The 57,671-nt window shown below is 64.5% G+C and carries 51 protein-coding genes and 1 pseudogene (2 of these 52 cut by a window edge); 32 read left to right on the top strand and 20 right to left on the bottom strand.

The window, feature by feature from the left end:
• From HDG37_RS23180 to HDG37_RS23165, 4 genes are all read left to right on the top strand, one after another.
• A protein-coding gene (locus HDG37_RS23180) for a CDP-6-deoxy-delta-3,4-glucoseen reductase (RefSeq protein ID WP_184051609.1) crosses the window boundary here: on the top strand, positions 1-400 show its final stretch. It extends 632 nt beyond the left edge of the window; 400 of the gene's 1,032 nt are visible here — the last part of the coding sequence; its start codon lies beyond the left edge, outside the window; the stop codon is at positions 398-400.
• 312 nt (positions 401-712) lie between these two features.
• The gene (locus tag HDG37_RS23175; protein WP_184051607.1) at positions 713-1,897 is read left to right on the top strand and encodes an acetylornithine transaminase; all 1,185 of its coding nucleotides are present in this window, start codon (positions 713-715) and stop codon (positions 1,895-1,897) included.
• Positions 1,898-1,916: 19 nt separating this feature from the next.
• Entirely contained in the window at positions 1,917-2,390 is a 474-nt protein-coding gene (locus tag HDG37_RS23170) for a GNAT family acetyltransferase (RefSeq protein WP_184051606.1), read from the top strand.
• Between the two features lie 258 nt (positions 2,391-2,648).
• Positions 2,649-2,942, top strand: coding sequence for a GYD domain-containing protein (locus tag HDG37_RS23165; protein ID WP_184051604.1), 294 nt, complete (start codon positions 2,649-2,651; stop codon positions 2,940-2,942).
• A gap of 107 nt (positions 2,943-3,049) precedes the next feature.
• On the opposite strand, the gene HDG37_RS23160 is transcribed toward HDG37_RS23165, so the two are convergent.
• The 7 genes from HDG37_RS23160 to HDG37_RS23130 all read right to left on the bottom strand — a co-directional run bounded on the left by HDG37_RS23160 (position 3,050) and on the right by HDG37_RS23130 (position 10,122).
• On the bottom strand, positions 3,050-3,754 hold the full coding sequence (locus tag HDG37_RS23160; RefSeq protein WP_409258974.1) for an ABC transporter ATP-binding protein: 705 nt from the start codon (positions 3,752-3,754) through the stop codon (positions 3,050-3,052).
• 17 nt (positions 3,755-3,771) lie between these two features.
• Entirely contained in the window at positions 3,772-4,563 is a 792-nt protein-coding gene (locus HDG37_RS23155; protein ID WP_184023151.1) for an ABC transporter ATP-binding protein, read from the bottom strand.
• Between the two features lie 20 nt (positions 4,564-4,583).
• A complete protein-coding gene (locus HDG37_RS23150) occupies positions 4,584-5,753 on the bottom strand; it encodes an ABC transporter permease subunit (RefSeq protein WP_184051602.1) in 1,170 nt (389 codons plus the stop codon).
• 26 nt (positions 5,754-5,779) lie between these two features.
• On the bottom strand, positions 5,780-6,730 hold the full coding sequence (locus HDG37_RS23145; protein WP_184051600.1) for a branched-chain amino acid ABC transporter permease: 951 nt from the start codon (positions 6,728-6,730) through the stop codon (positions 5,780-5,782).
• Between the two features lie 228 nt (positions 6,731-6,958).
• Positions 6,959-8,161, bottom strand: a complete 1,203-nt coding sequence (locus tag HDG37_RS23140) for a branched-chain amino acid ABC transporter substrate-binding protein (protein WP_184051598.1) — start codon at positions 8,159-8,161, stop codon at positions 6,959-6,961.
• A gap of 543 nt (positions 8,162-8,704) precedes the next feature.
• A complete protein-coding gene (gene ispH, locus HDG37_RS23135; protein ID WP_018421578.1) occupies positions 8,705-9,664 on the bottom strand; it encodes a 4-hydroxy-3-methylbut-2-enyl diphosphate reductase in 960 nt (319 codons plus the stop codon).
• A gap of 2 nt (positions 9,665-9,666) precedes the next feature.
• On the bottom strand, positions 9,667-10,122 hold the full coding sequence (locus tag HDG37_RS23130) for a peptidylprolyl isomerase (RefSeq protein WP_090801560.1): 456 nt from the start codon (positions 10,120-10,122) through the stop codon (positions 9,667-9,669).
• A 206-nt stretch (positions 10,123-10,328) separates the two neighbouring features.
• Here HDG37_RS23130 and radC point away from each other — a divergent pair, with 206 nt between their 5' ends.
• The 4 genes from radC to nadB all read left to right on the top strand — a co-directional run bounded on the left by radC (position 10,329) and on the right by nadB (position 13,690).
• Positions 10,329-11,243 (top strand): RadC family protein, encoded by a 915-nt coding sequence (gene radC, locus HDG37_RS23125; protein ID WP_184051596.1) that lies wholly within the window; start codon positions 10,329-10,331, stop codon positions 11,241-11,243.
• A gap of 210 nt (positions 11,244-11,453) precedes the next feature.
• Positions 11,454-11,687, top strand: a complete 234-nt coding sequence (gene rpmB, locus HDG37_RS23120) for a 50S ribosomal protein L28 (RefSeq protein WP_007180631.1) — start codon at positions 11,454-11,456, stop codon at positions 11,685-11,687.
• Positions 11,688-11,697: 10 nt separating this feature from the next.
• Positions 11,698-11,865 (top strand): 50S ribosomal protein L33, encoded by a 168-nt coding sequence (rpmG, locus tag HDG37_RS23115; RefSeq protein ID WP_008919555.1) that lies wholly within the window; start codon positions 11,698-11,700, stop codon positions 11,863-11,865.
• Between the two features lie 226 nt (positions 11,866-12,091).
• Entirely contained in the window at positions 12,092-13,690 is a 1,599-nt protein-coding gene (nadB, locus tag HDG37_RS23110; protein WP_184051594.1) for an L-aspartate oxidase, read from the top strand.
• Positions 13,691-13,801: 111 nt separating this feature from the next.
• Here nadB and nadC read toward each other — a convergent pair whose 3' ends face one another.
• The 6 genes and pseudogenes from nadC to purN form a co-directional block, all read right to left on the bottom strand.
• Positions 13,802-14,725 carry a carboxylating nicotinate-nucleotide diphosphorylase gene (gene nadC, locus HDG37_RS23105; protein ID WP_184051592.1) on the bottom strand — a complete coding sequence of 308 codons (924 nt, stop codon included), beginning with the start codon at positions 14,723-14,725 and terminating at the stop codon, positions 13,802-13,804.
• Positions 14,725-15,864, bottom strand: a complete 1,140-nt coding sequence (gene nadA / locus HDG37_RS23100) for a quinolinate synthase NadA (protein ID WP_184051662.1) — start codon at positions 15,862-15,864, stop codon at positions 14,725-14,727. Before nadA ends, nadC begins: the two co-directional genes overlap by 1 nt.
• Positions 15,865-15,994: 130 nt before the next feature.
• Complete coding sequence (locus HDG37_RS23095; RefSeq protein ID WP_184051590.1) at positions 15,995-17,191, bottom strand: acyl-CoA desaturase; 1,197 nt, start codon at positions 17,189-17,191, stop codon at positions 15,995-15,997.
• 200 nt (positions 17,192-17,391) lie between these two features.
• Positions 17,392-18,039: pseudogene (locus tag HDG37_RS23090) on the bottom strand (mechanosensitive ion channel family protein); the annotation flags it as partial.
• A 177-nt stretch (positions 18,040-18,216) separates the two neighbouring features.
• Complete coding sequence (locus HDG37_RS23085; RefSeq protein WP_184051588.1) at positions 18,217-19,476, bottom strand: RsmB/NOP family class I SAM-dependent RNA methyltransferase; 1,260 nt, start codon at positions 19,474-19,476, stop codon at positions 18,217-18,219.
• On the bottom strand, positions 19,473-20,126 hold the full coding sequence (purN, locus tag HDG37_RS23080) for a phosphoribosylglycinamide formyltransferase (RefSeq protein WP_090801571.1): 654 nt from the start codon (positions 20,124-20,126) through the stop codon (positions 19,473-19,475). The genes HDG37_RS23085 and purN overlap by 4 nt, the downstream gene beginning before the upstream one ends.
• A gap of 138 nt (positions 20,127-20,264) precedes the next feature.
• Between purN and HDG37_RS23075 the strand changes: the two genes are divergently transcribed.
• From HDG37_RS23075 to dut, 6 genes are all read left to right on the top strand, one after another.
• Complete coding sequence (locus HDG37_RS23075; protein WP_184051586.1) at positions 20,265-21,260, top strand: bifunctional riboflavin kinase/FAD synthetase; 996 nt, start codon at positions 20,265-20,267, stop codon at positions 21,258-21,260.
• Positions 21,261-21,428: 168 nt separating this feature from the next.
• Positions 21,429-24,266: an isoleucine--tRNA ligase gene (gene ileS / locus HDG37_RS23070; RefSeq protein ID WP_184051584.1), complete on the top strand. Its 2,838-nt coding sequence runs from the start codon at positions 21,429-21,431 to the stop codon at positions 24,264-24,266.
• Positions 24,266-24,772 carry a signal peptidase II gene (gene lspA, locus HDG37_RS23065; protein WP_090801573.1) on the top strand — a complete coding sequence of 169 codons (507 nt, stop codon included), beginning with the start codon at positions 24,266-24,268 and terminating at the stop codon, positions 24,770-24,772. The genes ileS and lspA overlap by 1 nt, the downstream gene beginning before the upstream one ends.
• A gap of 124 nt (positions 24,773-24,896) precedes the next feature.
• Positions 24,897-26,114, top strand: coding sequence for a bifunctional phosphopantothenoylcysteine decarboxylase/phosphopantothenate--cysteine ligase CoaBC (gene coaBC / locus HDG37_RS23060; RefSeq protein WP_184051582.1), 1,218 nt, complete (start codon positions 24,897-24,899; stop codon positions 26,112-26,114).
• An 81-nt stretch (positions 26,115-26,195) separates the two neighbouring features.
• A complete protein-coding gene (locus HDG37_RS23055; RefSeq protein WP_184051580.1) occupies positions 26,196-27,212 on the top strand; it encodes an LLM class flavin-dependent oxidoreductase in 1,017 nt (338 codons plus the stop codon).
• Positions 27,213-27,278: 66 nt separating this feature from the next.
• The gene (gene dut / locus HDG37_RS23050; RefSeq protein WP_018421593.1) at positions 27,279-27,725 is read left to right on the top strand and encodes a dUTP diphosphatase; all 447 of its coding nucleotides are present in this window, start codon (positions 27,279-27,281) and stop codon (positions 27,723-27,725) included.
• Positions 27,726-27,867: 142 nt separating this feature from the next.
• On the opposite strand, the gene clpA is transcribed toward dut, so the two are convergent.
• On the bottom strand, positions 27,868-30,165 hold the full coding sequence (clpA, locus tag HDG37_RS23045) for an ATP-dependent Clp protease ATP-binding subunit ClpA (RefSeq protein ID WP_090801577.1): 2,298 nt from the start codon (positions 30,163-30,165) through the stop codon (positions 27,868-27,870).
• Positions 30,162-30,476 carry an ATP-dependent Clp protease adapter ClpS gene (gene clpS / locus HDG37_RS23040; RefSeq protein ID WP_008919570.1) on the bottom strand — a complete coding sequence of 105 codons (315 nt, stop codon included), beginning with the start codon at positions 30,474-30,476 and terminating at the stop codon, positions 30,162-30,164. The genes clpA and clpS overlap by 4 nt, the downstream gene beginning before the upstream one ends.
• 555 nt (positions 30,477-31,031) lie before the next feature.
• Between clpS and HDG37_RS23035 the strand changes: the two genes are divergently transcribed.
• Positions 31,032-31,238, top strand: a complete 207-nt coding sequence (locus HDG37_RS23035; protein ID WP_007180614.1) for a cold-shock protein — start codon at positions 31,032-31,034, stop codon at positions 31,236-31,238.
• Positions 31,239-31,420: 182 nt separating this feature from the next.
• Here HDG37_RS23035 and icd read toward each other — a convergent pair whose 3' ends face one another.
• Positions 31,421-32,677, bottom strand: a complete 1,257-nt coding sequence (gene icd, locus HDG37_RS23030) for an NADP-dependent isocitrate dehydrogenase (protein WP_090801579.1) — start codon at positions 32,675-32,677, stop codon at positions 31,421-31,423.
• 261 nt (positions 32,678-32,938) lie between these two features.
• On the opposite strand from icd, the gene HDG37_RS23025 reads away from it, so the two are divergent.
• The 12 genes from HDG37_RS23025 to HDG37_RS22970 all read left to right on the top strand — a co-directional run bounded on the left by HDG37_RS23025 (position 32,939) and on the right by HDG37_RS22970 (position 47,371).
• Positions 32,939-33,508 (top strand): pseudouridine synthase, encoded by a 570-nt coding sequence (locus HDG37_RS23025; RefSeq protein ID WP_184051578.1) that lies wholly within the window; start codon positions 32,939-32,941, stop codon positions 33,506-33,508.
• 495 nt (positions 33,509-34,003) lie between these two features.
• The gene (locus tag HDG37_RS23020; RefSeq protein WP_018421598.1) at positions 34,004-34,192 is read left to right on the top strand and encodes a hypothetical protein; all 189 of its coding nucleotides are present in this window, start codon (positions 34,004-34,006) and stop codon (positions 34,190-34,192) included.
• A 144-nt stretch (positions 34,193-34,336) separates the two neighbouring features.
• Positions 34,337-34,852: a DUF192 domain-containing protein gene (locus HDG37_RS23015; RefSeq protein WP_184051577.1), complete on the top strand. Its 516-nt coding sequence runs from the start codon at positions 34,337-34,339 to the stop codon at positions 34,850-34,852.
• A 317-nt stretch (positions 34,853-35,169) separates the two neighbouring features.
• Entirely contained in the window at positions 35,170-37,275 is a 2,106-nt protein-coding gene (fusA, locus tag HDG37_RS23010; RefSeq protein WP_184051575.1) for an elongation factor G, read from the top strand.
• A 203-nt stretch (positions 37,276-37,478) separates the two neighbouring features.
• Positions 37,479-38,006 carry a cupin domain-containing protein gene (locus HDG37_RS23005; RefSeq protein ID WP_184051573.1) on the top strand — a complete coding sequence of 176 codons (528 nt, stop codon included), beginning with the start codon at positions 37,479-37,481 and terminating at the stop codon, positions 38,004-38,006.
• 38 nt (positions 38,007-38,044) lie between these two features.
• Positions 38,045-39,064, top strand: coding sequence for a HoxN/HupN/NixA family nickel/cobalt transporter (locus tag HDG37_RS23000; RefSeq protein ID WP_184051571.1), 1,020 nt, complete (start codon positions 38,045-38,047; stop codon positions 39,062-39,064).
• A gap of 455 nt (positions 39,065-39,519) precedes the next feature.
• Positions 39,520-41,193 carry an ABC transporter substrate-binding protein gene (locus HDG37_RS22995; RefSeq protein WP_184051569.1) on the top strand — a complete coding sequence of 558 codons (1,674 nt, stop codon included), beginning with the start codon at positions 39,520-39,522 and terminating at the stop codon, positions 41,191-41,193.
• Positions 41,194-41,234: 41 nt separating this feature from the next.
• Entirely contained in the window at positions 41,235-42,263 is a 1,029-nt protein-coding gene (locus HDG37_RS22990; protein WP_184051567.1) for an ABC transporter permease, read from the top strand.
• A complete protein-coding gene (locus HDG37_RS22985; RefSeq protein WP_184051565.1) occupies positions 42,260-43,156 on the top strand; it encodes an ABC transporter permease in 897 nt (298 codons plus the stop codon). Before HDG37_RS22990 ends, HDG37_RS22985 begins: the two co-directional genes overlap by 4 nt.
• Entirely contained in the window at positions 43,153-45,342 is a 2,190-nt protein-coding gene (locus HDG37_RS22980; RefSeq protein ID WP_184051563.1) for an ABC transporter ATP-binding protein, read from the top strand. Before HDG37_RS22985 ends, HDG37_RS22980 begins: the two co-directional genes overlap by 4 nt.
• Before the next feature lie 420 nt (positions 45,343-45,762).
• Complete coding sequence (locus HDG37_RS22975) at positions 45,763-46,581, top strand: hypothetical protein (protein WP_184051561.1); 819 nt, start codon at positions 45,763-45,765, stop codon at positions 46,579-46,581.
• A gap of 328 nt (positions 46,582-46,909) precedes the next feature.
• On the top strand, positions 46,910-47,371 hold the full coding sequence (locus HDG37_RS22970; RefSeq protein ID WP_184023091.1) for a Rap1a/Tai family immunity protein: 462 nt from the start codon (positions 46,910-46,912) through the stop codon (positions 47,369-47,371).
• 93 nt (positions 47,372-47,464) lie between these two features.
• On the opposite strand, the gene HDG37_RS22965 is transcribed toward HDG37_RS22970, so the two are convergent.
• Entirely contained in the window at positions 47,465-48,310 is an 846-nt protein-coding gene (locus tag HDG37_RS22965) for an aldo/keto reductase (protein WP_184051559.1), read from the bottom strand.
• A gap of 195 nt (positions 48,311-48,505) precedes the next feature.
• Between HDG37_RS22965 and HDG37_RS22960 the strand changes: the two genes are divergently transcribed.
• The gene (locus HDG37_RS22960) at positions 48,506-49,252 is read left to right on the top strand and encodes a GntR family transcriptional regulator (RefSeq protein ID WP_013090333.1); all 747 of its coding nucleotides are present in this window, start codon (positions 48,506-48,508) and stop codon (positions 49,250-49,252) included.
• A gap of 66 nt (positions 49,253-49,318) precedes the next feature.
• On the opposite strand, the gene HDG37_RS22955 is transcribed toward HDG37_RS22960, so the two are convergent.
• Positions 49,319-50,728, bottom strand: coding sequence for a CoA transferase (locus HDG37_RS22955; RefSeq protein ID WP_184051660.1), 1,410 nt, complete (start codon positions 50,726-50,728; stop codon positions 49,319-49,321).
• A 126-nt stretch (positions 50,729-50,854) separates the two neighbouring features.
• Between HDG37_RS22955 and HDG37_RS22950 the strand changes: the two genes are divergently transcribed.
• Positions 50,855-52,096, top strand: coding sequence for a citrate synthase family protein (locus tag HDG37_RS22950; protein WP_184051557.1), 1,242 nt, complete (start codon positions 50,855-50,857; stop codon positions 52,094-52,096).
• 35 nt (positions 52,097-52,131) lie between these two features.
• Here the strand turns inward: HDG37_RS22950 and HDG37_RS22945 are convergent, their stop codons facing one another.
• Entirely contained in the window at positions 52,132-52,437 is a 306-nt protein-coding gene (locus HDG37_RS22945; protein ID WP_184023083.1) for a DUF2917 domain-containing protein, read from the bottom strand.
• 183 nt (positions 52,438-52,620) lie between these two features.
• On the opposite strand from HDG37_RS22945, the gene HDG37_RS22940 reads away from it, so the two are divergent.
• From HDG37_RS22940 to HDG37_RS22930, 3 genes are all read left to right on the top strand, one after another.
• A complete protein-coding gene (locus HDG37_RS22940; RefSeq protein WP_184051555.1) occupies positions 52,621-54,039 on the top strand; it encodes a PLP-dependent aminotransferase family protein in 1,419 nt (472 codons plus the stop codon).
• A 129-nt stretch (positions 54,040-54,168) separates the two neighbouring features.
• The gene (gene mdtD, locus HDG37_RS22935; RefSeq protein ID WP_184051553.1) at positions 54,169-55,629 is read left to right on the top strand and encodes a multidrug transporter subunit MdtD; all 1,461 of its coding nucleotides are present in this window, start codon (positions 54,169-54,171) and stop codon (positions 55,627-55,629) included.
• Positions 55,630-55,949: 320 nt separating this feature from the next.
• The gene (locus tag HDG37_RS22930; protein ID WP_184023079.1) at positions 55,950-57,224 is read left to right on the top strand and encodes an EAL domain-containing protein; all 1,275 of its coding nucleotides are present in this window, start codon (positions 55,950-55,952) and stop codon (positions 57,222-57,224) included.
• On the opposite strand, the gene HDG37_RS22925 is transcribed toward HDG37_RS22930, so the two are convergent.
• Positions 57,180-57,671, bottom strand: partial view of a sigma-70 family RNA polymerase sigma factor gene (locus HDG37_RS22925; RefSeq protein ID WP_184051551.1) — the final stretch only. Its footprint extends 564 nt past the window's final position; 492 of the gene's 1,056 nt are visible here — the last part of the coding sequence; the start codon falls outside the window, past its right edge — the gene reads right to left on this strand; its stop codon occupies positions 57,180-57,182. The two genes, HDG37_RS22930 and HDG37_RS22925, sit on opposite strands and share 45 nt — an antisense overlap.

Below are 57,671 nucleotides of genomic sequence, written 5' to 3'. Positions count from 1 at the left end.
GTCGGGCACCGGCTTCGCGCCGCTGAAGGCGATCGTCGAGCATGCGGTGTTCAAGAACATGACGCGCCCCATGACGCTCTACTGGGGCGCGCGCCGCAAGAAAGACCTGTATCTGCTCAAACTTGCCGAGCAATGGGCGCGCGAGATTCCGAACTTCAAGTTCGTGCCGGTGCTCTCCGAGCCCGATGCGGGCGACGCATGGACGGGCCGGACGGGCTTCGTGCATCGGGCGGTGATCGAGGATCTGCCCGATCTGTCGGCCTACCAGGTGTATGCATGCGGCGCGCCGGTGATGGTCGAATCGGCGCTGCGCGACTTCACGCAGCATCACCAGTTGCCGGAAGACGAGTTCTACGCGGACTCGTTCACCAGCGCGGCCGATCTCGCGAACGCGGTCTGATTGCACGGCGGCAAATTCCCCCGATGCAGCGCCAGTGCAAATTCATGGTTTACACCAGCGCTTTTCTTATCGTATTCTTTCGCGCATGAACCGCATCCAGTCCGAATTCCGACGTCGCCGCTCGCCGCTCCCTTAGGGACGCCGCTGGCTTCGTCACGGACTCGCGCCACACAAAACCTGGGCGCAAGCTGTTCGAATCATGAAAGCCACGGCATGCCGTGGCTTTTCTGTTTTTCCGGCCGCCGTTTTTATTGGCCAAACCGTCACCGTTTCTTCACCCTGCTCTTACCCTTTTGCCTGGAGCCTGCCGTCATGAATTTCAATGAGTATCCAATCGATTCGCTGATGTACATCACGAACCGGCCCGAAATCGTTTTCACGCACGGCAAAGGCTCGTGGCTTTACGACAACAACGGCAAGCGCTACCTGGATTTCATTCAGGGCTGGGCGGTCAATAGCCTCGGCCACTGCAACGACGGCATGATCGAAGCGCTGAACCAGCAGGCCAAGCTGCTGATCAACCCGTCGCCGGCGTTCTACAACGAGCCGATGGCGAAGCTCGCGGGCCTGCTCACGCAGCACAGCTGCTTCGACAAGGTGTTCTTCGCGAACAGCGGCGCCGAGGCGAACGAAGGCGCGATCAAGCTCGCGCGCAAGTGGGGCAGGAAGTTCAAGGACGGCGCGTTCGAGATCATCACGTTCGACCACAGCTTCCACGGCCGCACGCTCGCGACGATGTCGGCCAGCGGCAAGCCGGGCTGGGACACGATCTACGCGCCGCAGGTGCCGGGCTTCCCGAAGGCGGACCTGAACGACATCGCGTCGGTGGAAAAGCTGATCAACGCGAAGACCGTCGCGGTGATGCTCGAGCCGATCCAGGGCGAAGGCGGCGTGATCCCCGCAACCCGCGAGTTCATGCAGCAACTGCGCGAGCTGACGAAACAACACAACATCTTGCTGATCGTCGACGAAGTGCAAAGCGGCTGTGGTCGCGCCGGCACGCTGTTCGCGTATCAACTGTCGGGCATCGAGCCGGACATCATGACGCTCGGCAAAGGCATCGGCGGCGGCGTGCCGCTCGCGGCGCTGCTGTCGAAGGCGGAAATCGCCGTGTTCGAAGCGGGCGATCAGGGCGGCACCTACAACGGCAATCCGCTGATGACCGCGGTCGGCTACTCGGTGATCTCGCAGCTGACGGCGCCGGGCTTCCTCGAAGGCGTGCGCTCGCGCGGCGAATATCTGCGCACGAAGCTGCTCGAGCTGTCCGAGGAGCGCGGCTTCAAGGGCGAGCGCGGCGAGGGTCTGCTGCGCGCGCTGCTGCTCGGCAAGGACATCGGCAACCAGATTGTCGAGAAGGCGCGCGACATGCAACCCGATGGCGTGCTGCTGAACGCCGCGCGTCCGAACCTGCTGCGCTTCATGCCGGCGCTTAACGTGACGACCGGAGAAATCGACCAGATGCTGGCGATGCTGCGCTCGGTTCTCGACTCGCTGTAATCAACCACGGAGCGCACCGATGACGACGAACACGACGCTGTCGATCCGCCGCTTCGACGCGACCGATACCGAAGCCGTGATTGCGCTATGGCAGGACGTGTTTCCCGAGTATCGCGACGTGACGCGACCGCAGCGCAACCCGCGTCAGTCGATCGCCAACAAGCTCGCGACGCAACCGGAGCTGTTCTTCGTCGCGGTGCTCGATGGACGCATCGTCGGCACCGTAATGGGCGGCTATGATGGACACCGCGGCTGGCTTTATTCGCTCGCGGTCGACGCATCGCTGCGACGTCATGGCATCGGCACGCGGCTCGTCGCGCACGTCGAGAGCGAGTTGACGAAGCTTGGTTGTCCGAAGCTGAACCTGCAGGTACTGTCGTCGGCAACGGCTGAAGTACGGGCGTTCTACGATGCGCTCGGGTATCGCACCGATGCGGTGATCAGCCTCGGCAAGCGGCTCGGCCAATACGCCGACGCGACCCCGGCCAGTTGATTCGCGTCGTACGCCTGATTAAAGAAAGCCGCATGCGTTGCTTGACGCATGCGGCTTTTTCAATGGTTCTCCCGCAAGCAGCGCACATATCTGCGGATTCGGACAAATAGCAGATGGCGAGCAGTTGGATTGCCTAGAATCGTTTACGCACGAGACGACGCCGGTGCTGGAAAGACACGTTTGCGGCGGTTCGCGACGCTCCCCGGGGCGGCTCATGCATCTGAGTCCCAACACGTTTGAATCCTCAGGGGAATCTTCATGGTGACTTATGTGGTGCTCATGCAATTCACGGATCAGGGTATCCGCGCGGTAAAGAACAGCGCGCAGCGAGCCGGACAGGCGGCAGAGACGGCGAAAACTTTTGGCTGCGAGATGAAGCAGATCTACTGGACCTTAGGGGAATACGACATTGTCTCGGTCGTCGAAGCGGCAGACGAGCAGAGCCTTCTCGCTTTCGGCTTCGCGCTCGGCTCAGCCGGCAATGTCCGCTCGCAAACGCTGCGTGCGTTCACAAAAGACGAAATCAGTTCGGTTATGGGTCGACTCCCATAATTCACGCCCCAGCCAGAAAAATAAAACGCGCCCCACGACGCTGCATCGTGGGGCGCGTTGCAAGCCGGACGTATGCGCCAAGGGCATACGTCCAACTATTCACCCATTCATTCACCCAGATAGGCGGCCCGAACCTTCGGATCGTCGAGCATCTGCTTCGCGTCGCCCGACATCGTGATCAAACCGGAGTCCATCACGTAGCCGCGATTCGCCGCCTGCAGCGCGAGCCGCGCGTTCTGCTCGACGAGCAGCACGGTCATGCCTTCAGAGGAAATCAGGCGCACCACTTCGAAGATCTTCTCGACCATGATCGGCGACAGACCCATCGACGGTTCGTCGAGCAGCAGCAGTTTGGGCCGCGAGATGATCGCGCGTGCCATCGCGAGCATCTGCTGCTCGCCGCCCGACAGCGTGCCCGCGTATTGCGATGCACGCTCCTTCAGACGCGGAAAGAAGCCGAACATGCGCTCGACGTCCGACTTGATGCCATCGACATCGTTGCGCAGATAGGCACCCATCTGCATGTTCTCGACGATCGACATGCGCGCGAAAATGCCGCGCCCTTCCGGCACCATCGCGAGACCGCGCTTCAGAAGCTCATGCGCGGGCAGGCCCTTGATCGACTGACCCATGTACTCGATGTCGCCGGCCGCATACGCCTTCAGGCCGGTGATCGCCTTCATCGTCGTGGTTTTGCCCGCGCCGTTCGCGCCGATCAGCGTGACAAGCTCGCCCTGCCCGACCTCGAGATCGACACCCTTGACCGCCTGGATGCCACCGTAGTTGACCTGCAGGCCCTTGATTTTCAACATTGCTTGCGTCGTGGACATCAGTGGACCCCCGCACCCAGATAAGCTTCGATCACCTTCGCATCCTTCTGCACGTCCTGCGGCAAACCTTGCGCAATCACCTTGCCGTAGTCGAGCACCGTCATCTGATTGCACAGACCCATCACGAGCTTCACGTCGTGTTCGATCAGCAGAATCGTCTTGCCGTCCGCACGGATCTTGTCGAGCAGCCTGGTCAGCTCGACCTTCTCGGTGGCGTTCATGCCGGCCGCCGGTTCGTCGAGCGCGAGCAGCTTCGGATCGGTCGCCAGCGCACGCGCGATTTCGAGCCGCCGCTGGTGGCCATACGACAGGTTGCGCGACGTATAGTCCGCGTACTGCGTAATGCCGACGTAGTCGAGCAGTTCGAGCGCGCGCTCCTTGATCTCGCGCTCTTCCTGGCGTTCGGCCGGCGTCTGGAACACCGCGCCGAGCAGACCGTGCTTCGTGCGCACATGACGGCCGACCATCACGTTTTCGAGCGCGGTCATGCCGCCGAACAGACGGATGTTCTGGAACGTGCGCGCAATGCCCGCCTTCGCGACCTGATAGACCGCGGTCGGCGTGTAGCTCTCGCCGTCGAGCTTGAACTCGCCTGAATCCGGCGTGTACAGACCCGTGATCACATTGAAGAAGGTGGTCTTGCCGGCGCCGTTCGGGCCGATCAGGCCGTAGATCTCGCCCGCGCGGATCTGCAGGCCGACCTCGGAAAGCGCTTGCAGCCCGCCGAAGCGCTTGTTGACGCCCTTCACCGACAGCCGGGTCGTCGCGTTGTTGCTTACGTTATCGCTCATGTCTTTTTCTCCACCGGACCTTATGCGCGCACCGGCTTCTTGCCGCCACGCTTCGCCAGCTTCGCAATCCTGTCTTCGTGCTTCGGCGCGGGCCACAAGCCTTCCGAGCGGTACAGCATGATCACGACCATCGCGAGGCCGTACAGCAACTGACGGATCACTTCGGTATCGACGATTTCATGGCCGAAAATCATGTTCTGCAGCGGACCCATCGTCGAGCGCAGGAACTCGGGGAACACCGCGAGCAGCACCGCGCCGAGGATCACGCCCGGAATGTGGCCCATGCCGCCGAGCACCACGCAGGCGAGCACCACGACCGATTCCCAGAACGTGAACGATTCCGGCGACACGAAGCCCTGGAACGAGCCGAACATCGCGCCCGACAGGCCGCCGAACGACGCGCCCATCGCGAACGCAAGCAGCTTCACGTTACGGGTATTGATGCCCATCGCCTTGGCGGCGATTTCGTCTTCGCGGATCGCGGCCCACGCGCGGCCGATCCGCGAATGCTGCAGACGCGTACAGGTCCAGATCACGAACAGCGCGCACAGCACGAACAGGTAGTAGTACAGGTACACCGACGGAAACTGCATGCCGAACAGCGAGTGTGTCTGCGCGAGGCTGAAGCCGCCGATGGACACCGGATCGATCCCGGTGATCCCCTTCGGGCCGTTGGTGATGTTCACCGGACGGTCGAGGTTGTTCATGAAGATCCGCACGATTTCCCCGAAGCCGAGGGTCACGATCGCGAGGTAGTCGCCACGCAGACGCAGTGTCGGCGCACCGAGCAGAATCCCGAACATCGCGGCGAGCGCCATCGCGATCGGCGCGATGATCCAGATCGGCACGTGGATGCCGTTCGGCGCGAGATGCGCGATCCACTCGAATTGCGTCGCGAGGTGCGGTGAGCTGAGCAGCGCGGCCGTGTAGGCGCCGATCGCGTAGAACGCGATGTAGCCCAAGTCCAGCAGGCCGGCAAAGCCGACCACCACGTTCAGGCCCAGCGCGAGCATCACGTACAGCATCGCGAAGTCGAGCACGCGGACCCAGTAGTTGCCGCCCGCGGCGCCGATGACCATCGGCGCCGCGATCACGAAGAACGCCGTGAGAATACCGATAGTCAGCGTCTTCGTGCGGTTCTTTTCGGGGATGAGCGTCGTGGACGGCTCGATCGGTTGAATTGAGGTCATGATTGTTGACTCCTTGTGGCCCGGGATCAGGCGCGATCCGCGACACGTTCGCCGAGCAGGCCCGACGGACGGAACACCAGCACGACGATCAGCACGATGAACGCGAACACGTCCTGGTAGTTACTGCCGAACACGCCGCCCGTGAGGTCGCCGATATAGCCGGCACCCAACTGCTCGATCAGGCCGAGGAGCACGCCGCCGACCATCGCGCCGCCGAGATTGCCGATACCGCCGAGCACCGCCGCGGTAAAGGCCTTCAGGCCAGGGATGAAGCCCATGTAGAAGTGCGCGTTGCCGTATTCGGACGCGATCATTACGCCGGCGAGCGCAGCCAGCGCCGAGCCGATCATGAAGGTCGCCGAAATCACGAAGTTCGGGTTCACACCCATCAGACTCGCGACGTTCGGGTTCTCGGCGATCGCGCGCATCGCACGGCCGAGCCTGGTCTTGTGCACGAGCAGCAGGAGGCCGCCCATCACGAGGAACGCCGCCACGATGATCACGATTTCAGTCATCGAGATCACGGCGCCGGGCGTCGTGTCGGTGGCCTTGATCACGTTGAGCGGGTCGGTGGGCAACAACTGCGGGAACGGCAGCGGATTGCGCGACCAGATCATCATCGCGAGCGTCTGCAGCAGAATCGATACACCAATCGCGGTGATCAGCGGCGCGAGACGCGGCGCACGCCGCAACGGCCGGTAGGCGACCCGCTCGATCGTGTAGCCGACCACCGCGCAGACCGCCGCCGCGATGATCAACGCGATCACGAGCGTCAGCACATTGCCGAGGCCGGGGAAGTGGTTCTGCAGCACACCTATGGCGGAGAGCGCAACCATCGCGCCCACCATCAACACGTCGCCGTGGGCGAAGTTGATGATGCCCAGAATGCCGTAAACCATCGTATAGCCCAGTGCGATGATGGCGTAGACACTGCCAAGTACCAGTCCATTGATGATCTGCTGGATGAAGATATCCATTTAATGCTCCTTAGCCCGTGCGACTGGATTCGCGTTTTTCATCTGCCGGTGGGCGGTGATGCGCTACGAATCTCAACGGCACTGCGGGTACTGATGTAAAAGACCGGTAAGGGTTATCCGCTGCCGGCTGGCTCTGACGACCGTGATGCGGTCGCGAGCTCACCTTGGGCGGATGCAAAAACGGCACCGTTGGATGGTGTCGGTGCCGTCAGGCCGAACTTCCCGTCATCACATCTTTACGACGTCGAGCACTGCTTTCTTGCCGTCCTTGAAGTCGTAAAGCGTAATGGCGCCCTCTTTCAAATCACCCTTGTCGTCGAACGCGATGTGGCCGATTACCCCGTTGTAATCGGTCGAAGGCATCGCAGCCAGCACCTTGGGCGCCTCGATAGAATTAGCGCGCTTCATTGCATCGACGATCACGTACACAGCGTCATACGTGAACGGCGCGTAAATCTGCACCGGCGTGTGGAAGCGGTCCTCGTACTTCTTTTCGAAGTCCGCTCCATTGGTCATTTTCGAAAGCGCGAGTCCTGCTTCCGAACAGACCAGGTTTTGCACGGCGGTACCCGCCAGCTCACCTACCTTGTCGGTACACACACCGTCGCCGCCAAGGATTTTTGCCCTGATACCGAGCGCCGCCGCCTGCTTCGTAAACGGCCCGCCCGTCGCGTCCATGCCGCCGAACATGATGGCGTCCGGCTGAACACTCTTGATCTTCGTGAGAATGGCCCGGAAATCCGTGGCCTTGTCGCTCGTCGCCTCCCGCGCGACGATCTTCGCGCCGCTCGCCTCGGCGGTCTTCGTGAACTCGTCCGCGAGACCTTTGCCGTAGGCGGTCGCATCGTCCACGACCGCGATGCGTTTGGCGCCCAGCGCCTTCGTCGCGTAATTGGCGAGCGCCGGACCCTGCTGCGCGTCGGTCGCGACCACCCGATAGGTCGTCTTGAACCCTTGCTGCGTATAGGCCGGATTCGTCGACGACGGCGAGATCTCGACGATGCTCGCGTCGCTATAGATCTTCGACGCCGGAATCGAGACCCCGGAGTTCAGGTGTCCGATCACCGCGACCACGTGATCGTCGACCAGCTTCTGCGCGACGGCGGTGCCGGTTTTCGGGTCCGCCGCATCGTCCTGCGCGTCGAGTTGCAGCTGGATCTTGCGACCGTCGATCGTCAAACCCTGCGCATTGATTTCTTCGACCGCGAGGCGCGCCCCATTTTCGTTGTCCTTGCCCAGGTGCGCGATGCCGCCCGTCAACGGAGCCGCATGACCGATCTTCACGATAGTCGCTTCGCTCGCGGCGGCAACCGCCGCGGCCGAGGCCGCCGATGCGCCCGTTCCCGCTTCGCCATCCTGTTTCTTGCCGCACGCGGTCAGCATCGCAACCGCGGCCGCGATGGACACGGCGTAAGCAAATTTGACTCGCATCAAGTAAGGTCTCCTGCGCCTTGCAAAATCCACTGTCCAGGACCTCAAGGCCTTGAGAACGCGCGCATTGTAACTCCAATTATGCGGGTGGCAATATTGTTGAACCGGTGGGGTTTTCCTGCATTGCAACCTGATTTTGAGAGCGAAATCCGTTAAAAGGCGCAACCTGGTTGCGATCCGTTTTCGTGCACCAGTTGCACCGGCGCCGAACCCGCTGGCATCAAGTGTTGCGGGCGATCGGCGCGAATCCCGGATAGGCCGGGCTTTGCGTCGGGCATGAGCATTTAGCGCGCGCCCGGTGAATTGCACCAATTCAGTGCTTGATCATTCCGTCTTAAGGCTTTTGCGAGCTTAAAACGGGGACGCATCGCGCCAAAATCGATAAAAGCCCCGATCACAATTCAAAATAATATGTGTGCGAGACCACCGAAAGCTGACCGGTCATTCGATGTGGCACTTAATTTAATCAGAGGTTCGTCGGGCACGGGCATAAAAAAAGCGCGCCCACGGGCGCGCTTTCCTTTCAGTGTAGCTAACGGATTGTCAGGCTGGCAGACCGAGCCCGCGTGGCAGCGGAAACGCGATGTTTTCCTCGATGCCCTCGAGCGCGCGCACGTTGCGCACACCCAGTTCGCGCAAACGCGCGATCACCGCCTGCGCCAGCACCTCCGGCGCCGACGCACCGGCGGTCACGCCAATGCGGCGCTTGCCCTCGACCCAAACCGGATCGATCTGATCGGGCGAATCGACCATATAGGCTGGCACGCCGAGCTTCTCGGCGAGCTCGCGCAAGCGGTTCGAATTCGAGCTGTTCGGACTGCCGACGACGATCACGACGTCGCACTGCGGCGCCATGAACTTCACTGCGTCCTGGCGATTCTGCGTGGCGTAGCAGATGTCCTGCTTCTTCGGCTCACGGATGGACGGGTACCTGGCCTTCAGCGCGCCGATGATTTCGGCGGCGTCGTCGACCGACAGCGTGGTTTGCGTGACGAAGGCGATCCGCTCCGGATCGGCGAGCTGCAACGCCTGCACATCCTCGATGTCCTCGACCAGATGCATGCCCTCGGCCGCCTGGCCCATCGTGCCTTCGACTTCCGGGTGGCCCTTGTGGCCGATCATTACGATGTCGAAACCGTCCTGGCGCATCTTCGCGACTTCGATATGCACCTTGGTCACGAGCGGACAAGTGGCGTCGTACACCCGCAGCCCGCGCGACTCCGCCTCCGAGCGCACGGCCTTCGACACGCCATGCGCGCTGAAGATCACCGTGTTGCCCGCCGGCACTTCGTCCAGGTTCTCGATGAAGATCGCTCCCTTCTTGCGCAGGTCTTCGACCACATAGGCGTTATGGACGATTTCGTGACGCACGTAGATCGGCGAGCCATACAGCTTGATGGCCCGCTCGACGATCTCGATCGCCCGGTCGACGCCGGCGCAGAACCCGCGTGGCTGGGCCAGCAGGATCTCCGCTTCGGCAAGAGTCGTATCCGTGATGCTCATGTTTACAGAATCCCGATGATTTTCACTTCAAACGCCAGCGCCTGGCCGGCAAGCGGGTGATTGAAATCGAATAGGGCCGACGTTTCGCCAACTTCCTTCAGTACGCCGGCATAGCGCCCGCCGCCCGGCGCGTTGAATTCGACCAGGTCACCCGGGGAAAAATCCTCGCCGATCATGCTGTTCTCCCGCAGCGTGGCGAGGGACACGCGCTGGATCAGATCCGGATTGCGCGGGCCGAACGCCTGGCCCGGCGCTAGCTGAAAGGTCGAATGGCGGCCCACCTTCAAACCCAGCAAAATATCTTCCAGCGGCGGCGCCAGTTGACCGGCGCCGAGCAGCAGCGTGGCCGGCTTGTCGTTGAACGTGTTGATCACTTCGGCGCCATCGGCAAGGGAAAGCCGGTAATGCAGCGTGACGTGTGAACCGGGTTTCACCTCGGAAATATCGATGATGCTCATGCAATGCTCGCTCAGTCGAAGCGCTGCACGCGTGCGCCGCGGGGCAGTCGACGCGTGTGGCAAACCGTCGGCGTGCCGTGCGCAAAGTGTCTATTGTAAGCCACCTAGCGGGCGCCGGCTTGAGTCCGTCGCGCGCGAGGGCGGCACGGCCCGGCGGCGCATTGCGCCGCGTGCGCCGTCAACCTTACGCGGAGGACTCTATATATATGGCTGATTTCGCCAGCACAATCGACGAAACACCTGCGCCAACGCTGCGACGACCGAAGGCGCCGGCACGCGCCGGAGGCGGCGTGAAAGCCGCCGCGAATCGGTCGGCCGAGGCCCCGTCAGAAGCCGCGGACTCCAGCGCCCGCCGCCGGCGGCAACTGTTTCGGGGTAAATGGCTCCGGCGCGACATGCCGCGCGAGCGACTGATCGAGCAGGGCCCCGACGTGCTGTCGGACACCGAAATGATCGCGCTCGTGCTCGGCTCCGGCCTGCCCGGTCACGACGTGTTCAGTGTCGCGCGGGCGCTGCTGGATCGCTTCGGCTCCCTGCGCGCGATGCTCGACGCGACTTATGCGGACTTCGACGGCATTCGCGGCATCGGCCCCGCGAAAAAAGCGCAATTGCTCGCGATCATGGAAATGGCGCGTCGCTCGCTGGTCGACAAGATGCGCAAGCGCCCGCTAATGAATTCGCCCGAAGCGGTCGAAAGTTATCTGCGCCTTCTGATCGGCGGACAGCCGCAGGAGGTGTTCGTGTCGCTGTTTCTCGACGCCCGGCATCGGCTGATCCGCTGCGAGGAAAGCGCGCGCGGCTCACTCACGCGCATGGCCGTGTATCCGCGCGAGATCGTGCGGCGGGCGCTCGCCGCGAACGCGGCCAGCCTGATCGTCGCGCATAATCATCCGTCCGGCGCCGTCGAGCCGAGTGCCAGCGACTGCCGCCTCACGCAGACCCTGCGCGACGCGCTCGCGCTCGTCGATGTGCAGTTGATCGATCATCTGGTGATCGGCGCGGACACCGTATATTCGTTCGCCCGCGCCGGCTGGCCGGAGCTCGCGCGCAAGCCCGCTCGAGCGCGGGAAGCGGAATGGCCACTGTACGGCGCAGCGTCCCTCATCGCAAATAAGGTTTGATTTTGCGGCTTTTTTTCTGCTAGAATTCCGGTTTGCCTATTTCCAACCCCCTGTTCCGAAGCCATCAAGGCGTTCCGCAAAGGTCAGGCAGCTGTGGTAGCGAAGTGTCTCGATGCAAATTCGGCGCAACTTCGCACACTTTCAGCGCGGCTCTTTTCGGGAAACTTTCACGGCGTTCGAACTCAGAATTAGCGTATTAGGAGTGCTCTCATGGCACGCGTATGCCAAGTAACTGGGAAAGCGCCGATGAGCGGCAACAACGTTTCCCACGCGAACAACAAGACCAAGCGCCGGTTCCTGCCGAACCTGCAAAACCGCCGTATCTGGGTGGAAAGCGAAAACCGTTGGGTGCGTCTGCGCGTTTCGAACGCCGGCCTGCGCCTGATCGACAAGAACGGTATCGACGCTGTGCTCGCAGACCTGCGCGCACGCGGTGAAGCCTAAGGAGTAAATCATGGCGAAAGGCGCACGCGACAAGATCAAGCTGGAATCGACCGCAGGCACGGGTCACTTCTACACGACCACGAAGAACAAACGCAACATGCCGGAAAAGATGCTGATCAAGAAATTTGATCCGGTCATCCGCAAGCACGTTGACTACAAGGAAACCAAGATCAAGTAATCTTGGCTCTCCAGCCTGACGAAGGCAAAAACATGAAAAGCCTCGCATTCGTGCGAGGCTTTTTTGTTTTTGCGCGGACCTCGCGATAGCTCCGCAAGGCGCCCGCGAATCGCCCTATTCCGTCTGGCCAGCTTTCGCCAGGGCGATGCGGCGCGTATCCTTTGTCGTTCTCGCGGCGTGCGGTTCGCGCGCCGTCATCGCAAAACGAAAGACGGAGATGTGGGCAATGGAATTCGATGTGGCGATTGTCGGTAGCGGTCTGGCTGGTTTGAGCGTCGCGCTCAATCTCGCGCAGACACGGCGCGTTGCTGTGATCGCCAAGCGATCGCTGACCGAAGGCGCGAGCGACTGGGCGCAAGGCGGCATCGCCGCGGTGCTCGATTCGGCGGACAGCGTCGAGAATCACGTGCGCGATACGCTGACCGCAGGCGGCGGCCTGTGCGACGAGGCGGCGACACGCTTTATCGTCGAGCATGGGCGCGCCGCGATCGAATGGCTGATCGGACAGGGCGTGCCGTTCACGAAAGACGAGGCCGCCGAACTGGGCTTTCATTTGACGCGAGAAGGCGGCCATAGCCATCGCCGGATCATTCACGCGGCCGACGCGACCGGCCATGCGGTCGTCGCCACGCTCAGCGAGCAGGTGCGCCAGCATCCGAACATCACGCTGTTCGAAGACCATCACGCAATCGACCTGATTACGTCCGAACGCCTCGGCCTGCCCGGCCGCCGCTGCCATGGTCTGTATGCGCTCGATCTGCAAAGCGGCCGCACCGTTACGATCGAAGCGCCGCATACGGTGCTCGCGACCGGCGGCGCCGGCAAGGTCTACCTGTACACGACCAACCCCGACACCGCGACCGGCGACGGCATCGCGATGGCATGGCGCGCCGGCTGCCGCGTGTCGAACATGGAATTCATCCAGTTCCACCCGACGTGCCTGTTTCACCCGTACGCGAAGTCGTTCCTGATTTCGGAAGCAGTGCGCGGCGAAGGCGGCATTCTGAAACTGCCGGATGGCACGCGCTTCATGCCCAATCACGACGAGCGCGCGGAGCTTGCGCCGCGCGACATCGTCGCGCGGGCGATCGACTTCGAGATCAAGAAACGCGGCATCGATTGCGTGTACCTCGACATCAGCCACCAGCCGGCCGCGTTCCTGCACGAGCATTTCCCGACGATCCTGGCGCGCTGCCTCGAGTTCGGCATCGACATCACGAAGGAGCCGATTCCAGTGGTACCGGCCGCGCATTACACGTGCGGCGGCGTCGTCACCGATCTGGCGGGCCGCACCGATCTCGCGGGTCTCTACGCAGTCGGCGAAACGTCCTGCACCGGCCTGCACGGCGCGAACCGACTTGCCAGCAATTCGCTGCTCGAATGCCTCGTGATCGGCCGCTCCGCCGCCAAGGCGATCGAAGCGGAAGGCTTCGCTGCCGCCGTTCACGCGCCGCTGCCGGCCTGGGACGAAAGCCGCGTGTCCGATCCGGACGAGGAGGTCGTGGTCGCGCACAACTGGGACGAACTGCGCCGGCTGATGTGGAACTACGTCGGTATCGTGCGCACCGACAAGCGGCTCGAGCGCGCAAAGCATCGGCTCGCGTTGCTGCGCGACGAGATCCACGAGTACTACGCGAACTTCAAGGTGAGCCGCGATCTGCTGGAACTGCGCAATCTGGTCGATGTGGCGTCGCTGATCGTGGACAGCGCGCGCTCGCGGCGCGAAAGCCGCGGCCTGCATTTCAGCCGCGACTGGCCGTCCACATTACCCAAGGCGCTACCGACGGTGCTCACGCCGAAGTATGTACGCAGGCCGAATACCTGACAGCCTTGGGCCGAAATACACGCTGAAACGACGCCACAAACGACAAGGCCATTGGCAATGGCCTTGTTAGGTCGTCACGAGCGTCGACTGTCGCGCTAAAACGCGCGGCGCTCAAACGATCCGCATCGAGTAGTCGGTCGCGCGCACGTCTTTGGTCAGTGCGCCAATCGACACGCGGTCCACGCCAGTCTCCGCGATCGTGCGCACGGTCTCGAAATTCACGCCGCCGGACACTTCGAGCACCGCGCGCCCGGCCGTGATGCGAACCGCGTCGCGCATCACGTCGAACGAGAAGTTGTCGAGCAGGATCGACTGCGCGCCATGCGCGAGCGCGGTTTCCAGTTGTTCGAGCGTTTCGACTTCGATCTGGATCGGCACGCCCGCATTCAACCCGAGCGCCGCGTCCATCGCCGCGCCCACGCCGCCGGCCGCGGCGATATGGTTTTCCTTGATCAGAATGCCGTCGTACAGCGCGAGCCGCTGGTTCGCACCGCCGCCGATGCGCACCGCGTACTTCTGCGCGAGCCGCAAGCCCGGGAGGGTCTTGCGCGTATCGAGAACGCGCGCGTGCGTGTGAGCAATCGCGTCGACATAGCGGCGCGTCGCGCTCGCCACGCCCGACAATAGCTGCAGGAAATTCATCGCGTTGCGCTCGGCGGTCAGCAGCGCGCGCACCGGCCCGCGAAGATCGCAGACCGTCGTGTCGGCGCTCATGCGGTCGCCCTCGCGATAACGCCATTGAACTACGATGCGAGGATCGACCGCGCGCATCACCGCGTCGAACCACGGCACGCCGCACAGTACCGCTTCCTCGCGCACGATGATGCGCGCGTCGCGAACGTCATCGGCAGGCACGAGGCGGCCGGTCTGATCGCCGGTGCCGATATCTTCGGCGAGTGCATCGGCGACATTGCGTGCGAGCGCCGCGTCGAACGCCACGCCATATTGCGCGTGAATCGCCGCGAAAAGCGGCGACACTGCGTCGGCCCCTTCGCGCGCCACGACCTGCTCAGGCGCCTTCTCCACCACCTTCATTACGCTGCCCCCACATTCGAATACAGTTGCGCGTCGCGCGCGAGATCGCCGCTCGCCTGCACGCGCTTCTTGTGACGCGCCGCGAAATCGAGCATGCGATCGATAGGCAGACGCGCACGCTCGCCGATCCCACGCTCGACGAAAATTTCGTTGTGGCCGCGCTCGAGCACATCGGCCAGATTGGCGAGTCCGTTCATCGCCATCCACGGGCAATGCGCGCAGCTCTTGCAGGTCGCGCTGTTGCCGGCCGTCGGCGCGGCAATCAGCGTCTTGCCGGGCGCGGCGAGTTGCATCTTGTGCAGGATGCCGAGGTCGGTCGCGACGATGAAGTGCGTCGCGTCGAGCTTCTGCGCGGCGGCGATCAACTGCGTGGTCGAGCCGACCACGTCCGCCTGGGCGATCACGTTGGCCGGCGACTCCGGATGCACGAGCACCTTCGCGTGCGGATAATCGGCGCGCAGCAGATCGAGTTCGATGCCCTTGAATTCGTCGTGCACGAGGCACGAGCCCTGCCACATCAGCATGTCCGCGCCGGTCTTGCCCTGGATGTAGCTGCCGAGATGACGGTCCGGCGCCCAGATGATCTTCTCGCCGCGCGCATGCAGATCGGCGACGATCTCCAACCCGATCGACGACGTCACCATCCAGTCCGCGCGCGCCTTCACGGCCGCGCTCGTGTTCGCGTACACGACGACCGTGCGGTCCGGGTGTGCGTCGCAGAACGCCGAGAACTCGTCGACCGGACAACCGAGGTCGAGCGAGCAGGTCGCATCCAGATCCGGCATCAGAATGCGCTTGTCTGGACTGAGGATTTTTGCGGTCTCGCCCATGAAGCGCACACCCGCGACCACCAGCGTCTGCACCTCGTGATCGCGGCCGAAGCGCGCCATTTCCAGCGAATCGGCCACGCAACCGCCGGTTTCGTCGGCGAGTTCCTGCAATTCAGCGTCGACATAATAATGCGCGACCAGCACCGCTTTCTCGCGCTTGAGTAACTCGCGAATGCGCGCCTTCAGCGCCCGTTTCTCTTCCACCGACGGCGTCCCGGGCACCTTCGCCCAGGCCTGCCCGATCCCGCAGGCCGTGCCCTGCGCCTGAGGCCGATCGTATTCGACGGTCTTGATCGCCTGCTGCTCCATCATGTCCTCTGCCCTCACCTGGCCGCCGCGGCTTGCCGCTCGCGCTACACACGCGATGCTTTTCCACGGCCCAAAAACGCAAAACCCCGCCAACGCGGGGTTTTGTGACGTCCTGAAATTTTAATGGATTTCAGGCATAGCGACGCAGTCGCATCGCGAAGTCTTGCAGCGCCTTGATACCGCTCTGCTCTGCGCGATGGCACCAGTCCTGCAATTGCACCAGCAATTGCTCGCGCGACGCGTTGGAGCGCTCCCACATTGCCGCCAGTTCGTTGCGCATGTCGATGTAGGTCTTCAGCTTCTGGCTGTTCGCGAAAATCTGCGGCAGCTGGAGCTTCTGCGGCTCGTTCAGGCCCGCCTCTTCCTTGTGGAACCAGCTGCGCGCACCACGCATCACCTGATACTTTTCGCGCGCGCCGACTTCCTTCAGATGCGCGAGCTCCTGGCGGTATGCGCGCTTGATCGCTTTCGCGTAACGCGCCATCACTTCGTAGCGGTTCGCGAGCACGGCCTGCAGCGTGTCCTGATCGAGCACGAGCTTGCCGGTGGTCAGGCGCGGCGTCGGTGCGACCTTCTTCACTTTGGCCAGACGAAACGCCTGCATGATGCGGATGTACATCCAGCCAATGTCGAACTCGTACCACTTGTTCGACAGCTTCGCCGACGTCGCATACGTGTGGTGATTGTTATGCAGCTCTTCGCCACCGATGATGATGCCCCACGGGAAAATGTTGGTGCTCGCATCCGACGAATTGAAGTTGCGATAGCCCCAGAAGTGCGCGAGGCCGTTGACCACGCCCGCGGCCCAGAAAGGGATCCACACCATCTGCACGGCCCAGATGGTCAGGCCGACGACGCCGAACAGCGCGACGTTGATCACCATCATGAGGCTCACGCCAAGAATCGGGTATTTCGTATAGACGTTGCGCTCCATCCAGTCGTTCGGCGTACCGTGACTGAACTTGCGCATCGTTTCTTCGTTTTTCGCTTCGGTGCGATAGAGCTCGGCGCCTTCGAGCAGCACCTTCCAGATGCCGCGCGTCTGCGGGCTGTGCGGATCCTCTTCGGTCTCGCATTTCGCGTGGTGCTTGCGGTGAATCGCGGCCCACTGCCCGGTCAGCATGCCGGTGGTCATCCACAGCCAGAAGCGGAAAAAATGACTGGCGATCGGGTGCAGATCCAGCGCGCGATGCGCCTGGCAGCGATGCAGATAGACGGTCACGCCGATAATCGTGATGTGCGTCGCGATCAGCGTGTACACGACGAGTTGCCACCACGAGAAACGCAGCAGCCCGTGGGCAAGGAAATCGAGCAAAGAATTCAACAAGGTAAGTTACCTGCAGAACGAGAGATACGAAGCACACGCGGCGCGCGTGTCATGAAAGTGAAAGCATACAGCGGGATAGGACGATATTCTACTTGAAGGGTTCCAAGTGTTTGTAACAAATAGGGATTTTTTGTGCGCAATCAAGTCGATAGCGATTGCCTGGGCACTGGCGCATGCCTTGCCGCGGCGCGAAATGGGGCTTAACGGCCGTCGTTGGCGGCACGGTTGGCGGGCCTGAGCGCGGGATCGGAGGTGGTGTCGGAAACCGGATCGGTCATCGCCACCGGGTGCGGCATTGCGCCGCTTGCCTGACCGACGATGCGCACCTCGCGTTGCGGGAGCGCAATAGTGATGCCGTGCTCGGAAAAGAGACGCCAGATATTTCAGTTGACGGTCGAGAGCACGCCACGCGTGCCGCTCGCCGCATCTTCGATCCAGAAACCCAACTCGAGATTGATGCCGTCCCGGCCAAAGCCGACCAGAAATGGCGTCGGCGCCGGTTCGCGCAGAACCCGCGGCACGTCGGCGGCGGCCTGGGCGAGCAGCGTCATCGCCGGCTCGACGTCGGATGTGTAGGCATCTGCATAGCCGCGGGTCAGATACGACGACTGGTTCTGCACGACGTCAGTGATCAGCTTTTCGTTCGGAATCAGCGTCTCGATGCCGCCGAGTCCGCGCACCACGGTATAGCGTGTGCGGATCTGCGTGACGCGGCCCTGCAGGCCGCTCACGTTGATCGTGTCGCCGATCCGCAACGAGCGATCGAGAAGGGTGATGAAGCCCGATACATAGTTGCTCGCGATCTTCTGCATGCCGACGCCGAGCGCGCCGCCGAACACGCCGAGCAGCCACGCGACGAGCAGCGTCGCAAGCAGGATCGCGACCTGCCACAGCATCACGCGCTGACCGAAGTCGCGCGCGATGTCGCTGAACATGTGGGTAAAGTCGTATGCATGGATGTCGCCGGAATGGCCGGCGCGCGCGGATTCATCCGCCAATCCGCGCGCCGGCCTGCAGCCCGTTGCCTAGCTCTGGCGCTCGAGCACGGCGGCGAAAAAGCCGTCGGTCGCGTGGCGGTGCGGCCACAGCGACAGGTAGTCGCCCATCTCCAGCTCGATACGCTGCTCGGCGAGCACGTCGCGCGCGGGCACCAGCGCGAAGTCCGGGTGATCGGCGAGGAACTGCTGCACGACCGCCTCGTTTTCGGCTTCGAGAATCGAGCACGTAGCATAGACGAGCCGGCCGCCCTTCTTCACGAGACGCGCCGCGCTCGTGAGAATCGACGCCTGCTTCGGCGCCAGCTCGGCGATCGACTCCGGCGACTGGCGCCACTTCAGATCCGGGTTGCGGCGCAGCGTCCCGAGGCCGCTGCACGGTGCATCGACGAGCACGCGGTCGATCTTGCCAGCCAGGCGCTTGATCTTCGCGTCGTGTTCGCTGTCGATCAGCACCGGGTTCACGTTCGACAGGCCGCTGCGCGCGAGACGCGGCTTCAGCTTCGCGAGACGCCGCTCGGAGATATCGAACGCGTAGAGCCGGCCGGTCGAGCGCATTGCCGCGCCGAGCGCCAGCGTCTTGCCGCCCGCGCCCGCACAGAAATCGACGATCATCTCGCCGCGCCGAGGCGCGACCAGCGAGCACAGCAGCTGGCTGCCCTCGTCCTGCACTTCGAGCCAGCCCTGCTGGAACGCGTCGAGCTTGGTGAGCGCCGGCTTGCCGACCACGCGCACCCCGAGCGGCGCGAACGGCGTCGCGCCCGCCTCGATGCCCGCCTTCGACAGCGCACCCAGCACGTCGTCGCGGCTCGCCTTGATCGGGTTCGCGCGCAGATCGAGCGGCGCCGGGTAGTTCAGCGCGGCGGCCAGCTGCGCGAGCTCGGCGGCCTCGAAGCGCGAGCTGAGCGCCTGGCTGATCCAGTCGGGCAGGTTCAGGCGAATCCGCAGCGGCAGGCTTTCCGGGTCGATCTTCGCCACGTGTTCGAGCCAGGTCGCCTCGGCCTCGCTGACGAACGGCTTGAGCGCCGAGCGTCCGGCCGTCTGCATCAGGCCCAGCAGCGCCATGCGGCGCGCGGGGCTGCCAGTGCCGCTTTCGGCCAGATGCGCGAACTCCATCCGGCGGCGCAGCACGGCGAACACCGCCTCGGCGATCACGCCACGCTCGGCGTGCCCGAGCTTCGGATGCGCGCGGAAGAAACGGCTCGTGGTGGCGTCGGCGGGGCCGTTCAGCCGCAGCACTTCGGCCAGCAGCGTTTCAGTTTGTCCAATCAGGAAACCATGCAATCTCATGCGCCCTCTCCGGCGGTGTGACCGGCAAAGAGCCATTGCGGCTCCGACGGCGTAAGCGTGACGCGCGAGCCGTCCAGAGCGAGACGCCCTTCGACGAACCAGCGCACCGCGCGTGGATAAATGATGTGCTCGGTGGCGAGCACGCGTGCGGCGAGCGTCTGTGCGGTATCGCCCGCCTCGACAGGCACCGCCGACTGCAGGACGATCGGCCCGTGATCCAGCTTTGATGTGACAAAATGCACCGACGCGCCGTGGAACCGCACGCCGGCGTCGAGCGCCTGCTGATGGGTCTTCAGACCCGGAAAGCTCGGCAGCAATGACGGGTGCACGTTCAGCATGCGCGCTGCGTAGTGGTCGACGAAGCGCTCGGTCAGCACGCGCATGAAGCCCGCGAGCACGACGAGGTCCGGCGCGATGGCGTCGATCTGCTCGGCGAGTGCCGCGTCGAAGCTGTCGCGATCCGGAAACTGGCGGTGGTCGACCACCGCCGTAGCGATGCCATGCGACGCCGCGAACGCGAGCCCCGCGGCATCGGGACGGTTAGCAATCACGGCGGCGACCCGCGCCGGCCAGCCCTCGCTCGCGCAGGCGCGCACGATGGCTTCCATGTTGCTACCCCGCCCGGAAATCAGGATGACGAGTTTTTTCATGCGCGGATTTTATCATTCGGCAATCGCCGGACCGCGACCGCGCAGCCGTCTGTTGCGCCAAGCGTTTATAATCGATCGTTTTGCGGCACCCCGCCCGCGCCCCTATTGCAATCGCAGCAACGCCTGCAACCCGCTATCGTGAGAGTCTTCCGCGGCCTTCCCAATGCCGAGAGCCGCGCGCCCTGCGCGCTGACCATCGGCAACTTCGACGGTGTCCACCGCGGCCACCAGGCTCTGCTCGCCCACGTGCGCGCGGCCGCGAACGCGCGTGGCCTGCCCGTCTGCGTGATGACCTTCGAGCCGCACCCGCGCGAGTTCTTCAACCCGGCCGGCGCGCCGCCGCGCATCGCGATGCTGCGCGACAAGCTCGAGGCGCTGCGCACCAACGGGGTCGACCGGGTCGTCGTCGAGCACTTCAATCACACGTTCGCGAGCCAGTCGCCAGATGCGTTCGTCGAGCGGATCATCGTCAACGGCTTGCACGCGCGCTGGATCATGATCGGCGACGACTTCCGCTACGGCGCGAAGCGCGCCGGCGATTTCGCGTCGCTGCGGACGGCCGGCAAGCAGTACGGTTTCGAAGTCGAACAGATGGCGACGGTCGCCGATCCGTCGGGCGCGCGCATCTCGAGCTCGGGCGTGCGCGCGGCGCTGGTCGCGGGCGACCTCGACTCGGCGCGCGCAGCGCTCGGCCGCGACTATCTGATCAGCGGCCACGTCACCCATGGCATGAAGCTCGGCCGCGATCTCGGCTTTCCGACGCTCAATCTGCCGATCGCGCACAAGCGTCCGGCACTGGCCGGCATCTTCGTCGTACAGGTGCACGGCATCGCCGAGCAACCGCTGCCGGGCGTCGCGAGCCTCGGCCTGCGCCCCACCGTCGACGATTCCGGCCGTGTGCTGCTCGAAGTGCACCTGCTCGATTGGCACGGCGACGCGTATGGCAAACTCGTGCGCGTCGAATTTCTGAAGAAGCTGCGCGACGAGGAGAAGTTCGTCGATCTCGAAACGCTGACCGCCGCGATCGCGCGCGACGTCGCCAATGCGCGCGCATGGTTCGCTGCGGTCGGCGCCGGCACGCCGGGCAGCCGTTCCACCGGTTTCGCCACCTCGGCCACCGACCGAATTAGATAAGCACCGCGGTTCGGGCCGGCGCGCCGCGCCGCACGAACCGTCGCCGCGCGCATCGAAGGGCGTCCGTGCTTCACGCGGAGCCGCCTGCCGGGCGCGTCCCACGCTCCTCGCGCAGCGCGCAATCCGCGCGCCGCTACGCATAGAAACGAATTCACCGCCACCCACATCATGAGCAACAAGAAAGCTGATTCGAAACCGCAGTCCCGCTACCCGGTCAACCTGCTCGACACACCGTTCCCGATGCGCGGCGACCTGCCCAAGCGCGAGCCGCAATGGGTCAAGGACTGGCAGGAACGCAAGGTGTACGACAAGATCCGCGCCGCCTCCAGGGGCCGCACGAAGTTCATCCTGCACGACGGCCCGCCGTATGCGAACGGCGACATCCACCTCGGTCACGCGGTGAACAAGATCCTGAAGGACATGATCGTCAAGGCGCGCAATCTGGCGGGCTTCGACGCGGTCTACGTGCCGGGCTGGGACTGTCACGGCATGCCGATCGAAATCCAGATCGAAAAGCAGTTCGGCAAGTCGCTGCCGGCGGCCGAAGTGATGCAGAAGGCGCGCGCCTACGCGACCGAGCAGATCGAGAAGCAGAAGGCGGGCTTCCGCCGTCTTGGCGTGCTCGGCGACTGGGACAATCCGTACAAGACGATGAACTTCGCGAATGAAGCCGGCGAAATCCGCGCGCTCGCGAAAATCATGGAAAAAGGCTACGTATTCCGCGGCCTGAAGCCGGTCAACTGGTGTTTCGACTGCGGCTCGGCGCTCGCCGAAGCGGAAGTCGAGTACAAGGACAAGACCGATCCGACCATCGACGTGCTGTTCAGCTTCGCCGAACCAGAGAAGACCGCGCAGGCGTTCGGCCTCGCCGCGCTGCCGCGCAACGAAGGCGGCATCGTGATCTGGACCACTACGCCGTGGACCATCCCCGCCAACCAGGCGCTGAACCTGCATCCGGAACTCGTCTACGCGCTCGTCGACACGCCGCGCGGCCTGCTGATCCTCGCTGAGGAACGCGTCGAGGCGTGCCTGAAGCTGTACGGCCTCGAAGGCACGGTCGTCGCGACGACGCCGGGCGAAAAGCTCGTGAACCTGCGCTTCAACCACCCGCTCGCGTCCGCGCATCCGGGCTACAAGCGCACCGCGCCGGTCTACCTCGGCGACTACGTGACGACCGAAACCGGCACCGGCGTCGTGCACTCGTCGCCGGCGTACGGCGTGGAAGACTTCGTGTCGTGCAAGGCGCACGGCATGGCCGACTCGGACATCATCAACCCGGTGATGGGCGACGGCCGCTACATCGAATCGCTCGCGCTGTTCGGCGGCCTGTCGATCTGGGCTGCCAATCCGCAGATCGTCGAGGCGCTGCAAGGCGCCGGCTCGCTGCTGCGCACCGAGAAGTACACGCACAGCTACATGCACTGCTGGCGCCACAAGACGCCGATCATCTACCGCGCCACTTCGCAGTGGTTCGCCGGCATGGACGTGAACCCGAACGACGGCGACAAGACGCTGCGCGAGACCGCACTCGAAGGCATCGAGAACACGGCGTTCTATCCGTCGTGGGGCAAGCAGCGCCTCTTCAGCATGATCGCGAACCGCCCGGACTGGACGCTGTCGCGGCAGCGCCAGTGGGGCGTGCCGATGGCGTTCTTCGTGCACAAGGAATCCGGCGAACTGCATCCGCGCACGCTGGAGTTGCTCGAACAGGTCGCGCAGCGCGTCGAGAAGGAAGGCATCGAGGCATGGCAGACGGTCGATCCGCGAGAGCTGATCGGAGAGGACGCCAACCTGTACGAAAAGAACCGCGACACGCTCGACGTGTGGTTCGATTCAGGCACCACGCACTGGCACGTGCTGCGGGGCTCGCACAAGGACGAGCTGCAGTTTCCTGCCGACCTGTACCTCGAAGGCTCGGACCAGCATCGCGGCTGGTTCCATTCGTCGCTATTGACCGCGTCGATGCTCGACGGCCGCCCGCCCTACAACGCGCTGCTCACGCACGGCTTCACCGTCGACGGCGAAGGCCGCAAGATGAGCAAGTCGCTCGGCAACGGCATCGATCCGCATGAAGTCGCAAACCGCCTCGGCGCGGAAATCATCCGCCTGTGGATCGCGTCGACCGACTACTCGGGCGAGCTCGCGATCTCCGAGGAAATCCTGAAGCGCGTGACGGAAGGCTATCGCCGCATCCGCAATACGCTGCGCTTCCTGCTCGCGAACCTGTCGGACTTCGACTTCGCGCAGCACGCGCGTCCGGTCGAAGACTGGCTCGAAATCGACCGTTACGCGGTGACGCTGGCGGCGGATCTGCAGAACGACATCCTCGCGCACTACGAGAAGTACGAGTTCCACCCGGTCGTCGCCAAGTTGCAGACGTTCTGCTCGGAAGACCTGGGCGGCTTCTACCTCGACGTGCTGAAGGACCGCCTCTACACGAGCGCGGCGGATTCGGTCGCCCGCCGCTCGGCGCAGACCGCGCTCTACCACATCGCTCACGGGCTGCTGCGCGTGATGGCCCCGTTCCTGTCGTTCACCGCGGAAGAAGCGTGGAAGGTGTTCCAGCCCAACAGCGAGACGATCTTCACCGAGACGTACCACGCGTACCCGGCCGTGCCGGACGCGGGCGCGCTGCTCGACAAGTGGGCGCTGCTGCGCGCGGTGCGCGGCGACGTGACCAAGGCGCTCGAAGAGGCGCGGGTCGCGAACCTGATCGGCTCGTCGCTGCAGGCGGAAGTCGAAATCCGCGCGAGCGGCGCGCGTTACGACGCACTCGCGAGCCTCGGCGACGACCTGAAGTTCGTGCTGATCACGTCGGCGGCGAACGTCGTCAAGGTCGACAGCGAAGCCGATGAAGGCGCCGAAGTGATCGCGTCGAAGTACCTGAAGTGCGAGCGCTGCTGGCACTATCGCGCGGACGTCGGCGCGAACGCCGAGCATCCGTCGCTGTGCGGCCGCTGCTTCAGCAACCTGTTCGGCAGTGGCGAATCGAGGAGCGCGGCATAATGGCGAGAACCATGTCGAAAACGCGCACCGGAAGCAGTTCGCTCGCACCCTGGCTCGGCATCGCGCTGATCGTCATCCTGTTCGACCAGCTGACGAAAATCGCCGTGCGCAAGGTGTTCGCCTACGGTGTGCCGCACGAGGTCACGCCGTTCTTCAACCTGATTCTCGTGTTCAACCGCGGCGCCGCGTTCAGCTTCCTCGCGATGGCGGGCGGCTGGCAGCGCTGGGCATTCACCGCGCTCGGCGTGGTCGCGGCGCTCGTGATCTGCTATCTGCTCAAGCGGCATAGCGGGCAGAAAATGTTCTGCACGGCGCTCGCGCTGATTCTCGGCGGCGCGCTCGGCAATGTGATCGACCGGCTCGCGTACGGCCACGTGATCGACTTCCTCGATTTCCACGTGGGCGGCTGGCACTGGCCGGCGTTCAATCTCGCCGACAGCGCGATCACGATCGGCGCGATCCTGCTCGTGATCGACGAGCTGCGGCGGGTACGCGGCACACGCTAACGTCGCCGAGGTGATGCACGGTCGCGGCTGCGCGAGCCGTGCCTCAGGTCCGGTTTGAAGCGCGCGGCGACGACGGGCAACGCCCTCGCGCCGCCGCGCGATCACGCTTTGTCGGAGGCTTTCGTTGGCAACCGCAGAACTCGCAGGCAAACACCTCGTCCTCGGCATGACGGGCGGCATCGCCTGCTACAAGATTGCCGAACTCACGCGTCTGCTGACCAAGGCAGGCGCGACCGTGCAGGTCGTCATGACCGAAGCGGCCACCCAGTTCATCACCCCCGTCACGATGCAGGCGCTGTCGGGCCGGCCGGTCTTCACGAGCCAGTGGGACGGTCGCGTGCCGAACAACATGGCGCACATCGATCTCTCGCGCGAAGCCGATGCGATTGTGATCGCGCCGGCGTCGACCGACTTCCTCGCCAAGCTCGCGCACGGCATGGCCGACGATCTGCTGTCGACGCTGTGCATCGCACGCGACTGCCCGCTGCTCGCCGTGCCGGCGATGAACCGGCAGATGTGGCAGAACCCGGCCACGCAACGCAACGTCGCGCAACTGCGCGCGGACGGCGTCGAGGTGCTCGGCCCCGATTCGGGCCCGCAGGCCTGCGGCGAAATCGGCGATGGGCGCATGCTCGAAGCGGCCGCGACCTACGAGGCGGTCGCGTCGTTCTTCGCGCCGAAAATCCTGTCCGGCCGGCGCGTGCTGCTGACCGCCGGGCCGACCTTCGAACCGCTCGACCCGGTGCGCGGCATCACCAATCGTTCGAGCGGCAAGATGGGCTTCGCGCTCGCGCGCGCCGCGCAGCAAGCCGGCGCCGACGTGCATCTGGTGGCCGGTCCGGTCGCGCTGGAAACGCCGTGGGGCGTCTTGCGCGAGGACGTGCAGACCGCGCAGCAGATGCACGACGCGGTGATGCGCGCGGTCGCGGAGGCGGACATTTTCATCGGCGTCGCGGCGGTGGCCGACTGGCGCGTCGACCACGTCAGCGGTCAGAAGATCAAGAAGACCGCCGAGCACGCGCTGCCGAGCTTTTCATTCGTCGAGAATCCAGACATCCTCGCCGCGGTCGCCGGGCTGCCGAAGCCGCCGTTCGCGGTCGGCTTCGCCGCCGAAAGTGAAAACCTCGAAGTCCACGGCGAGGAAAAGCGCGCGCGCAAGAACGTGCCGCTGCTGATCGGCAATCTAGGGCCGCAAACGTTCGGGCTCGACGACAACGAAGTGATTCTGTTCGAAGCAGGCCGCGCGACGAAGCTGCCACGCGCCGACAAGCAGACGCTGGCGCGCGCGCTGATCACGGAAATCGCGAAGCGTCTGCCGCCTGGCATCAGTCCGGTTGGCTGAACGAGCGAGCGGCAGTGGGCCCGTGTGACCCTGCCATCTTTGCCCGGTTAGCCGACCGGAATCACCTGGAGCACTACTGCCATGACGCTACTCTCCGTGCTCGATCAAACACCGGTGATCGCCGGCCATTCGGTGGCAGACGCGATCGCCGCGACCGTCGAACTCGCGCAACTCGCCGACGACCTCGGCTACACGCGCTACTGGTGCGCCGAGCACCACGGCCTGCGCGGCGTGTCGAATCCCTGCCCTGAAGTGATGCTGGCGCGCCTCGGCAGCGTGACCAAACGCATTCGCATCGGCTCGGGCGGCATCATGCTGCCGTACTACAGCCCGTTCAAGGTCGCCGAGCAGTTCATGATGCTCGAGGCGCTGTTTCCGAATCGCGTCGATCTCGGCGTCGGACGCGCGCCGGGCGGCGACATGCGCACCGCGCAGGCGGTCGCCGCCGGCGCTTACACTCGCGGCGAGCTTTTTCCGCAGCAGGTCGCCGAGTTGCTCGGCCTCATGCACGGCGCGCTGCCCGACGATCATCTCGCGCAGGGCGTGCTGCTGCAGCCGCAGATCGATACGCGCCCGCAGCTGTGGATGCTCGGCTCGAGCGACTTCGGCGGTTTGCTCGCGGCGCAGCTCGGCATCCGCTTTTCGTTCGCGCATTTCATCAACGCGCATTTCGGCAAACAGGTCGCGCTGGCGTATCGCGAGCGCTTCCAGCCTGGCAAAGACGCGTCGCGGCCGTATCTGGCGGCCGCGGTCTTCGTGATCTGCGCGGATACCGAGCAGGAAGCCGCGGACCTCGAAAAAGCCGTCGATCTACGTCGCGTGCAGATGGCGTATGGTCTGAACGAACCGATACCCTCGATCGAGCAAGGCATCGCGCAGGAATATGGCGAGCGCGAACAGCTCGTGATCGACCGCGAAAAGCCGCGCAGCATCATCGGCACGCCTGAGCGCGTGACCGAACGGCTCACGGATTTACAGCAGCAGTTCCAGGCCGACGAGCTGATGGTGCTGACCGTCGCCGGCAGCTATCGTGCGCGCTTGCGCTCCTACGAACTGCTCGCCGACGCATTTCAGCTCGGCTCGAACCAGGCGGCTTGATCGCCAAGGCGTTGCCGGTCAGCCGCGTGCCCCTTCACCAATCTCATCCCCAACTATCGAACCTGAATGAAACTCGACCTGAAGATTCTCGATCAGCGCATGCGCGAACAGCTCCCCGCTTACGCGACGACCGGTAGCGCCGGCCTCGATCTGCGCGCCTGCCTCGACGAACCGCTGACGCTGAAACCCGGCGAAACCGCGCTGGTGCCGACCGGACTCGCGATCCACGTCGGCGACCCCGGTTATGCGGCGTTGATTCTGCCGCGCTCGGGTCTCGGCCATAAGCATGGGATCGTGCTCGGCAATCTGGTCGGCCTGATCGATTCCGATTACCAGGGCCAACTGATGATCTCGACGTGGAATCGCGGCGAGACGACATTCGTGCTGAATCCGATGGAACGCCTCGCGCAACTGGTGATCGTGCCCGTCGTGCAGGCCGGGTTCAATATCGTCGATGACTTCGAGGAAAGCGTGCGCGGCGCGGGCGGGTTTGGTAGCACCGGCAAGCATTGATCGATTGCTGCGACGCGGCGGCTGGCGCCTTCAGCGCACGCCGTGAGAAAAAAACAGAGCATAAAAAACGGCGCGGGATAAAACCCGCGCCGTTCTGCCTTTGGTGTCCGGCCAGCTCAACGCAACGTCGGTCTGACTGACATCACTCGACTTCCACCGCCTCCGGATTCGGATTGCGCGGCGCCGGATGCTCGTCGAAGGTCAACTGCACCTTGTCGTCGGCATCGACGTCGACCGTCACGCGGCCGCCGTTCATCAGCTTGCCGAACAGCAGCTCGTCAGCGAGCGCGCGACGGATCGTGTCCTGGATCAGGCGCTGCATTGGCCGCGCGCCCATCAGCGGATCGAAACCGTGCTTCGCCAGATGCTTGCGCAGCGCATCGGTGAACAGCGCATCGACCTTCTTCTCGTGCAGCTGATCTTCCAGCTGCATCAGGAATTTGTCGACCACGCGCATGATGATTTCCTCATCGAGCGAACGGAAGCTGATCGTCGCGTCCAGACGGTTGCGGAACTCCGGCGTGAACATGCGCTTGATGTCGACCATCTCGTCGCCCGCCTCGCGGCGGTTCGTGAAGCCGATCACCGACTTGCCCATCGCCTCGGCGCCCGCGTTCGTCGTCATGATGATGATGACGTTGCGAAAGTCCGCCTTACGCCCGTTGTTGTCCGTCAGCGTGCCGTGGTCCATCACCTGCAGCAGCACGTTGAAGATGTCCGGATGCGCCTTTTCGATTTCGTCGAGCAGCAGCACGCAGTGCGGCTTCTTCGTGATCGCCTCGGTCAGCAGGCCACCCTGGTCGAAACCGACGTAGCCCGGCGGCGCGCCGATCAGCCGGCTCACCGCATGACGCTCCATGTACTCCGACATGTCGAAGCGGATCAGCTCGATGCCGAGCGTGAACGCGAGCTGCTTCGCGACCTCGGTCTTGCCGACGCCGGTCGGACCCGAGAACAGGAATGCGCCGATCGGCTTGTCGAGCTTGCCGAGGCCCGCGCGCGCCATCTTGATCGCGGCCGACAGCGCGTCGATAGCCGGATCTTGACCAAACACGACGCTCTTCAGATCGCGGTCGAGCGTCTGCAGCTTGCTGCGATCGTCCTGCGACACGCTTTGCGCCGGCACGCGCGCGATCTTCGAGATGATTTCCTCGATCTCGTTCTTGCCGATCGTCTTCTTCTGCTTCGACTTCGGCAGAATGCGCTGCGCCGCGCCCGCTTCGTCGATCACGTCGATCGCCTTGTCCGGCAAATGACGATCGGTGATGAAGCGCGCCGACAACTCAGCCGCCGCCGACAGCGCACCCGACGAATACTTGACGCCGTGGTGCTCTTCGAAGCGCGACTTCAGCCCGCGCAGGATCGCGACCGTCTGCTCGACGGTCGGCTCGGTCACGTCGATCTTCTGGAAACGACGCGACAGCGCCGCGTCCTTTTCGAAGATGCCGCGATATTCGGTGAAGGTGGTTGCGCCGATGCACTTCAGCGTGCCCGACGAGAGCGCCGGTTTCAGCAGGTTCGACGCGTCCAGCGTGCCGCCCGACGCGGCGCCCGCGCCGATCAGCGTATGGATTTCGTCGATGAAGAGAATGGCGTGCGGACGCTCCTTCAGTTCCTTCAGCACCGTCTTCAGACGCTGCTCGAAGTCGCCGCGATACTTGGTGCCCGCGAGCAGCGCGCCCATGTCGAGCGAATACACCTGGGCATCGGCCAGGATGTCCGGCACTTCGCCACGCGTAATGCGCCATGCGAGCCCTTCGGCGATCGCGGTCTTGCCGACACCGGCCTCGCCGACCAGCAGCGGATTGTTCTTGCGGCGGCGACACAGCACCTGCACCACGCGCTCGACTTCCGACTCACGTCCGATCAGCGGATCGATGCGGCCGTCCTTCGCCATCTGGTTCAGGTTCTGCGTGAACTGGGCGAGCGGCGTTTCCTTCTGCGCGGCGGCTTCGTCGGACTCGGCATTCGCATCGCTCGCCTTCGCGGCGTCCGAACTGCTCGTCTTGGCGATGCCGTGCGAGATGAAATTGACTACGTCCAGACGCGTGACGCCCTGCTGCTGCAGGTAGTACACCGCATGCGAGTCCTTCTCGCCGAAGATCGCGACCAGCACGTTCGCGCCGGTCACTTCCTTCTTGCCGTTCGAGGTGGACTGCACATGCATGATCGCGCGCTGGATCACACGCTGGAAACCGAGCGTGGGCTGCGTGTCGACGTCGTCCGTGCCCGGCACGGTCGGCGTGTTGTCATGAATGAAGTTGCGCAGGTTCTGGCGCAGATCCTCGATATTGGCCGCGCATGCGCGCAGTACCTCTGCCGCCGTCGGGTTATCCAACAGCGCGAGCAAAAGATGCTCGACCGTTATGAACTCGTGCCTTGCCTGGCGCGCTTCCATGAACGCCATATGCAGGCTGACTTCCAGTTCCTGGGCAATCATGCTTCCTCCATCACACACTGCAGCGGATGCCCGGCCTGCCGTGCGTGGGTAACGACTTGCTCGACTTTGGTCGACGCGATGTCCCGCGTATAGACCCCACAAACTCCCCTGCCCTCGCGATGCACCTTCAACATGACCTGCGTTGCGGTTTCACGATCCTTATTGAAATATTCCTGCACGATCATCACGACAAATTCCATCGGCGTGAAGTCGTCATTCAGCAGCACCACCTTGTACATGGATGGCGGCTTGAGTTTCTGCTCCTGCCGCTCCAGTACGGTGCCGTCCTGCTTGTCCGGGATAATCGCCATACACCCATTCTAAACAACTAGGACAGGCCCGCAATCCTGTCAGAACCCGGCCGCCCGGCCGATGAGCCCGTTCGCTGCCACCCGGCGGTCACGACGCTGTCATGTTCGGCCAAGCCTGCGCGTTTTCGACGGGCCGATTGCGGTGCCGGCCCCGATCCTGTCATGCGCGGCGCGTGCTGCACCGCGGTCGGATCGAGTATCGCACAACCTGCCGGTACTGGCTGCGAGCGCTCGCCGCGCTGGGCGTCGGCGCCGCGGGCACAGTCAGCATGTGAGTGGATTATGCGACTTTTCAAGCCGCGCCGCTTGCGCCACCGCACATACGGAAGCGGTAAAAACCCTGGAAAGCGGCCTGTTTGCAACGCGACAACGACGTCTCAAAATTTTCTTGACACTCGAATAAAGAGCCCCAACAATCAAGCTGGCACTTTTTTCACCAAGCCATAATCTCGAAAAAATGCCGATGGTGAGCTTGTGAGGAGGGAACGACTGCCTCGCGTGGTCGTGGCTTTTCGAGGGCTCGTGGTAGTGACATGAGTTACAGGGGAAGTTGGAATGGCAACTGGTACGGTCAAATGGTTTAACGACGCAAAGGGTTTCGGATTCATCACGCCTGACGAGGGCGGCGAGGATCTGTTTGCACACTTCTCGGCCATCCAGATGAATGGCTTCAAGACGCTGAAGGAAGGCCAGAAGGTCACCTTCGAAGTCGTGCAAGGCCCGAAAGGCAAGCAGGCATCGAACATTCAGGCGCCAGCCTGAAACGTTTCGATACCCGTCCTTTTTGAAACCCGGCTCCGCGCCGGGTTTCTTTTTTGCGGCAGCTTTCTATTGCAACGGATTTTCCGGCCGGAAAGCCGCGCGAAAATTCCAGGTAAAAAAATACCCCGGCCGTTTGCTGGCGCCGGGGGTCTTATGCGAACCGGATAATCCCGGCGCGTCAATTACATATTTTCGATCATCACTTGCCCAAATGCCGAGCACGACACCTGGGTCGCGCCTTCCATCAGGCGGGCAAAATCGTAAGTAACGCGCTTTTGCAGGATCGATTTTTCCATCGAGCTGATTATCAGATCCGCCGCCTCGAACCAGCCCAGGTGGCGCAGCATCATTTCCGCTGACAGGATTTCCGAGCCGGGATTCACGTAATCCTTGCCCGCGTATTTCGGCGCCGTGCCGTGCGTCGCTTCGAACATCGCAACCGAATCCGACAGGTTCGCGCCCGGCGCGATTCCGATTCCGCCGACCTGCGCGGCGAGCGCGTCCGAGATGTAGTCGCCGTTCAGGTTCAGCGTGGCGATCACGTCGTATTCGGCCGGGCGCAGCAGGATCTGCTGCAGGAACGCGTCGGCAATCACGTCCTTCACGACGACGTCGCCGCCGGTCTTCGGATTCCTGACTTTCATCCAGGGACCGCCGTCGATCAGTTCCGCGTTGAACTCCTTCTGCGCGAGCGCGTAGCCGTAGTCGCGAAACGCGCCTTCGGTGTACTTCATGATGTTGCCCTTGTGCACCAGCGTGACCGAGCGGCGTTCATTGTCGATCGCGTACTGGATCGCCTTGCGCACCAGACGCTCGGTACCTTCGCGCGACACCGGCTTGATGCCGATACCCGACGAATCCGGAAAGCGGATCTTCTTCACGCCCATTTCTTCGCGCAAGAACTTGATGATCTTCTTCGCCTGTTCGGATTCAGCCGGCCATTCGATGCCCGCGTAGATGTCTTCCGAGTTCTCGCGGAAGATCACCATGTTGGTCTTCTCGGGCTCGCGCACCGGCGAGGGCACGCCCTTCAAATATCGCACCGGGCGCAGGCACACATAGAGGTCCAGTTCCTGGCGCAACGCGACGTTCAGCGAGCGGATGCCGCCCCCGACTGGCGTGGTGAGCGGCCCCTTGATCGACACGATGTATTCCTTGACCGCCTGCAGCGTTTCGTCCGGCAGCCATACGTCCGGGCCGTACACCCGGGTCGCCTTCTCGCCCGCGTAGATTTCCATCCAGTGGATTTTTTTCTTGCCGCCGTACGCCTTTTCGACCGCCGCATCCACGACCTTGAGCATGACCGGCGTGATGTCCAGACCAGTGCCGTCGCCTTCGATGTACGGGATGATCGGCTCGTCGGAAACGTTGAGCGAGAAGTCGGCGTTGACGGTGATCTTATCGCCACCTGTCGGAATCTTGATGTGCTGATACGGCATGATCGGACTCCAGTGAAAGCTGTGCAAAAGCTGATGGGAGACTGCGAAAGAGACGCCCTCGCCGCGCAATGCCGAACCGCCGCGAGCGGCCTGGCCGCTATTCTAGCCCACGTCCCACGCGCGACGCGGCCGCCCCTCGCTCCGGGTTTTCCAACATAGACGGCCTCTCGAACGCGCCACGCTCCTCTATAAGATAGAAGAATCTGCGTCCCGGTTTATGCATTATCATCGCGCCGTATCGCTCTGCCGTATTGCTCTCCTATGCGCCTTCTCGCCCTCAACAAGCCGTTCGGCACCATCTGTCAATTTTCGCCACACGAGACGCGGACGTCGCTTGCCGACTGGGTCAGGCTACCCGGCGTCTACCCGGCCGGCCGGCTCGACTCCGATAGCGAAGGCCTGCTGCTGCTCACCGACGACGGCGCGCTGCAGGCGCGCATCGCCGAGCCGCGTCACAAGCTCGTCAAACGCTATTGGGCGCAAGTCGAAGGCGCGCTCGACGACGGCGCGTTGAAAAAGCTCGCGCGCGGCGTCGATCTCGGCGACTACGTGACACGCCCATGTCAGGCGACCTATGTTGAACCGTCCAGCTCGCTGTGGGCGCGCACGCCGCCGATCCGCTATCGCGCCGCGATCCCGACCACATGGATCGAGCTGTCGATCACCGAAGGCAAGAACCGTCAGGTGCGTCGCATGACGGCGGCGGTGGGTTTTCCGACGCTGCGTCTCGTGCGCGTCGGCATCGGTGCGCTTGACATTTTTTCACTCGGACTGCAACCTGGACAGAGCACGGAGTTGCGAGCGAACGCGCCATGGGATGGCGTCGCCTGAACATTATTTGACGATTGTTCGTTCATCGCCGCAACACCGCGTGCCGAACTCACGCACGCGCGAATCAGCCTGCGCGTGCTCACGCCAAACCCGTTTCACGGCTGTGACAATCAAGCTAACTCGTTGTAGCAGCACGCAGAATAATGCGTGAAACGTAGGCCCGAAATGCGTGAAACAAGTGGACTCGCCGCGAGCCTGCGCCACGCGGTTTGATCGCGTGTCATCACGATCAAAATTTCCGCGCAATTCGCGTCAACCGCCGTACAACTCCACGCGTTATCCGACGCAGATGCCGCCGAAGCTATCCGGCATTCAGCCTTAAAGACATTTGCATACGCCGTTTTCGCGGCGAGTACGAAAGTCCGAACGCTAGCAGACGCGTCGAAAAATTTGTTCGATGCGGCTGTCAACCGAAAGGTGGATGGCACGTTTACCGACATGACTCTACATATGCCGGGTCATTTGGTTAATTAACTCAAGCTGAGGATTCACAAAATGAACAAACTGATCGCCGCTCTGGTCGCTGGCCTCTTCGCAACGGCAGCATTCGCACAAGCTTCGGCACCGGAAGCAGCTTCGGCAGCTCCGGCAGCAGCAGCTTCGTCGGCAAAGAAGACCACCAAGCACGCTCACAAGAAGTCGCACAAGAAGGCAGCAGCTGCAGCTTCGGCAGCTTCGGAGTAAGTTGCTTGTAAAAACGCAGTAAAGAACTCGCTTCATTGCCGTTCTTACGGCGTTGTAAGGCAGATCACCGCAAGGCGATCTGCCTTTTTGTTTTTGACGCGCTCGCGTAACATGCGCGAGTCAATTTCAGCAAGGAGTCTTGCCGTGCGATTTTCCATGCGCTCGTCGATGGCGCGTTTCGCCATTGCCGTAGCACTGCCGCTCGCGGCGCTGTCGTTCGTCGTCACCACGGCTCCCGCCCAGGCGCAGCAGATGCCGCCCGGCGCCAGGCAGCCGGGCGAGTTTCCGCGCGTCAAGCTGACCGCTGGCATGTTCGTGATCGACGCGGCCGTCGCCGCCAACGACGCGGACCGCGAACAGGGCTTGATGTATCGCACGAAGCTCGCGCCGAATGAAGGGATGCTGTTCGTGTTCAACGAGAACGCGGGCCACTGCTTCTGGATGAAGAACACGCTGATCCCGCTGTCGATCGCATTCATGCGCGCCGACGGTACGATCACCGACATCGACGAGATGCAGGCCGAGACCACCAACAACCACTGCCCGACGCACAACGGCGTGTTCGCGCTGGAAATGCCCAAGGGCTGGTTCTCGGCGAAGGGCGTCAAGCCGGGCATGCAGATCCAGGGCTTACCGCCGGTGCCGGGTATCACGCAGTAAGACCCTCACCGCCGGGCCGCGTGTCCGTGCAGCCCCGTAAATGGCCCCGGAGCGGCCTCTGAGCGGGGGCACCGTCCCGCCACGCTATCCAGCGAAAAGCCGGCGTCTCAACCCGAGGCGCCGGCTTTTTTTCGCCCGCTCAGCCCCGCGCCACCAGCCTTCGCGCCGGCTGGCAGGATTCATGCAAAAGACCAATCGACGCGCTATCCTTGTAATCTCGACAAGGTAACGCCAGATAAAGCACCACTCAGACTTCCCGGGCGGCCCACGCGGTCGCCCGGCATGCGTTTCAGGCGCGCCATTACAAGGAGATTCACGTGCCCCGCAAGACTCCCATCGAGCGCTACCGGAATATCGGCATCAGCGCTCACATCGATGCCGGCAAAACCACCACCACCGAACGGATCCTGTTCTACACCGGCGTGACCCACAAGATCGGCGAGGTTCACGACGGTGCGGCGACGATGGACTGGATGGAACAGGAGCAGGAGCGCGGCATCACGATCACGTCGGCGGCCACGACCGCGTTCTGGAAGGGTATGGCCGGCAACTATCCCGAGCATCGGATCAACATCATCGACACCCCCGGGCACGTCGACTTCACGATCGAAGTCGAGCGCTCGATGCGCGTGCTCGACGGTGCCTGCATGGTGTACGACTCGGTCGGCGGCGTGCAGCCGCAATCGGAAACCGTGTGGCGCCAGGCGAACAAGTACAAGGTGCCGCGCATCGCATTCGTCAACAAGATGGACCGCGTTGGCGCGGACTTCTTCCGCGTGCAGCGGCAGATCGGCGATCGTCTGAAGGGGGTCGCCGTGCCGATCCAGATTCCGATCGGCGCGGAAGAGCACTTCCAGGGCGTGGTCGATCTCGTGAAGATGAAGGCGATCTACTGGGACGACGACAGCCAGGGCATCAAGTTCGAGTACCGCGACATCCCGGCTGAACTCGCGGCCACCGCGAAGGAATGGCACGACAAGATGGTCGAGGCCGCGGCCGAGGCGAACGAGGAACTGCTCGAGAAGTACCTCGGCGGCGAACCGCTGAGCGAAGCCGAAATCAAGCGCGGCATCCGCGCGCGCACGATCGCCAACGAGATCGTGCCGATGTTGTGCGGCAGCGCGTTCAAGAACAAGGGCGTGCAGGCGATGCTCGACGCGGTGATCGACTATCTGCCGTCGCCGGTCGACGTGCCCGCGATCACCGGTCACGACGAGCACGACAAGGAAATCGAGCGTCATCCCAACGACGACGATCCGTTCTCGGCGCTCGCCTTCAAGATCATGACCGACCCGTTCGTCGGTCAGCTGATCTTCTTCCGCGTGTACTCGGGCGTCGTCAACTCGGGCGACACGGTCTACAACGCGGTCAAGGAAAAGAAGGAACGCCTCGGCCGGATCCTGCAGATGCACGCGAACGAGCGCAAGGAAATCAAGGAGGTCTACGCGGGCGACATCGCCGCGGCCGTCGGCCTGAAGGAAGCGACCACCGGCGACACGCTCTGCGATCCTGATCATGTGATCATCCTCGAAAAGATGATCTTCCCGGACCCGGTGATCTCGCAGGCCGTCGAACCGAAGACCAAGGCCGACCAGGAAAAGATGGGCATCGCGCTGAACCGTCTCGCGCAGGAAGACCCGTCGTTCCGCGTGCAGACCGATGAGGAATCCGGACAGACGATCATCTCCGGCATGGGCGAACTGCACCTCGAAATTCTGGTCGACCGGATGAAGCGCGAGTTCGGCGTGGAAGCGACCGTCGGCAAGCCGCAGGTCGCGTATCGCGAAACCGTGCGCAACAAGGTCGAGGGCGTCGAAGGCAAGTTCGTCAAGCAGTCGGGCGGCCGCGGTCAGTATGGCCACGCGGTGATTACGCTGGAACCGTCCGAGCAGGGCAAGGGCTACGAATTCGTAGACGCGATCAAGGGCGGCGTGATTCCGCGCGAATTCATCCCCGCGGTCGACAAGGGCATCGTGGAAACGCTGAAAGCCGGCGTGCTCGCGGGCTATCCGGTCGTCGACGTGAAGGTCACGCTGACTTTCGGTTCGTACCACGACGTCGACTCGAACGAAAACGCGTTCCGCATGGCCGGCTCGATAGCGTTCAAGGAAGCGATGCGCAAGGCGAAGCCCATCCTGCTCGAACCGATGATGGCCGTCGAGGTGGAAACGCCCGAGGACTTCATGGGCAACGTGATGGGCGACCTGTCGAGCCGACGCGGCATGGTACAGGGCATGGAAGACATCGCGGGCGGCGGCGGCAAGCTGGTGCGCGCGGAGGTGCCGCTCGCCGAGATGTTCGGCTATTCGACGTCGCTGCGCTCGGCCACCCAGGGCCGCGCGACCTACACGATGGAGTTCAAGCATTACGCCGAGACGCCGAGCAATGTCGCCGAGGCCGTGATCAACACGAAGAAGCAATGACGCTGACGCGGCGGCGTTGAGCGCGACAAGCCGAAGCCTGCTCCCTGTGAGCGGGCTTTTTTTTATGGCGCCGTTTGCATCGTCGAGCCACGCACCCGTTTTTTGAACGTGCCAGAATGTCGATCAGCCATGCGGCACGCGCCTGAATCGTAAGACCGAAGCGAACGACTCGAACGCGGCACGTCAGCCGAGGAGGAGACACCATGAGCCAGGATCACGAACATCCGCATTACCGGGCCGAGCACGAAGCCGCCGAAGCCAGCCAGCAGATCGACTGGCGCGAACACGGCGTGAAGGTCATCCGCGGCGATCGGCTCGACACCAACACCGCGCAAACGCCGGGCATGAACCGCGCGGCCGCGATCAACGCGGCGCGCGTCGGCGCGCAGAAAATCTGGGCCGGCACCGTGACGATCCATCCGAATGCGAAGACCGGCGCGCATCATCATGGCGCGCTCGAAAGCGTGATCTACGTTGTGCGCGGCCGGGCGCGCATGCGCTGGGGCGAGCATCTGGAATTCACCGCCGAGGCCGGTCCCGGCGACTTCATCTTCGTGCCGCCCTATGTGCCGCATCAGGAGATCAACGCGAGCACCGACGAGCCGCTCGAATGCGTGCTCGTGCGCAGCGACAATGAAGCGGTCGTCGTCAATTTGAACATCGACGCCGTGGAGCAGCCGGAAACGGTCTACTGGGTCGATCCGATCCACAAGCATCCGCACGATCACTAAGCCGCTCATTAACCTATCCATTCATCCGCTCGTGCCACATGACGCCTAACGCCTCGCTGCGCCCTCGCCTAGTGGCGCTCTACGCGGTGCTGCTCGCCGCCAACCTCGGCGCATGGCTGTGGGCGCTAATCGCGTTTCGCCACTACCCGCTGCTGCTCGGCACCGCGCTGCTCGCGTATGGCTTCGGTCTGCGTCATGCGGTCGATGCCGACCACATCGCGGCGATCGACGCCGTTACGCGCAAGCTGATGCAAACCGGCATGCGACCGGTCTGGATCGGGCTCGCGTTTTCGCTCGGCCATTCGACGATCGTGATCGCGGCGACGATCGGCATCGCCTGGACCACGCATTCGCTGAATGGGCGCTTCGAAAGCTTCAAGGAAGTTGGCGGCACGCTCGGGACACTGGTTTCCGCGTCGTTCCTGCTGGTGCTCGCGGCGGTCAATCTCGTGGTCCTGCGCGACGTGTGGCGCCGCTACCGGCACACGCAACGTGGCGACGCTGCGGCCACAGCGTCAGCCGATGCGCTCGCTCCAGCCGGGCTGCTGTCGCGCGCATTGCGGCCGCTGTTTCGGCTGGTCACGAAAAGCTGGCACATGTATCCGGTCGGCGTGCTGTTCGGTCTCGGCTTCGACACCGCGACCGAGATCGGCCTGCTCGCGATCGCTGCGTCGCAGGCCAGCACTGGCCTGCCGCTCTATTCGATCCTCGTGTTCCCGGCGCTCTTCACGGCCGGCATGACGCTTGTCGATTCGACCGACAACGTGCTGATGGTGCACGCGTACGGCTGGGCAATGGACGACCCGAAGCGCAAGCTTTACTACAACGCGAGCATCACGTTCGTGTCGGCGATGGTCGCGATCGTGATTGGCGGCGTCGAGGCGCTGGGGCTGCTGTCGGATCGCTTCGGCTGGAGCGGCGGGGTGACGGATGCGATCGTCGGAATCAACGATCATTTCGGCGCGCTCGGCTATGCGATCGTCGCGGCCTTCATGGCGTGCTGGATCGGCTCGGTGCTGTTTCATCGCTGGAGACGGCCGGATACGGCGGCACGATAAGTGGCCACGGGAAAAGCTCATTCGACACAAGCGACGGAATGCATAGGACAATCTCCTCATGAAGGCTGTCCATGAGGTCTCCGTAGAAATCTCTGCTCGAACAGATTTCCTTGAGAGTTCCACCTTGTGGAGTTCGAAACCGCATTTCGCACCGTGTTGCTCCGCCAATCCATCCACAATCGCGGCCGCCCCTCGCGAGCACGCGTCCGGTAACCGTTGTGACGACGACACACCGCGCGTCATTTATCGGCCGATCGACTAGCGCGGCGCGCCCCCGGTGCGCCAGAGCCGCGAGCAATCGCTTAAACTGAGACCGCTCTACACAGCGTTGCCCTTTCGCGATAGCGGCCCCACCACATCCCACCGCCCATCGGAAGGCGCGCTGCCCCTCGCGCCGTCGCGCGGCTCGCGCGACGCCTCCGAATCAGCAACAGAACGGGTTGGACACGCCATCGATGAAAACGCCAGCGGACCGATTTCTCGCACCTGACGCATTGGACGCAGCCCGCCTCACAGCCGACGCCTACGGCAACCACGCCCTCGACGAGCTTGTCGCCGGCCGCATCACGCGCCGCGAGCTGCTACGACATGCGAGCGTGATCGGTCTGTCGCTCGCGGGTGGCGGCCTGCTCGGCGCGCCGCGAGCGCGGGCGCAAGGTGCACCGCCCACGTCGAACCAGACGATCCGCGTCGCGCATCTGACGCCGGCGGGCGCCGTCGATCCGCTGACGGTGACTGACGCCGCGAGTCTCGCGCTGCTGAACCAGACCGGCGAATTCCTGATCGACGACGACGGCGAGAAGCTGATGCTGAAGCCCGCGCTCGCGCTGTCGTGGAAGCCGAACGACAAGGGCAACGTGTGGACCTTCAAGTTGCGGCCCAACGTGAAATTCCACGACGGCCAGAGCTTCGGCGCGAAAGACGTGGTCACAACCTTCGACCGTCTCGCCGATCCCGCGAGCGGCTCGGCTGCGCTATCGGTACTAAAGGGCGTGCTGTCGAAAGGCGGCGCGAAGGTCGTCGACGAACACACGGTGGAGTTTCACCTCGACGCGCCGACCGGCAATTTCCCGTACTACGTTTCCTCGGATAATTACAACGCGGTGATCCTGCCCGCGAACTTCGCGGGCAACTACGAAAAGAGTTTCATCGGCACGGGTCCGTTCAGATTCGAAAAGTATCAGCCGAAGGTTGGCGCGTCGTTCGTGCGTAATCCCGACTACTGGGGCGAAAAAGCGTTACCGCAACGCGTACAGTTTTCGTTCTACGCCGACGAGCAGGCTCAACTGCTCGCGTTGCAAGGCCATCAGGCCGACGTGATGGGCACGTTCACCGTGCAGGGCGGCGCGGCCATCCTGAACAATCCGGACTACAAGGCGGTCGGCGTCAAGTCGAGCGCGCACCGCCAGATTCACATGCGCAACGACAGCCCGCTCTTCAAGGACAAGCGCGTGCGTCAGGCACTCGCGTTGTCGCTCGATCGCGACGTGATCGTGCGCGGTCTCTTCAAGGGTCGCGCACAACTCGGCAACGACAGCCCGTTCGCGCCGGTGTTTCCATCGTCGGATGCGGGCGTGCCGCAACGCAAGATCGACGTCGCGAAGGCGAAGCAGCTGCTCGCGCAGGCCGGCGTGCCGAACGGTTTCGACGTCACGCTGACCACCGAAAAATACATGGAGATCCCCGACCTCGCGGTCGTCGTGCAGAACGCCGCGAAGGCGATCGGCGTGCGCATCAATCTGAAGGTCGAGAGCCAATCGCTCTACTACGGCGCGGGCACGCCGGGCAAATCCGATTGGCTCGACTCGCCGCTCGGCATCACCGATTACGGCCATCGCGGCGTGCCGAACGTGTTCCTCAACGCGACGCTGACGAGCAACGGCACATGGAACGCCGCGCACTTCAAGAATCCGCAATACGATCAACTGGTCGCGCAGTTCGTCGCGGCGATCGATCTCGCCACGCAAAGGAAAATCTCCGGGCAGATCCAGACGCTATTGCTCGACGAAACGCCGCTGATCATCCCGTTCTTCTACGATCAGCTGATCGCGATGCGCAAGGGCGTGAACGGCGTGCGCTTCACTGCGCTCGCGCAACTGTATTTCGATCGCGCGACGCTCAGCGCGTAAGCAGCGCGCTGTCCGTCTCGCTTTTCGCAGGAGAACTCACGATGTCGGCTCCGGCGCCCTCTCCCGCCTCGAATACATCGCGTCCGCCGCGCGCGACGAACGGCAACGCGGGCCGCGTCGCGCGTTTTCTCGCGACGCGCGCGGGTCTTTCGCTGATCACGCTGTGGCTGCTGTCGGTGATCGTGTTCGCGGGCGGCCAGCTGCTGCCCGGCGATATCGGCCGCGCGGTGCTCGGGCCGCTCGCCGATGCGCGCGCGGTCGCCGCGCTCGATCATCAGCTCGGCGCCGACCGGCCGCTGCTTACGCAATACATCGACTGGATCACGCATTTCGTGCGCGGCAACATGGGGCTGTCGTACGCGTATCGCGAACCGGTCAGGCCGTTCATCGCCGATGCGCTCGGGCATTCGGCGAAGCTCGGTCTGCTCGCGTTCATCGTCGTCGTGCCGCTCGGCATCGCGGGCGGCGTGTGGTCGGCGATGCATGCGGGGCGCTGGCTCGATCGCACGATCAGCATCGCCGGTTTGTCGGCGACCGTGGTGCCGGAGTTCGTGTCGTCGATCGTGCTGATTCTCGTGTTCGGCGTGTGGCTGCGCTGGCTGCCGATCGAGGCCTCATCTCCGCCCGATGCGAGCGTGCTCGAACAGCTGCGCCATCTGGTGCTGCCGGTGCTGCCGCTCGTCCTCGTGTTCTTCGGCTACATCGCGCGTATGGCACGCGCGGGCACCGTCGAAGCGCTCGACGCCGACTACACGCGCACCGCCATCCTCAAGGGCCTGCCGCGCCACGTCGTGATCTGGCGGCACGTGCTGCGCAATGCACTGCTGCCGACGATCACCGTCGCCGCCACCCAACTCGGCTACATGATCGGCGGACTCGTGGTGGTCGAGACGCTGTTCCACTACCAGGGCATCGGCTCGCTGATCTACAACGCCGCCAAGGCGAAGGATTTTCCAATGCTCGAAGCGGGCGTACTGACGATCGGCGTCGTCTATACGCTCGCGAATCTGGTCGCCGATGCGCTGCACGTGCTGCTCAATCCGCGACTGCGGGTGAGGACCGCCGAATGAATACGACCGTGCCGCCGGCTTCATCGACGCCACCAGGCTCGCCCGCGCCAGGCGCACCGGGCTCCGAGCCGCGTTTCCCGCGCCTCCTCCTGCTCCTCGGTTCGCCGACCTTCATCGTGGGCGCGCTGATCGTCGCGTGGTGGATCGTCTGCGCGATCGCCGGGCCGTGGTTCGTGCATCTCGATCCGTACGCGTCCGATCCGCTCAATTCGCTGACGCCGCCCGATCGCACGCACTGGTTCGGCACCGATCAGCTCGGCCGCGACGTATTCTCGCGCGTGATCGTCGGCGCGCGCGACATCCTGACGATCGCGCCGCTCGCGACCCTGCTCGGCACCGCGGCGGGCACCGCGCTCGGCCTGGTGGTCGGCTACTTCGACGGCTGGGTCGACGACGTGATCGGCCGCATGATCGACGCGGTGCTCGCGCTGCCGCTCGTGATCGTCGCGCTGCTCGCGCTCGCCGCGGTCGGTGCGTCGAACTTCACGGTGATTCTCGTGATCGGCACCACCTTCACGCCGATAACAGCCCGCACCGTGCGCGCCGCCGTGTTCGCAGAGCGGCATCTCGACTATGTGGCCGCCGCGCAGCTGCGCGGCGAACGCGCGCCGTACATCATGTTCGCGGAGATCCTGCCGAACGTGCTGCCGCCGATCGTCGTCGAAGCAACGGTGCGGCTCGGCTATGCGATCTTCGCGGTCGCGACGCTGTCGTTCCTCGGCTTCGGCATCCAGCCGCCGTCGGCCGACTGGGGGCTCGCGCTGTCCGAGTCGTACACGTTGATGGCGGGCGGCGCGTGGTGGACCGTCGTGTTTGCGGCGGGCGCGATCGCGTCACTGGTGGTCGGCGTCAATCTGATCGCCGACGGCGTGCAGGGAGTGCTCGACCAATGAACGGCCCACCGCCCTCCTCGTTCGCGGCGTTCGACGTGTCGAAAAGCGATCGCACCGATGCGCTGACCGTGGTCGGCCTGACGGTCACCTACCGGATCCGCGGACGCGATCGCGAAGTGCTGCAGGACCTATCGTTTCGCGTGCGACGCGGCGAGGCGTATGGGCTCGTCGGCGAATCCGGTTGCGGCAAGTCGACCGTGGCAATGGCGACGCTGCGCTATCTGCCGCGCAATGGCAAGGTGAAGGCCGGCAAGATCGTAATCGCCGGCGAGGACGTGCAGAAGCTGGGTGCCGACGCGCTGCGCAGCATGCGTGCGACGACCGTCTCGATGGTCTACCAGGACCCGGGGCGCGCACTGAATCCATCGCTGACGATCGCCCGTCAGGTTTCCGAAGCATTCGAGGCGGCCGGCGTCGTGCGCGACGAGGCGCTGCAACGCACGCTCGAGATACTCAAACGGGTCCGCATCGCGGCGCCCGAGCGCGTGATGAACAGCTATCCGCATCAATTGTCGGGCGGCATGCAGCAGCGCGTCGTGATCGCGATGGCGCTCGCGTCGAACCCCGCGCTGCTGATTCTCGACGAACCGACTACCGGCCTCGATGCGACCGTCGAAGCGGAAGTGCTCGACCTCGTCGCACGGTTGCGCGAGGAACTCGGCACCGCGGTGCTGTTCATCAGCCACAACCTCGCGGTGATCGGCCGCATGTGCGAACGCGTCGGCGTGCTGTACGCGGGCAAGCTGGTCGAGGAAGGCGCGACCCAGGACGTGTTCGCACGGCCGCGTCATCCGTACACGGTCGGGTTGCTGCGCTGCCTGCCGACGGCCGGACGCAGCAAGGACAGCGAGCGGCTCGATACGATCGCGGGCGGCCTGCCTCTGCCGGGCTCGGTCACGCAGGGCTGCATCTATGCGGAGCGCTGCCGTCTCGCCGACGAGCGCTGCCGCCGCGACGCGCCGCCGCCCTATCGCCTCTGCGCCCGGCATGGCGATCAGATGGCGCGCTGCCACTATCACGAGCGTGCGATCGAACTGCCGCGTGCGACATCGAGCGCGGCGCCGGTGGCGGCCGCATCATCCAACGCGGCGCCGCGCGCGCCCTCTGCGCCGGTCTTGCGCGCCCGGAACCTGTCGAAAACATTCCACGTATCGGGCGTCCCGCTGCGCGCGGTCGACGACGTGTCGCTCGAACTCGCGAGCGGCGAGACGCTCGGCCTCGTCGGCGAATCGGGCAGCGGCAAGACAACGCTCGCGCGGCTGCTGCTCGGCCTGCTCGCACCCGATGCCGGCAGCGTGCTCGAACTCGACGGCGCCCCGCTCGCCGCGCGCGTCACGCGACGCAGCGACGAGCAGCTGAAATCGCTGCAGATCGTGTTCCAGAATCCGGACTCGGCGCTCAATCGCGCGCATTCGGTCAAGCGGCTGATCGGCCGTGCGCTCGCGCGCTTCACCGCGCTGCGCGGGCCCGAGATCGACGCACGGCTCGCCACGCTGACGGACGCCGTGCGGCTGCCCGAGCGCTATCTGGATGCACGTTCGCGCCAGCTTTCGGGCGGACTCAAGCAGCGCGTCGCGATTGCGCGCGCGTTCGCCGGCGAACCACGCGTCGTCGTGTGCGATGAGCCGACTTCATCGCTCGACGTGTCGGTGCAGGCCGCGATTCTGAACCTGCTCGCCGATCTGCAGCGCGAGCGCGGCGTCAGCTACGTATTCATCTCGCACGATCTGCACGTGGTCCGCTATGTGTCGGATCGCATCGCGGTGCTCTACCTCGGCCGGCTGCTCGAAATCGGCCCGGCGGCGGCCGTGTTCGATGGACCGCAGCATCCCTATACCGAGGCGCTGCTGTCCGCCGTGCCGACGCTGCCGGGCGACGGTGCGTCCGGCGAGTTGCATCAACGTACGCGTATCCGTCTCACCGGCGAGTTGCCCGGGCCCGGTGCGATGCCGTCGGGCTGCGTGTTTCACACGCGCTGTCCGCGCAAGCTCGGCGCGATCTGCGAGCAGCAGGACCCGCCGTTTCTCGACGCGGACGGCGCCGCCGATTCGTCTTCCGCGCACCGGATTCGCTGCCATATTCCGGTCGCCACACTTCGCGAGCTGCAAAGCGAGCCGCGCGACGACAATGCGGGCGACCCGACGAATGGCGGCACCTCCGACGATGCGTCGGAAAACGCCAGCTAGCGTCGACTCGAACCTCATCGACGCACACCGCCCCTCTTAACGAATCCCGCGTCGGAACACGCTTTTGCGTCCGCGCGTTTCATCGTCGCAACGTTTTGAGGCGTTTTTCCGGCGTGCGCATCGCACATCCCGATATCGCCCGTGTCGCTTCAAGGCTTTGCGACGCGTGGCATGGATATCGCTAAATTAGCGGCCAGAGATTCGAAGCCAAACCGGGCGCGCAACGCCGCGCATATCCGCCCGACGAGCGTCACCACGCGATGGCGCGACCTCGCGCGATCAGCACGGCAGCGACGCGCGGACAACTTCGACACAACGGACCGGGGGTTCGACAAGACCCGCGTGCAGACAGGTCGGCCGGCGCTGGGGCAGTTCGCGAAGGCGGCAGCGAGGTACCGTCCTTCGCTCTGGAGACGCGCGATGAAGACCGGAAAATCAGATCAGTACTACTGTGCAACGATGCGCGGCGCGGTGGTCCTCGCGGGGGTCGCGGTGTTGGCGGGCGGGGCCGCGTACGGGGCGTCGACGGACGTGATCCCTCGCTCCATTGTGCTGGCCGATGCGTCGCGGGCTCAACACGGCGATTCAACGCCGCTGCTGCTCGCGCAGAACGACGGCGCGGCGACCGGCGCCGAGGCTGGCACGGCCACGGCCGCCGACGACGCCGCCTCGGTGTTCGCGCCGGCCGGCTGCGCCGGGCTCGGCGGTCCGGGCTGCGGGCGGCTCGGCGGCGGCAGTGGCAACGGCAGCGGTAATGGCGGCGCGGCGGGTTCGAGCAATAGCGGTGCTGGCGCAAGCGGCAACAGCGGCGCCGGGGCGGCGGGTTCAGGGAGCGGAATTGGGAGTGGCGGTAAGGGAAATAGCGGTAGTGGTGGCGGCGGTGGAAGCGGCGGTGGAAGCGGAGGTGGAAGCGGAGGTGGAAGCGGAGGTGGAAGCGGAGGTGGCGGTGGCGGCGGAGGCGGCAAAGGCGGCGGCGGCGGAGGCGGAGGCGGAGGCGGAGGCGGCGGCGGAGGCGGAGGCGGAGGCGGAAGCAGCGGCGGCAGCGGGAGCGGCGGCTGCGGTTGCGGAGGCTCCAACGGTGGCCCTAGCGGTGGTTTCGGCGGTGCGAATGGTGGTGGCTTCGGTGGTGGCTTCGGTGGCGGGTTCGGCGGAGGCTTTGGCGGAGGCTTCGGCGGCGGTCACGGAGGCAAGGGTGGCGGCAGCGGCGGCAGTGGCAACGGTGGCGGGAACGGGCACTAGGCGTCGCCCGTTGCCCCGGGTAGGGAGCTCCCCCGCGCCCTACCCGCCAGCGACATGTCCCGGCATACTGTCCGCTATCCGCTGGCAACGGCGGTGATGTCCCGATCCCCCGGTCGGGCGTCACCGCCGGAGGCCGGTCAGAGCGGCCCGCCCGCCTTCGGCGCGCGCTGACGGAATGGCTCGGAGCGCGCGCGCCGCGCCTCGCGCCATCGCGCGAACCGCACCGCGAGCGGCGGGAACACAACCTCCATTGCGTGCGAGTGTTATGGAACCAATCCGAGACCACCGCCTCATATCAAATTCATCGTTCGATATGAGGGCCCACAACATGCATAGAAGCGTCCCCCCCTCCGCGACCCGCACGGCAGCCGCCGTGCTGACCGCTGCCGCCCTGGGCCTCGCATCGCTCGCCAATGCGCAAACACCCGCGCAGCCAATGGCGCAAACCTTGTCGCAAGCGGCACCACCGGTCGATCCGAGCTTCTCCGCCTACTCGCTCGTCCAGAGCTGCAAACAGCGCCACGACAACGTCGCGCAAGGGCAATGCGTCGGCGCGATCCGCGGCATCATCCACGGCTATCAATACGGCGTGCTGTTCCTCTCGCAACGAGCAACCCTCCCCGCCAACGAAACGCAGCGCGTGTCGCTATGCCTGCGCGACGTGGCGGTGTCGTCGATCGTCGACGACTTCCTCGCCGATGCCGCCCAGGTGCCGGACGACGCGCTGCAGCACACCCCCGCCGAAGTCGCCGTGCTCGGCTCCGTGCATCAGCACCATCCCTGCACCTGAGCGCCGCGTCAGCGCGAGCGGCGTCATCGACACCCACAGCGCTTCGAGCCTTGCGCGCCGCCGTTGCGCAACGGACGGCGGCCGCGCCGGCGCTTACAACATCTCCAGCGCACGCTTGCCGCGCGGCGGCTTGAAGTACGCGTCGAGCGCGGCGAGTTCGCCGGCTTCCAGCACCAGTTGCGACGCGCGATGGTTGTCGCGCACATGCTCGACGCGCGCCGCCTTCGGAATCGCGCACACATTGGGCTTGCCCAGCACCCACGCGAGCGCCACCTGAAACACCGAGACGCCGCGCGCGTCGGCGATATCGTCGAGCGGCGAGCGTTTCGGCAGCCGCGCATGATCGACCGGGCTGTACGCCATCGCCGGCATGCCGCGCGCGGCGAGCCACGGCAACAGATCGAACTCCGGCCCGCGTCGCGCCACGTTATACAGAATCTGGTTGGTCGCGCACGCGTCGCCGCCTGGCGTCGCGACGAGTTCTTCCATGTCGTCGGTATCGAAGTTGCTGACGCCCCAGTGACGGACCTTGCCCGCGCGCCGCAGCGCCTCGAAGCCGTCGACGGTTTCCGCCAGTGGCACCGAGCCACGCCAGTGCAGCAGATAAAGATCGAGCCGGTCCGTTTTCAGACGCTTCAGGCTCTGCTCGCACGCGGCGATCACGCCGCGCCGGCTGGCGTTGTGCGGATACACCTTGCTGACCAGAAACACCTTGTCGCGCAAACCCGCGAGCGCTTCGCCGAGCAGCGACTCGGTCGCGCCGTCGCCGTACATTTCGGCGGTATCGATCAGCGCCATGCCGAGTTCGATGCCGCAGCGCAGCGCAGCGATTTCCGCCGCGCGTCGTGCCCGCTGCTCGCCCATTTCCCACGTGCCCTGCCCCAGTGCTGGCATGCGCTCGCCGCCCGGCAGGCTCACGCTTGCGATCTCGCTCGTCATGTTGACTCCTCGAAAGTGGCTCGATCCAGATGCGATGCGCTGGCCCGCCGCCTCATCACGCAACGCATGCTACTAAAAACCTGGCGACGAGTTTAGCGGCTCCGCGGCCTCGCAACGGCGCGCCTGGCAAAAGCCCGCTATAACGGGACGCGCCGATGTTTTAAAATTGCCGCTTGCCCCTCTTGCGTGAGCCCCATGACCTCTGCCTCGGAAGACCGCTGGCGCGACCTGCGCCCGGACCCGGAAAACGACACGCCGCTCTATCTGCAACTTGCCCGCAAGCTCGGCAGCGCGATCCACGAAAACCGCTGGAACGCCGGCGAGGCGCTGCCTTCGGAGCGCGTGCTGTCGGAGGCGCTCGGCGTGTCGCGCATCACGTCGCGCAAGGCGATCGCGCTGCTCGTGGAGCAGGGTTTGATCCGCCGCACCCAAGGCGCGGGCAGCTTCATCACGCCGCGCTACGAAGATCCGTTGTCGCGTCTGTCGAGCTTCAGCGAAATGCTGCGGCGGCGCGGCTTCACGCCGAGTTCGAAGTGGCTGTCGCGCGAAATCTCGCCGGCCAATCGCGACGAGGTGATCCAGCTGGGTCTGTCGCCGGCCGCCGCGGTCACGCGGCTGCGGCGGCTGCGGCTCGCCGACGGCATCGTGATGGCGGTCGAGAATTCGACGTTCCCGGCCGCGGTGATTCCCGATCCACAGGCAATCGGCGACTCGCTGTACACGTATCTGGAGAATCGCGGACTGACGATCGTGCGCGCGTTGCAGCACTTCCGCGCGGTGAACGCGAGCGACGAGATCGCGCAGCAGATGAGCATCGCGCCGAACGAGGCGTTGCTGTTGATCACGCGCGTGGGTTATACGGCGGATCAACGCGCGATCGAACTGACGGACACGTACTGCCGCAACGATTACTACGACTTCGTGGCGGAGTTGCGAAAGTAAGCTGCGACACGGTGGGCGGTCAGGTACGCCGCGTTCCCAACCTGAACGCGCCGCCCGCTCCAACCGTCACGTCCACCGGGCTTCGTGCGCGCCGATGCGCGCCGGCGGCAGCACATAAAACGCAGGCGTCTGCTCCAGTTCCTCCGCCGGCAGCACGCCAAGCACCCGCCCGAACTCCGATTGCACGCTCGCGACGCAATCGCGCACATCGTCGAGCGACACCTCGGGCGCCTGCTGCCCATCGGCCAGCAGCCCGAACGACTGCAGCCAACGCCCCGTCTGCGCAAGAGACACCTTCACATGCCAGCTGCCGCCCTCGCGAGCGCGCCGCGCGAGCGCGACCATCGCGCCGAACGCGGCCAGATAGCCGGTCGCGTGATCGAGCGCCTGACACGGCAGATGCCGCGGCTCGGTTGAACCCGCCGCCGCGCGCTCGGTCCACGCGATGCCGCTCGCCGACTGCACCAGGCTATCGAAGCCGCGTCGCTGCGCCCACGGCCCTGTGTGCCCGTACGCGCACACCGAGACATAGACGATGCCGGGCCGCAGCCGCGCCAGCTCGTCCGGCCCGAAGCCGCGCGCCTTGAGCGCGCCCGGACGATAGGCTTGCAGGAACACGTCGGCATCGCGCCCGAGTCCGCGCAACGTGTCGCAGCCTGCCGCCTCGCGCAGATCGACGATTGCCGAACGCTTGCCGCGGCCGTTGTCGATCACGAGCGGCGCGATGTTCGGCAGATGCGGCCCGTTGATCGTCAACACGTCCGCGCCATGATGCGCGAGCGCGCGGCCGGCCACCGGTCCCGCGATGATCCGCGACAGATCCAGCACCCGCACACCCGCGAGCGGGCGGCCGACACCAGGCTCGGTGTCAGCGGCGGCGTGGCGCGGCGGCTCGGCCGGGGCGTCGCCGATGCGCTCTATCTCGAACAGCGGCAAGCGCGCGATCGCTTTGGCCTGCTCGAGCGCGGCCCATTCGTCGGGCGTGCGAATCAAGGCGGCGCACAGGCCTGCGTCGGCGAGCGTTTGATCGAGCGTCGCGCCCTCCCAGCCGCGAATCGCGGCCGCCACCGAGGGCCGCCCATTGTCACAGCCGAGCACCTCGAGCACGCCCTTCAGGTGATGCGCGAAATTCGTATGCAGCTGGATCCAGCGGCCGTCGCCCGTTTCATAGAAGCCGGTGACCGGATCGCGCAGCGCGGGCGGCGGCCCATCGTCGATCCGCAAATAGCGTTCGCTGCGAAACGCCGCCAGCGCGCGACGCATCTGCACCGACACCTGTTGCAGGCGAGCGCTGCGCAAGCGCCAGTATTCGGCGGCGGCGAGGCCCGTCGCGGCGATGGTCGACGCCGCGAGGCTGCCGACACGGTAGACCGACGGCAAGCCGGGATCCGCGCCGGCGAGCGACACGGCGTGCAGCGCGACCGGATCGCAGCCGGCGAGGGTCCAGATGTGCTTGAGGGCGAGTTCGGGCGTCATGGGATCGGGCGCGCTGGCCGCGCGGACAGGAAGCAGGTACATCGAGTCTAAATTTGCGCCTCGCCGCAATCAATCTTGATTATGATAATCAACATATATTGATTTCTTCGGTTTATACGCACTTTTATGCCAGCCCCGATTTACCTGAGCGCCGCCGAAGCGGCCGCAACGCTCGGCGTCAGCTTGCCGACGCTGTACGCGTATGTAAGCCGAGGCATGCTCGGCTCGTCGCCGGATGCGCAAGGCAGGCATCGGCTCTACGATGCCGCCGAGGTGCGCCGCCTCGCGCGTCGCAAGGCGGACGGCAAACGCGCCGGCAAGGTCGCGCAGAAGGTGCTCGACTGGGGCGTACCGGTGCTCGAATCGTCGATCACGCTGGTCGCGGACGGTCGGCTGCTGTATCGCGGGCACGATGCGATCGAGCTCGCGCGCAGTGCGTCACTCGAAGACGTCGCGGCGCTGTTGTGGGAATGCAGCGCGCGGCGCATCGGCGATGCGCCCGTCGTGCCGCTCGCCCCCGCGCAATGGGCCGCGTGGCTCAAGCTGTGGAGTGACTGCACGCCGCTCGATCGCGCGCTGGTGCTGCTGCCGGCCGCCGCCGCGCAGATGCCGCGCGTGTGGGCGCTCGGCCGCGATGCGCAACTCGACACCGGGTGCGCCGTGATGCGGCTGCTGGCCGCCGCGATGCTGCCGGCGGCGCCGTCGAACGAACCGCTGCATCGGCAGATCGCGACGGCCTGGCGGGTGCGCAGCCGTCAGCAAAGCGGACTGCTGCGCGCGGCCCTGGTCGCCTGCGCGGATCACGAGCTGAACGCGTCGACGTTCACGGTCCGTTGTATCACGTCGACGGGCACGCACCTGTTCGGTGCGGTCGCGGGCGGGCTCGCGGCGCTTTCGGGGCCGCGTCACGGCGGCGAAACCGTGCGCATCGCCGCGCTGCTCGATGAGGCGGCGCGCTCGCCCGAGCTGGACCGCTATCTGGCGAACCGTCTCGCGCGCTACGAGCACGGCGCGCAAGGGCCGATGCTGTCGGGCTTCGGTCATCCGCTCTATCCGGACGGTGATCCGCGCGCGCGATTATTGCTGACGATGCTCGCCGACTGCGCGCCAGTCCGCTCGCCGCTCAACGAGGTGCTGCAGGTCGCGCGAGCGGTGCGCGACACGACCGGCGCGGAGCCGACGGTGGATTTCGCGCTCGCCGCGATCGAGCGCGTGCTCGGCTTGCCGAGCGGGGCCGCGTTCACGCTGTTCGCGCTCGGGCGGGTGGTCGGCTGGATCGCGCACGCGATGGAGCAGGCGCGCGATGGCCGGTTGATCCGGCCGCGGGCGCGGTACATCGGGGAGTATGAGGCGGGAGGAGCTGCTTAGGGGCTACGAAGAGGCGGCTCGCCGTTCGCCCTGCATCAGACCACGCCCGGCCGACGCGCCAGCCAAGCCGGCATCGGCCAGCCGAATAGCAGCGTCGGCAACCTGCGTTCCGAGCCGCTCGCCAGTGCAAAACGCGCCCCGGCCCGCCCGGCGCTGATCCATGCCACCGATCCACGCGCCAACTCGATCGACTGCCCCGCCGCCAGCCAGTGATCCTCATGCTCGCCCTCGACGGTCAGCCAGACGTTGCCGCTGATCACCTTGAAAATCGTCGGACGCGCAACCCGCCAGGCCGTGACGGGCTCGCCATGTTCCAGCTCGAAAACTCGCACTTCTCGCATCGCCGTTCTCCTCGATGAACTTTCTGTTGTGCCGATTATTGACGTGCGATGATCGGAGACCCATGCACAGTTCCGAACACTTTCATCGGAACTGTTCAGTCAAAAAACCGAACAGTTGGCATGGCTCGCGCGGCGCAGGTTGAAAACTTTCGCGTTCGCTGGCCGGCGACAGAAGGCAAGCGTATGAAACTCGAAATCCAGCTCGATCGGGACAACGGCGTGCCGCTGACCGAGCAGATCGTCGCGGGCGTCTCGGCGTGGATCCGCTCGCGCAATGCGCATCCTGGCTCAAAGCTGCCGTCGATCCGCCAGTTCGCCGCCGACTTCGGCGTAAGCCGCTTTCCGGTGATCGAGGCATACGACCGGTTGGTGTCGCTCGGCTATGTCGACTCGCGCCACGGCTCCGGCTTTTACGTCGCCGATCGCCAACCGACCGACATGCGCTGCCAGGGCACTTCGGACCCGCGCCGCGCCGATGTCGAGTCGGACCATCTGCTCGAGCAATTCAACTTTCCGGGCGAGACGCTGAAACTCAGCACCGGTTTCATCCCCGAAAGCTGGCGCGACATCGATGGCATTGCGCAGGCCATCCGCCACGTGTCGCGAACCGATCCGGCTAGCATGGTCGAGTACGCGACGCCGCTCGGCAACCCGGTCTTGCGCGAACAGTTGCGCGGCCGCATTGGCCAGTTGGGCATCCAGGCAGACGCATCGCAGATTCTGATCACCAATGGCGCGAGCCAGGCGTTCGATCTGCTGGTGCGCTACATGCTCAAGCCAGGCGACACGATCTTTGTCGAGGACCCCGGTTACTACAACCTGTACGGCCTGTTGCGCCTGCACGGCATGAAGCTGATCGGCATTCCACGCACCGGCAATGGTCCCGACCTCGACACGATGCAGGCGCAACTGAAGCTGCACCGGCCCAGATTGCTGCTCATCAACACCGTGTTCCACAACCCGACCGGCACCACGGTCGCACCGCAGGTCGCATTCCGTTTGCTGCAAATGGCGCGAGAGCATGGCTTCCAGATCATCGAGGACGATATCTACGCGGATTTTCAGACCGAGCTCACCGACCGCCTGGCCACCCTCGACCAACTCGAACAGGTGATCTACATCGGTGGATTGTCGAAAACGCTGTCGTCTTCGCTGCGGGTCGGCTACGTGGTTGCGAGTCACGCGATCATCAAGGACCTGGTCGACATCAAGATGCTGACGAGCATCGGCTGTTCGCGCTTTGCCGAAGCGGTGGCGGTGTCGATGCTGGAGCGCGGCGCATATCGCAAATATCTGGAGCGACTGCGCCGCCAGATGCGCGGCGCGCTCGGCTCGACCGTCCAGACACTCGAAGATGCCGGCTGGGAGATCTTCGAAGAACCAGCGGGCGGCAAGTTCGTGTGGGCACGCGTGCCGCATGTCGCGGACGCCGAGCGGCTCGTTGAATGCGCCGTGCCGCTCGGAGTGACGGTGCTGCCTGGACAACACTTCAGGCCGAACCGGGAGGTGAGCCCGTGGATCAGGATTCATGTGGCGTTTGGCAACGAGCCACGGGCGCAGGCGTTTTTTCATGCGGCGGCGCAGTTGCCGCCTGATGCGTGAACACGGCGCGGAGCGCGGCCGTGACGCAGCGCCGACACCCGCGCAACGTTGCGCCGCCCGCTGCGCCGGGACCCGCTTTTCCCTAGAATAGCGAGTCCCAGCCCGACCGAGCGCGCCCAGCCACCTCATATGTCCACGACGACGCCTCCGCCCGCCCTCGCTCCCGATATCCCCTCGGGTCCTTCGCCCCGCTCGCTGACCGTGATGCTGTGGCTGGTCGCCACCGGCTTCTTCATGCAGACGCTCGATTCGACGATCGTCAACACCGCGCTGCCCGCGATGGCGACAAGCCTCGGCGAACTGCCGCTGCGCATGCAATCGGTGGTGATCGCCTACTCGCTGACGATGGCGGTGATGATCCCCGTGTCCGGCTGGCTCGCCGACAGACTCGGCACGCGGCGCGTGTTCTTCAGTGCGATCCTCGTGTTCGCGGTGGGCTCGTTGCTGTGCGCGAACGCGCATACGCTGAACCAACTGGTGCTCTTTCGCGTTCTGCAAGGCGTGGGCGGCGCGATGCTTCTGCCGGTTGGACGGCTCGCGGTGCTGCGAACCTTTCCGGCTGAGCGCTATCTGCCGGCGTTGTCGTTCGTGGCGATTCCGGGGCTGATCGGACCGTTGATCGGACCGACGCTCGGTGGCTGGCTCGTCAAGATCGCGTCGTGGCACTGGATCTTTCTGATCAACGTGCCGGTGGGCATCGTGGGCTGCATCGCGACGTTTATCTTCATGCCGGATAGCCGCAACGAACACACGGGCAAATTCGACCTTGGCGGCTACCTGTTGCTGGTGGTGGGCATGGTGGCGATTTCGTTCGCGCTCGACGGCCGCACCGAGTTCGGCGTTCAACATGCGACGGTGCTGGTGCTGCTGATTCTGAGCATGGCGTGCTTCGTTGCGTATGGGCTGCACGCGGTGCGCGAGCCCGCGCCGATCTTCCCGCTCGATCTGTTCAAGATCCACACGTTTAGCGTTGGGCTGCTCGGTAATCTGTTCGCGCGGATCGGCAGCGGCTCGATGCCCTACCTGATTCCTCTGCTGTTGCAGGTGAGCCTCGGCTATAGCGCATTCGAAGCCGGGCTGATGATGCTGCCCGTGGCGGCCGCGGGCATGGCGACGAAGCGCCTCGTGACGAAGCTGATTCTGAAGTACAGCTACCGGCGCGTGCTGATGGCGAACACGATTCTGGTCGGCCTGATGATGGCGAGTTTCGCGCTCACGAGCACGCTTCAGCCGCTGTGGCTGCGGCTCGTGCAACTGGCGATCTTCGGCGGCGTGAACTCGATGCAGTTCACCGCGATGAACACGTTGACGTTGAAGGACCTGGGCACTGGCGGCGCCAGCAGCGGCAATAGCCTGTTTTCGCTCGTGCAGATGCTTTCGATGAGTCTCGGCGTGACGGTGGCCGGTGCGTTGCTGACAACCTTTACCGGCATCATGCAACGCGTGACCGGCGCCAATTCGCTGCCCGCGTTTCATGCGACGTTCCTCTGTGTCGGCATCATCACCGCATGCTCGTCATGGATCTTTGCGCAGTTGTCCCCGGAGATTCGCACGCCCGCGAAAAAGACCGATCCGTCGGAGCGAACTTGAAAGCCGCACGAGCCGGGACGACACATCCTCGTGCACTCGCGAACGGATTTCCGGGCATCGCTCCACGCGCGCCGCACGCAGCACCCTTGCACAGCGTCGCCGACCCGCAACGGGGCGCGTCCCGCACCAGCGAAGTGCGCGTTATCGCCTTCATACCGCGGCGGGCGCGCAATGATTTCCTCGGAGCATTGCTGGTGGACGCTCGAGCTTAGTTCGAACATGCGCATAGTTCTTGCTCGGCTATCCTGTAAACTCTTGGTCTGCGCGCGCGAACTCCTGCCTGACCCTGCAAGCGCCGCCATTTCCACACGACCGACACGATGAGCATGATCGAACTCGATCCTCCCGGCTTCCAGCCACCACGCCCGATGGCCGGCGACGAAGGCTCCCGGCGTACCGTTCTCTATGGCGGCTACACCGTTTTCAGCGTGTTTCAGCCGGTCTTTTCGGTATCGCACCGGCGCGCGATCGGGTATCACGCGTCGCTGCGCGTGCACGACGAGCATGAGCGGCAAGTGCCCTCGCACGAAGTCTTTACGCAGGCCGCGCGACGCGGCGATCTGCTGGAACTCGGACGGCTGGCCGAATCGCTGCACCTCGGCAACTTCAACGCATTCGACAGTCACGACGAATGGCTCTTCCTCAGCCTGCATCCGGCCGCACTGATGGACACCAGCTACGGCGACGCGCTGCTTGCCAGCCTGAAGGCGCTCGGCCTGCCGCCGCAGCGCGTGGTGCTCGAAGTATCCGAACAGGCTGGCGGCGAAACCACGCGCTTCGCCGAAATCGTCGATTCGCTGCGCAAGTCCGGTTTCCTGATCGCGCTCGACGGCTTTGGCGCCAAGCATTCGAACATCGACCGGGTGTGGAATCTGCGGCCGGACATCGTCACGCTCGACCGCTGCATCCTCGCGCAAGCGAGTGAACACTCGCATATCGAGCGCGTGTTGCCGGGCCTCGTCTCTCTGTTGCACGAGTCTGGGCAACTGGTGCTGATGGGTGGTCTGAGCACCGAACGTGATGCGCTGATCGCGCTCGAATGCAATGTCGACTTCGTCCAGGGCGCATTTTTCGCGGGTCCGAGCGTCGAACCCGTCAAGCCGCAAGTTGCCGCTGGCCTGATGGATTCGCTCTCCGCTTCGCTGCGCGAACGCGTTGCCGCTCGAGAGAAAGCGCAATCCGCGCGGCTCGCGCCGTATGTCACGGCGCTCGAGGCAGCCGCCGCGCAGTTGGTTGCCGGGGAATCGATCACGCAGGCGACCGCACCTCTGCTCGCGCTCGGAGAAACGGCGCGCTGCTTCGTTTTGGACGGTTCGGGGCGGCAGATCGGCGACAACGTGCTGCCGCCGGGGCGCACATCGCAACGCGCCAAGCGCTTCAGCCCGCTGCTGCATTCCGAAGGCGCGAGTTGGGAGCGCCGCCCGTACTTCATTCAGGCGATGCGTCAACCGGGGCGGGTTCATCTGACGCCGCCGTATCTGTCGATCAACGAAGCGCATCTGTGCGTGACCGCCTCGATTGCCGCGCACACGTCGCATGGTACGCAGGTGCTATGCGTCGACATCAACTGGGAAGTCGCGGCTCACCGTAACTGACGCCGCCGGATGGTCCTTGATGCGGGCAAGCAGTTCCGCGACCGCATCACGGCCCAGCATCCGGTTGGCCGCCTGCAGATGCGCGGCGCTGGTCAGGATGCGCAGCGAGACGATTTTCGCCGAAAGGTCCGTTTTGCCATCCGTCACCACGTCGATTAACCCGACGATGTCGCCGTCGCAGAACAGTGCGATGCACACCGCACCCGCCATCGACACCACCTCCGCATGGCTCGCCTGTTGCGCGAGCGATGTGACTACAGCCATCCACTTCGGACCTGAACCCGGTTCGCGGTCGCGTTGCGCTTCGGTTTCAGGCGTTGGCCCTTGTGCTCGAAGGGCCGGGTTGGCTGTGGGGAACGGAGGGGGCGGAGCGTACAAAGGTACGTCGCTGATCAGTTGCGGCGCATCGCTGAAAAGCTGTAGCAGACCCGCCCGGTCTTGCGCTTC

Source organism: Paraburkholderia sp. MM5384-R2 (assembly GCF_014201025.1).
In the GTDB taxonomy this organism is placed as follows: domain Bacteria; phylum Pseudomonadota; class Gammaproteobacteria; order Burkholderiales; family Burkholderiaceae; genus Paraburkholderia; species Paraburkholderia tuberum.
Note: the sequence above shows the minus strand (reverse complement) of the source record. Positions and strands in the feature narration are given on the sequence as shown.

Coding starts and splice junctions, on each gene's coding strand:
- HDG37_RS23165 (WP_184051604.1), top strand. CDS start 2,649: ATGGTGACTTATGTGGTGCTCATGCAATTCACGGATCAGGGTATCCGC.
- HDG37_RS23035 (WP_007180614.1), top strand. CDS start 31,032: ATGGCAACTGGTACGGTCAAATGGTTTAACGACGCAAAGGGTTTCGGA.
- HDG37_RS23005 (WP_184051573.1), top strand. CDS start 37,479: ATGAGCCAGGATCACGAACATCCGCATTACCGGGCCGAGCACGAAGCC.
- HDG37_RS23145 (WP_184051600.1), bottom strand. CDS start 6,730: ATGGATATCTTCATCCAGCAGATCATCAATGGACTGGTACTTGGCAGT.
- HDG37_RS23175 (WP_184051607.1), top strand. CDS start 713: ATGAATTTCAATGAGTATCCAATCGATTCGCTGATGTACATCACGAAC.
- HDG37_RS22940 (WP_184051555.1), top strand. CDS start 52,621: ATGAAACTCGAAATCCAGCTCGATCGGGACAACGGCGTGCCGCTGACC.
- rpmG (WP_008919555.1), top strand. CDS start 11,698: ATGGCGAAAGGCGCACGCGACAAGATCAAGCTGGAATCGACCGCAGGC.
- HDG37_RS23155 (WP_184023151.1), bottom strand. CDS start 4,563: ATGAGCGATAACGTAAGCAACAACGCGACGACCCGGCTGTCGGTGAAG.
- HDG37_RS22965 (WP_184051559.1), bottom strand. CDS start 48,310: ATGACGAGCGAGATCGCAAGCGTGAGCCTGCCGGGCGGCGAGCGCATG.
- HDG37_RS23160 (WP_409258974.1), bottom strand. CDS start 3,754: ATGTTGAAAATCAAGGGCCTGCAGGTCAACTACGGTGGCATCCAGGCG.
- HDG37_RS23150 (WP_184051602.1), bottom strand. CDS start 5,753: ATGACCTCAATTCAACCGATCGAGCCGTCCACGACGCTCATCCCCGAA.
- HDG37_RS22995 (WP_184051569.1), top strand. CDS start 39,520: ATGAAAACGCCAGCGGACCGATTTCTCGCACCTGACGCATTGGACGCA.
- HDG37_RS22990 (WP_184051567.1), top strand. CDS start 41,235: ATGTCGGCTCCGGCGCCCTCTCCCGCCTCGAATACATCGCGTCCGCCG.
- radC (WP_184051596.1), top strand. CDS start 10,329: ATGGCTGATTTCGCCAGCACAATCGACGAAACACCTGCGCCAACGCTG.
- ispH (WP_018421578.1), bottom strand. CDS start 9,664: ATGAGCATCACGGATACGACTCTTGCCGAAGCGGAGATCCTGCTGGCC.
- HDG37_RS23020 (WP_018421598.1), top strand. CDS start 34,004: ATGAACAAACTGATCGCCGCTCTGGTCGCTGGCCTCTTCGCAACGGCA.
- HDG37_RS22960 (WP_013090333.1), top strand. CDS start 48,506: ATGACCTCTGCCTCGGAAGACCGCTGGCGCGACCTGCGCCCGGACCCG.
- clpA (WP_090801577.1), bottom strand. CDS start 30,165: ATGATTGCCCAGGAACTGGAAGTCAGCCTGCATATGGCGTTCATGGAA.
- purN (WP_090801571.1), bottom strand. CDS start 20,126: ATGAAAAAACTCGTCATCCTGATTTCCGGGCGGGGTAGCAACATGGAA.
- nadA (WP_184051662.1), bottom strand. CDS start 15,864: ATGGAGCAGCAGGCGATCAAGACCGTCGAATACGATCGGCCTCAGGCG.
- nadC (WP_184051592.1), bottom strand. CDS start 14,725: ATGAAGGTGGTGGAGAAGGCGCCTGAGCAGGTCGTGGCGCGCGAAGGG.
- HDG37_RS22945 (WP_184023083.1), bottom strand. CDS start 52,437: ATGCGAGAAGTGCGAGTTTTCGAGCTGGAACATGGCGAGCCCGTCACG.
- HDG37_RS22980 (WP_184051563.1), top strand. CDS start 43,153: ATGAACGGCCCACCGCCCTCCTCGTTCGCGGCGTTCGACGTGTCGAAA.
- HDG37_RS23170 (WP_184051606.1), top strand. CDS start 1,917: ATGACGACGAACACGACGCTGTCGATCCGCCGCTTCGACGCGACCGAT.
- dut (WP_018421593.1), top strand. CDS start 27,279: ATGAAACTCGACCTGAAGATTCTCGATCAGCGCATGCGCGAACAGCTC.
- HDG37_RS22985 (WP_184051565.1), top strand. CDS start 42,260: ATGAATACGACCGTGCCGCCGGCTTCATCGACGCCACCAGGCTCGCCC.
- HDG37_RS23130 (WP_090801560.1), bottom strand. CDS start 10,122: ATGAGCATCATCGATATTTCCGAGGTGAAACCCGGTTCACACGTCACG.
- ileS (WP_184051584.1), top strand. CDS start 21,429: ATGAGCAACAAGAAAGCTGATTCGAAACCGCAGTCCCGCTACCCGGTC.
- HDG37_RS23085 (WP_184051588.1), bottom strand. CDS start 19,476: ATGAGATTGCATGGTTTCCTGATTGGACAAACTGAAACGCTGCTGGCC.
- HDG37_RS23000 (WP_184051571.1), top strand. CDS start 38,045: ATGACGCCTAACGCCTCGCTGCGCCCTCGCCTAGTGGCGCTCTACGCG.
- HDG37_RS22950 (WP_184051557.1), top strand. CDS start 50,855: ATGCCAGCCCCGATTTACCTGAGCGCCGCCGAAGCGGCCGCAACGCTC.
- HDG37_RS22970 (WP_184023091.1), top strand. CDS start 46,910: ATGCATAGAAGCGTCCCCCCCTCCGCGACCCGCACGGCAGCCGCCGTG.
- lspA (WP_090801573.1), top strand. CDS start 24,266: ATGGCGAGAACCATGTCGAAAACGCGCACCGGAAGCAGTTCGCTCGCA.
- mdtD (WP_184051553.1), top strand. CDS start 54,169: ATGTCCACGACGACGCCTCCGCCCGCCCTCGCTCCCGATATCCCCTCG.
- clpS (WP_008919570.1), bottom strand. CDS start 30,476: ATGGCGATTATCCCGGACAAGCAGGACGGCACCGTACTGGAGCGGCAG.
- HDG37_RS22955 (WP_184051660.1), bottom strand. CDS start 50,728: ATGACGCCCGAACTCGCCCTCAAGCACATCTGGACCCTCGCCGGCTGC.
- icd (WP_090801579.1), bottom strand. CDS start 32,677: ATGCCGTATCAGCACATCAAGATTCCGACAGGTGGCGATAAGATCACC.
- HDG37_RS22975 (WP_184051561.1), top strand. CDS start 45,763: ATGAAGACCGGAAAATCAGATCAGTACTACTGTGCAACGATGCGCGGC.
- HDG37_RS22930 (WP_184023079.1), top strand. CDS start 55,950: ATGAGCATGATCGAACTCGATCCTCCCGGCTTCCAGCCACCACGCCCG.
- rpmB (WP_007180631.1), top strand. CDS start 11,454: ATGGCACGCGTATGCCAAGTAACTGGGAAAGCGCCGATGAGCGGCAAC.
- nadB (WP_184051594.1), top strand. CDS start 12,092: ATGGAATTCGATGTGGCGATTGTCGGTAGCGGTCTGGCTGGTTTGAGC.
- HDG37_RS23055 (WP_184051580.1), top strand. CDS start 26,196: ATGACGCTACTCTCCGTGCTCGATCAAACACCGGTGATCGCCGGCCAT.
- HDG37_RS23025 (WP_184051578.1), top strand. CDS start 32,939: ATGCGCCTTCTCGCCCTCAACAAGCCGTTCGGCACCATCTGTCAATTT.
- HDG37_RS23140 (WP_184051598.1), bottom strand. CDS start 8,161: ATGCGAGTCAAATTTGCTTACGCCGTGTCCATCGCGGCCGCGGTTGCG.